The organism is Pantoea sp. XY16, from assembly GCF_025153065.1.
Taxonomy (GTDB): Bacteria; Pseudomonadota; Gammaproteobacteria; order Enterobacterales; family Enterobacteriaceae; genus Pantoea; species Pantoea alfalfae.
The window spans coordinates 515,164-571,694 of the sequence record NZ_JANZNP010000004.1 but is presented as its reverse complement, the minus strand read 5'-3'; the positions used below and the strand labels follow the sequence as shown (position 1 = coordinate 571,694).

General features: G+C 55.9%; 56 protein-coding genes (2 of these 56 only partly in view). 35 read left to right on the top strand and 21 right to left on the bottom strand.

Features of this window, described 5'->3' with window-relative positions; translation table 11 throughout:
• The 15 genes from flhC to N1689_RS07295 form a co-directional block, all read left to right on the top strand.
• Nucleotides 1-13 carry the end of a flagellar transcriptional regulator FlhC gene (gene flhC, locus N1689_RS07365; RefSeq protein ID WP_033732951.1) on the top strand. The gene continues 566 nt to the left of window position 1, outside the view, so the window shows 13 of its 579 coding nt (coding positions 567-579); its start codon lies off the left edge, out of view; the stop codon is at nucleotides 11-13.
• Between the two features lie 132 nt (nucleotides 14-145).
• Nucleotides 146-1,033, top strand: a complete 888-nt coding sequence (gene motA / locus N1689_RS07360; RefSeq protein ID WP_161733169.1) for a flagellar motor stator protein MotA — start codon at nucleotides 146-148, stop codon at nucleotides 1,031-1,033.
• Nucleotides 1,030-1,971, top strand: a complete 942-nt coding sequence (gene motB, locus N1689_RS07355) for a flagellar motor protein MotB (protein WP_161733167.1) — start codon at nucleotides 1,030-1,032, stop codon at nucleotides 1,969-1,971. The genes motA and motB overlap by 4 nt, the downstream gene beginning before the upstream one ends.
• Nucleotides 1,972-1,982: 11 nt before the next feature.
• Entirely contained in the window at nucleotides 1,983-3,965 is a 1,983-nt protein-coding gene (gene cheA, locus N1689_RS07350) for a chemotaxis protein CheA (protein ID WP_202604904.1), read from the top strand.
• 23 nt (nucleotides 3,966-3,988) lie between these two features.
• On the top strand, nucleotides 3,989-4,486 hold the full coding sequence (gene cheW / locus N1689_RS07345) for a chemotaxis protein CheW (RefSeq protein WP_150015287.1): 498 nt from the start codon (nucleotides 3,989-3,991) through the stop codon (nucleotides 4,484-4,486).
• 165 nt (nucleotides 4,487-4,651) lie between these two features.
• Nucleotides 4,652-6,322: a methyl-accepting chemotaxis protein gene (locus N1689_RS07340; protein WP_260058394.1), complete on the top strand. Its 1,671-nt coding sequence runs from the start codon at nucleotides 4,652-4,654 to the stop codon at nucleotides 6,320-6,322.
• A gap of 193 nt (nucleotides 6,323-6,515) precedes the next feature.
• The gene (locus N1689_RS07335; protein ID WP_222925364.1) at nucleotides 6,516-8,078 is read left to right on the top strand and encodes a methyl-accepting chemotaxis protein; all 1,563 of its coding nucleotides are present in this window, start codon (nucleotides 6,516-6,518) and stop codon (nucleotides 8,076-8,078) included.
• A gap of 105 nt (nucleotides 8,079-8,183) precedes the next feature.
• Nucleotides 8,184-9,860 (top strand): methyl-accepting chemotaxis protein, encoded by a 1,677-nt coding sequence (locus N1689_RS07330; protein WP_222925365.1) that lies wholly within the window; start codon nucleotides 8,184-8,186, stop codon nucleotides 9,858-9,860.
• Nucleotides 9,861-9,940: 80 nt separating this feature from the next.
• Nucleotides 9,941-10,813 carry a protein-glutamate O-methyltransferase CheR gene (gene cheR / locus N1689_RS07325; RefSeq protein WP_161733157.1) on the top strand — a complete coding sequence of 291 codons (873 nt, stop codon included), beginning with the start codon at nucleotides 9,941-9,943 and terminating at the stop codon, nucleotides 10,811-10,813.
• Nucleotides 10,813-11,862, top strand: coding sequence for a chemotaxis response regulator protein-glutamate methylesterase (locus tag N1689_RS07320; RefSeq protein WP_150015331.1), 1,050 nt, complete (start codon nucleotides 10,813-10,815; stop codon nucleotides 11,860-11,862). Before cheR ends, N1689_RS07320 begins: the two co-directional genes overlap by 1 nt.
• A gap of 39 nt (nucleotides 11,863-11,901) precedes the next feature.
• Complete coding sequence (gene cheY, locus N1689_RS07315; protein WP_010258559.1) at nucleotides 11,902-12,291, top strand: chemotaxis response regulator CheY; 390 nt, start codon at nucleotides 11,902-11,904, stop codon at nucleotides 12,289-12,291.
• A gap of 9 nt (nucleotides 12,292-12,300) precedes the next feature.
• Nucleotides 12,301-12,942 carry a protein phosphatase CheZ gene (gene cheZ, locus N1689_RS07310; protein WP_013358224.1) on the top strand — a complete coding sequence of 214 codons (642 nt, stop codon included), beginning with the start codon at nucleotides 12,301-12,303 and terminating at the stop codon, nucleotides 12,940-12,942.
• 191 nt (nucleotides 12,943-13,133) lie between these two features.
• Complete coding sequence (flhB, locus tag N1689_RS07305) at nucleotides 13,134-14,285, top strand: flagellar biosynthesis protein FlhB (protein ID WP_161733155.1); 1,152 nt, start codon at nucleotides 13,134-13,136, stop codon at nucleotides 14,283-14,285.
• On the top strand, nucleotides 14,278-16,377 hold the full coding sequence (gene flhA, locus N1689_RS07300; RefSeq protein WP_098050260.1) for a flagellar biosynthesis protein FlhA: 2,100 nt from the start codon (nucleotides 14,278-14,280) through the stop codon (nucleotides 16,375-16,377). The genes flhB and flhA overlap by 8 nt, the downstream gene beginning before the upstream one ends.
• Nucleotides 16,377-16,769, top strand: coding sequence for a flagellar protein FlhE (locus tag N1689_RS07295; protein WP_260058392.1), 393 nt, complete (start codon nucleotides 16,377-16,379; stop codon nucleotides 16,767-16,769). Before flhA ends, N1689_RS07295 begins: the two co-directional genes overlap by 1 nt.
• 61 nt (nucleotides 16,770-16,830) lie before the next feature.
• Here N1689_RS07295 and N1689_RS07290 read toward each other — a convergent pair whose 3' ends face one another.
• From N1689_RS07290 to N1689_RS07275, 4 genes are all read right to left on the bottom strand, one after another.
• Entirely contained in the window at nucleotides 16,831-17,829 is a 999-nt protein-coding gene (locus N1689_RS07290) for an aldo/keto reductase (RefSeq protein ID WP_260058391.1), read from the bottom strand.
• A gap of 125 nt (nucleotides 17,830-17,954) precedes the next feature.
• A complete protein-coding gene (locus N1689_RS07285) occupies nucleotides 17,955-18,902 on the bottom strand; it encodes a LysR family transcriptional regulator (RefSeq protein WP_161733149.1) in 948 nt (315 codons plus the stop codon).
• Nucleotides 18,903-18,993: 91 nt separating this feature from the next.
• Nucleotides 18,994-20,724, bottom strand: coding sequence for an arginine--tRNA ligase (gene argS, locus N1689_RS07280; protein WP_222925368.1), 1,731 nt, complete (start codon nucleotides 20,722-20,724; stop codon nucleotides 18,994-18,996).
• Between the two features lie 209 nt (nucleotides 20,725-20,933).
• Nucleotides 20,934-21,056 carry a hypothetical protein gene (locus tag N1689_RS07275; protein WP_009089698.1) on the bottom strand — a complete coding sequence of 41 codons (123 nt, stop codon included), beginning with the start codon at nucleotides 21,054-21,056 and terminating at the stop codon, nucleotides 20,934-20,936.
• A 311-nt stretch (nucleotides 21,057-21,367) separates the two neighbouring features.
• On the opposite strand from N1689_RS07275, the gene N1689_RS07270 reads away from it, so the two are divergent.
• Nucleotides 21,368-21,931, top strand: coding sequence for a VOC family protein (locus N1689_RS07270; RefSeq protein ID WP_161733145.1), 564 nt, complete (start codon nucleotides 21,368-21,370; stop codon nucleotides 21,929-21,931).
• On the opposite strand, the gene N1689_RS07265 is transcribed toward N1689_RS07270, so the two are convergent.
• On the bottom strand, nucleotides 21,928-23,073 hold the full coding sequence (locus tag N1689_RS07265; RefSeq protein ID WP_253418923.1) for a MalY/PatB family protein: 1,146 nt from the start codon (nucleotides 23,071-23,073) through the stop codon (nucleotides 21,928-21,930). The two genes, N1689_RS07270 and N1689_RS07265, sit on opposite strands and share 4 nt — an antisense overlap.
• Nucleotides 23,074-23,158: 85 nt before the next feature.
• Between N1689_RS07265 and cutC the strand changes: the two genes are divergently transcribed.
• Together cutC and N1689_RS07255 are read left to right on the top strand one after the other, a co-directional pair.
• Complete coding sequence (gene cutC / locus N1689_RS07260) at nucleotides 23,159-23,911, top strand: copper homeostasis protein CutC (protein WP_161733140.1); 753 nt, start codon at nucleotides 23,159-23,161, stop codon at nucleotides 23,909-23,911.
• 337 nt (nucleotides 23,912-24,248) lie between these two features.
• Nucleotides 24,249-25,094 carry a hypothetical protein gene (locus tag N1689_RS07255; RefSeq protein ID WP_161733138.1) on the top strand — a complete coding sequence of 282 codons (846 nt, stop codon included), beginning with the start codon at nucleotides 24,249-24,251 and terminating at the stop codon, nucleotides 25,092-25,094.
• A gap of 30 nt (nucleotides 25,095-25,124) precedes the next feature.
• Here N1689_RS07255 and N1689_RS07250 read toward each other — a convergent pair whose 3' ends face one another.
• Nucleotides 25,125-26,222: a glycerol dehydrogenase gene (locus N1689_RS07250; RefSeq protein ID WP_161733136.1), complete on the bottom strand. Its 1,098-nt coding sequence runs from the start codon at nucleotides 26,220-26,222 to the stop codon at nucleotides 25,125-25,127.
• 146 nt (nucleotides 26,223-26,368) lie between these two features.
• Between N1689_RS07250 and N1689_RS07245 the strand changes: the two genes are divergently transcribed.
• Entirely contained in the window at nucleotides 26,369-26,992 is a 624-nt protein-coding gene (locus tag N1689_RS07245) for a LysE family translocator (RefSeq protein WP_260058390.1), read from the top strand.
• A 4-nt stretch (nucleotides 26,993-26,996) separates the two neighbouring features.
• On the opposite strand, the gene cmoB is transcribed toward N1689_RS07245, so the two are convergent.
• The 4 genes from cmoB to N1689_RS07225 form a co-directional block, all read right to left on the bottom strand.
• Complete coding sequence (gene cmoB, locus N1689_RS07240; protein ID WP_161733132.1) at nucleotides 26,997-27,965, bottom strand: tRNA 5-methoxyuridine(34)/uridine 5-oxyacetic acid(34) synthase CmoB; 969 nt, start codon at nucleotides 27,963-27,965, stop codon at nucleotides 26,997-26,999.
• The gene (gene cmoA, locus N1689_RS07235) at nucleotides 27,962-28,690 is read right to left on the bottom strand and encodes a carboxy-S-adenosyl-L-methionine synthase CmoA (RefSeq protein WP_033732927.1); all 729 of its coding nucleotides are present in this window, start codon (nucleotides 28,688-28,690) and stop codon (nucleotides 27,962-27,964) included. The genes cmoB and cmoA overlap by 4 nt, the downstream gene beginning before the upstream one ends.
• A gap of 81 nt (nucleotides 28,691-28,771) precedes the next feature.
• Complete coding sequence (locus N1689_RS07230) at nucleotides 28,772-29,167, bottom strand: MAPEG family protein (RefSeq protein ID WP_161733130.1); 396 nt, start codon at nucleotides 29,165-29,167, stop codon at nucleotides 28,772-28,774.
• 69 nt (nucleotides 29,168-29,236) lie between these two features.
• Entirely contained in the window at nucleotides 29,237-30,058 is an 822-nt protein-coding gene (locus N1689_RS07225) for a DUF72 domain-containing protein (protein ID WP_253418902.1), read from the bottom strand.
• Between the two features lie 211 nt (nucleotides 30,059-30,269).
• On the opposite strand from N1689_RS07225, the gene aspS reads away from it, so the two are divergent.
• The 6 genes from aspS to ruvB all read left to right on the top strand — a co-directional run bounded on the left by aspS (nucleotide 30,270) and on the right by ruvB (nucleotide 35,791).
• Nucleotides 30,270-32,048: an aspartate--tRNA ligase gene (gene aspS / locus N1689_RS07220; protein WP_161733126.1), complete on the top strand. Its 1,779-nt coding sequence runs from the start codon at nucleotides 30,270-30,272 to the stop codon at nucleotides 32,046-32,048.
• Nucleotides 32,048-32,479, top strand: coding sequence for a dihydroneopterin triphosphate diphosphatase (gene nudB / locus N1689_RS07215; RefSeq protein ID WP_161733124.1), 432 nt, complete (start codon nucleotides 32,048-32,050; stop codon nucleotides 32,477-32,479). The genes aspS and nudB overlap by 1 nt, the downstream gene beginning before the upstream one ends.
• 284 nt (nucleotides 32,480-32,763) lie before the next feature.
• A complete protein-coding gene (locus N1689_RS07210; protein WP_033732924.1) occupies nucleotides 32,764-33,507 on the top strand; it encodes a YebC/PmpR family DNA-binding transcriptional regulator in 744 nt (247 codons plus the stop codon).
• 34 nt (nucleotides 33,508-33,541) lie between these two features.
• Nucleotides 33,542-34,069, top strand: coding sequence for a crossover junction endodeoxyribonuclease RuvC (gene ruvC / locus N1689_RS07205; protein ID WP_003849205.1), 528 nt, complete (start codon nucleotides 33,542-33,544; stop codon nucleotides 34,067-34,069).
• A 94-nt stretch (nucleotides 34,070-34,163) separates the two neighbouring features.
• Nucleotides 34,164-34,778, top strand: a complete 615-nt coding sequence (gene ruvA / locus N1689_RS07200; RefSeq protein ID WP_003849207.1) for a Holliday junction branch migration protein RuvA — start codon at nucleotides 34,164-34,166, stop codon at nucleotides 34,776-34,778.
• A gap of 8 nt (nucleotides 34,779-34,786) precedes the next feature.
• Entirely contained in the window at nucleotides 34,787-35,791 is a 1,005-nt protein-coding gene (gene ruvB, locus N1689_RS07195; protein WP_013358170.1) for a Holliday junction branch migration DNA helicase RuvB, read from the top strand.
• Here ruvB and znuB read toward each other — a convergent pair whose 3' ends face one another.
• Complete coding sequence (znuB, locus tag N1689_RS07190; protein WP_098050283.1) at nucleotides 35,792-36,577, bottom strand: zinc ABC transporter permease subunit ZnuB; 786 nt, start codon at nucleotides 36,575-36,577, stop codon at nucleotides 35,792-35,794.
• Nucleotides 36,574-37,329: a zinc ABC transporter ATP-binding protein ZnuC gene (gene znuC, locus N1689_RS07185; RefSeq protein WP_260058387.1), complete on the bottom strand. Its 756-nt coding sequence runs from the start codon at nucleotides 37,327-37,329 to the stop codon at nucleotides 36,574-36,576. The genes znuB and znuC overlap by 4 nt, the downstream gene beginning before the upstream one ends.
• A 77-nt stretch (nucleotides 37,330-37,406) precedes the next feature.
• Between znuC and znuA the strand changes: the two genes are divergently transcribed.
• From znuA to lpxM, 3 genes are all read left to right on the top strand, one after another.
• Nucleotides 37,407-38,354 (top strand): zinc ABC transporter substrate-binding protein ZnuA, encoded by a 948-nt coding sequence (gene znuA / locus N1689_RS07180; RefSeq protein ID WP_095707041.1) that lies wholly within the window; start codon nucleotides 37,407-37,409, stop codon nucleotides 38,352-38,354.
• Nucleotides 38,355-38,367: 13 nt separating this feature from the next.
• Nucleotides 38,368-39,699, top strand: a complete 1,332-nt coding sequence (mepM, locus tag N1689_RS07175; RefSeq protein ID WP_161733122.1) for a murein DD-endopeptidase MepM — start codon at nucleotides 38,368-38,370, stop codon at nucleotides 39,697-39,699.
• A gap of 125 nt (nucleotides 39,700-39,824) precedes the next feature.
• Nucleotides 39,825-40,799 carry a lauroyl-Kdo(2)-lipid IV(A) myristoyltransferase gene (lpxM, locus tag N1689_RS07170; RefSeq protein ID WP_222925376.1) on the top strand — a complete coding sequence of 325 codons (975 nt, stop codon included), beginning with the start codon at nucleotides 39,825-39,827 and terminating at the stop codon, nucleotides 40,797-40,799.
• Between the two features lie 231 nt (nucleotides 40,800-41,030).
• Here the strand turns inward: lpxM and N1689_RS07165 are convergent, their stop codons facing one another.
• The 3 genes from N1689_RS07165 to N1689_RS07155 all read right to left on the bottom strand — a co-directional run bounded on the left by N1689_RS07165 (nucleotide 41,031) and on the right by N1689_RS07155 (nucleotide 44,777).
• Nucleotides 41,031-42,263: an MFS transporter gene (locus N1689_RS07165; protein WP_260058385.1), complete on the bottom strand. Its 1,233-nt coding sequence runs from the start codon at nucleotides 42,261-42,263 to the stop codon at nucleotides 41,031-41,033.
• Between the two features lie 85 nt (nucleotides 42,264-42,348).
• Nucleotides 42,349-43,791, bottom strand: a complete 1,443-nt coding sequence (pyk, locus tag N1689_RS07160) for a pyruvate kinase (protein ID WP_161733116.1) — start codon at nucleotides 43,789-43,791, stop codon at nucleotides 42,349-42,351.
• Between the two features lie 107 nt (nucleotides 43,792-43,898).
• Entirely contained in the window at nucleotides 43,899-44,777 is an 879-nt protein-coding gene (locus tag N1689_RS07155; RefSeq protein ID WP_260058384.1) for a MurR/RpiR family transcriptional regulator, read from the bottom strand.
• A gap of 364 nt (nucleotides 44,778-45,141) precedes the next feature.
• On the opposite strand from N1689_RS07155, the gene zwf reads away from it, so the two are divergent.
• The gene (zwf, locus tag N1689_RS07150) at nucleotides 45,142-46,617 is read left to right on the top strand and encodes a glucose-6-phosphate dehydrogenase (RefSeq protein ID WP_260058383.1); all 1,476 of its coding nucleotides are present in this window, start codon (nucleotides 45,142-45,144) and stop codon (nucleotides 46,615-46,617) included.
• 444 nt (nucleotides 46,618-47,061) lie between these two features.
• Nucleotides 47,062-47,700 (top strand): bifunctional 4-hydroxy-2-oxoglutarate aldolase/2-dehydro-3-deoxy-phosphogluconate aldolase, encoded by a 639-nt coding sequence (locus tag N1689_RS07145; protein WP_010258674.1) that lies wholly within the window; start codon nucleotides 47,062-47,064, stop codon nucleotides 47,698-47,700.
• 34 nt (nucleotides 47,701-47,734) lie between these two features.
• Here the strand turns inward: N1689_RS07145 and purT are convergent, their stop codons facing one another.
• The gene (gene purT, locus N1689_RS07140; protein ID WP_253418893.1) at nucleotides 47,735-48,913 is read right to left on the bottom strand and encodes a formate-dependent phosphoribosylglycinamide formyltransferase; all 1,179 of its coding nucleotides are present in this window, start codon (nucleotides 48,911-48,913) and stop codon (nucleotides 47,735-47,737) included.
• Between the two features lie 167 nt (nucleotides 48,914-49,080).
• Here purT and N1689_RS07135 point away from each other — a divergent pair, with 167 nt between their 5' ends.
• Entirely contained in the window at nucleotides 49,081-49,737 is a 657-nt protein-coding gene (locus tag N1689_RS07135) for a tellurite resistance TerB family protein (RefSeq protein ID WP_161733188.1), read from the top strand.
• A gap of 126 nt (nucleotides 49,738-49,863) precedes the next feature.
• Entirely contained in the window at nucleotides 49,864-51,927 is a 2,064-nt protein-coding gene (locus N1689_RS07130; RefSeq protein ID WP_260058382.1) for a prolyl oligopeptidase family serine peptidase, read from the top strand.
• Here the strand turns inward: N1689_RS07130 and exoX are convergent.
• Together exoX and N1689_RS07120 are read right to left on the bottom strand one after the other, a co-directional pair.
• On the bottom strand, nucleotides 51,921-52,589 hold the full coding sequence (gene exoX / locus N1689_RS07125; protein WP_161733186.1) for an exodeoxyribonuclease X: 669 nt from the start codon (nucleotides 52,587-52,589) through the stop codon (nucleotides 51,921-51,923). The two genes, N1689_RS07130 and exoX, sit on opposite strands and share 7 nt — an antisense overlap.
• On the bottom strand, nucleotides 52,589-52,822 hold the full coding sequence (locus tag N1689_RS07120; protein WP_033733020.1) for a DNA polymerase III subunit theta: 234 nt from the start codon (nucleotides 52,820-52,822) through the stop codon (nucleotides 52,589-52,591). Before N1689_RS07120 ends, exoX begins: the two co-directional genes overlap by 1 nt.
• 150 nt (nucleotides 52,823-52,972) lie before the next feature.
• Here N1689_RS07120 and copC point away from each other — a divergent pair, with 150 nt between their 5' ends.
• Genes copC through N1689_RS07105 form a run of 3 tightly spaced genes read left to right on the top strand, consistent with a single transcriptional unit; the run spans nucleotide 52,973 to nucleotide 54,606 of the window.
• On the top strand, nucleotides 52,973-53,350 hold the full coding sequence (gene copC, locus N1689_RS07115) for a copper homeostasis periplasmic binding protein CopC (protein WP_161733109.1): 378 nt from the start codon (nucleotides 52,973-52,975) through the stop codon (nucleotides 53,348-53,350).
• Between the two features lie 4 nt (nucleotides 53,351-53,354).
• Complete coding sequence (copD, locus tag N1689_RS07110) at nucleotides 53,355-54,230, top strand: copper homeostasis membrane protein CopD (RefSeq protein ID WP_161733107.1); 876 nt, start codon at nucleotides 53,355-53,357, stop codon at nucleotides 54,228-54,230.
• A 28-nt stretch (nucleotides 54,231-54,258) separates the two neighbouring features.
• On the top strand, nucleotides 54,259-54,606 hold the full coding sequence (locus N1689_RS07105) for a YebY family protein (RefSeq protein WP_161733105.1): 348 nt from the start codon (nucleotides 54,259-54,261) through the stop codon (nucleotides 54,604-54,606).
• Between the two features lie 300 nt (nucleotides 54,607-54,906).
• Here the strand turns inward: N1689_RS07105 and N1689_RS07100 are convergent, their stop codons facing one another.
• The 3 genes from N1689_RS07100 to N1689_RS07090 form a co-directional block, all read right to left on the bottom strand.
• Nucleotides 54,907-55,971 (bottom strand): tyrosine-type recombinase/integrase, encoded by a 1,065-nt coding sequence (locus tag N1689_RS07100; protein ID WP_260058381.1) that lies wholly within the window; start codon nucleotides 55,969-55,971, stop codon nucleotides 54,907-54,909.
• 105 nt (nucleotides 55,972-56,076) lie between these two features.
• The gene (locus tag N1689_RS07095) at nucleotides 56,077-56,292 is read right to left on the bottom strand and encodes an ogr/Delta-like zinc finger family protein (protein ID WP_069026604.1); all 216 of its coding nucleotides are present in this window, start codon (nucleotides 56,290-56,292) and stop codon (nucleotides 56,077-56,079) included.
• Nucleotides 56,293-56,370: 78 nt separating this feature from the next.
• Nucleotides 56,371-56,531, bottom strand: partial view of a phage late control D family protein gene (locus tag N1689_RS07090; RefSeq protein ID WP_260058380.1) — the 3' end only. The gene runs 1,015 nt beyond the window's last position; only the last 161 of its 1,176 coding nucleotides appear in the window; its start codon lies beyond the right edge, outside the window — the gene reads right to left on this strand; its stop codon occupies nucleotides 56,371-56,373.

The window sequence follows — 56,531 nt, the reverse complement described above, 5'->3', positions numbered from 1 at the left end:
ACACGCCGTTTAAGTTTGTTCGCATTGTGGAAGCCATCCAGCAGCGGTTAATACCGCTGCTTTTTTTTGCTTGCGGTTCAGGAATAACACCTGCTGCTCTCTGGCTAAATTTCCACCAACACGTTACGGACGTAAGGATTTTTTTGTGCTGATAATTATAGGTTACCTGATTGTTTTAGGCTCCGTGTTGGGCGGATATGCGCTGGTAGGTGGCCATCTGGGCGCGCTTTATCAGCCAGCCGAATTATTAATGATCGGCGGTGCCGGTGCCGGTGCTTTTTTAGTCGGTAACAATGGCAAGTCGATTAAAAAAACGCTGAAGGCACTGCCAAAGTTATTTCGCGGCTCCAAATACAACAAAGCCGTTTACATGGATTTGATGGCGCTGCTTTATCGCCTGATGGCGAAGTCGCGTCAGCAGGGGATGTTATCGCTGGAACGCGATATTGAAGATCCCAGCCAGAGTGAAATTTTTGCTAATTATCCCCGCATCCTTGCCGATAAACAGTTAGTAGATTTTATTACTGACTATTTGCGCCTGATGGTCAGCGGCAACATGAACGCCTTTGAAATCGAAGCGTTGATGGATGAAGAGATTGAGACTTACGAACACGAGTGTGACGTACCAGCGCAAAGTATTTCTGCAGTAGGCGATGGTCTTCCGGCATTCGGTATCGTCGCCGCGGTAATGGGCGTGGTCCATGCGCTGGCTTCAGCCGACCGTCCGGCTGCTGAACTCGGTGCGCTGGTGGCCCATGCGATGGTGGGAACCTTCCTTGGCATTTTACTGGCCTACGGATTCGTTTCTCCACTGGCGTCAGTACTGCGTCAGAAATGTGCAGAAACCACCAAGATGATGCAGTGCATCAAGGTGACATTGCTGTCGAGCCTGAACGGATATGCGCCGCAGATTGCAGTGGAGTTTGGACGTAAGACGCTCTACTCCGCCGAGCGCCCATCGTTCAGCGAACTGGAAGAGCATGTACGTAACGCTAAGAACCCGGCTAAACAGACTTCAGACGAGGCTTCATGAAACACGGCAATCGCCCAATTGTGCTGATCAAAAAGCGCAAACATAAAGGCCATGAAGGCAGCCACGGATCGTGGAAGATTGCCTACGCCGACTTTATGACGGCGATGATGGCCTTTTTTATGGTGATGTGGCTGCTGTCGATCGCCAACCCGCAGGAGCTGGTGCAGATTGCGGACTACTTCAAAACGCCGCTTAAAGTCGCAATTACCGGCGGCGCGCGCAGCAGCGACAGCGATAGCCCGATCCCTGGCGGCGGTGACGATCCGACCAAAAAGATTGGCGAAGTGAACAAAGTCGTCGATATGGACGCCCAGAAACGCAAGCTGGATGAGATTCGCCTTAACCGGCTGCGTGAAAAGCTCGACCAGATGATTGAAGCGGATCCGCGTCTGAAAGCGCTGCGGCCGCATCTGATCATCAACATGGTGGAAGAGGGGCTGCGTATTCAGATTATCGACAGCCAGAATCGCCCGATGTTTAAAACCGGTCGGGCGGAGGTGGAGCCGTATATGCGCGATATTCTGCGTGCCATCGCGCCGATCCTTAACGATATTCCGAACCGCATCAGCCTGGCCGGACATACCGATGATTTTCAGTATGCCAGCGGTGACAAGGGCTACAGCAACTGGGAACTCTCTACCGACCGCGCTAACGCTTCACGCCGGGAACTGGTGATGGGCGGCCTGGATAGCGGCAAAGTTTTACGGGTGTTAGGTATGGCCGACACCATGCGCCTGAAAAATCGTGGCGGTAACGACGCAGTTAATCGCCGCATCAGCCTGCTGGTGTTGAACCACGACACCGAAGCAGCAATAGAAAAAGAGAACGCAGAAAGTGATGCCGTCCAGATCAGCGATCCGGCGGCCATTGAACAGATTACCGCACCTGCAACACCAGGCAGCGCGGTGAATACAGCAGCCCCCTCACAGCCGAGGTGATTCCCGTGAGTATGGACATCAGCGATTTTTACCAGACGTTTTTTGATGAAGCCGATGAGCTGTTAGCGGATATGGAACAACACCTGTTGGGCCTGGACCCGCAGGAGCCAGATTCGGAACAGCTTAACGCCATCTTCCGTGCCGCTCACTCCATTAAGGGTGGGGCCGGAACCTTTGGTTTTACGGTATTACAGGAAACGACTCATATCCTGGAAAACATTCTGGATGGTGCTCGTCGCGGCGAGATGCAGCTCAGCACCGACATCATCAACCTGTTTTTGGAAACCAAAGATATTATGCAGGAACAGCTCGATGCTTATAAAACCGCGCAGGAGCCTAACGCGGAGAGCTTCAAATATATCTGTGAAGCGCTGCGCCAGCTGGCGCTCGAGGCCAAAGGTCTGCCGGTTGATGTTCCGGCTACGGTAACCACTGCCAGCGCAGAACCCGCCAGCACCAGCGGCCTGCGGGTACAGCTGATCGACCTCAAAGAGAAAGAAGTCGACCTGATGCTGGAAGAGATGAGCAATCTCGGCACCCTGACCAATGTGCAGAAGGGCAGCACCACGCTGGACGTCTGCATTGATGGCGTCGGTAAAGATGACATCGTGGCGGTGCTTTGCTTCGTCATCGACGAAGCGCAGATCCGTTTCCCGGAGGCTGACGAAGCCGTTGCCGCGCCGGTTGCTGCTGTTGTAGCCGCCGCACCCGAGGCAGAAGAGGTTCACACCGCCAGCGTTACCGAACTGCCCGTGGCAGCGGTGAAGCGTGAAAGTAAGCGCGTCGCGGCACCGGCCAAGTCGAGCGAATCGACCAGCATCCGTGTTGCGGTAGAGAAGGTCGATCAGCTGATCAACCTGGTGGGTGAACTGGTCATTACCCAGTCAATGCTTGCCCAGCGTTCCGGTGAACTCGACCCGGTGGCGCACGGCGACCTGCTGAACAGCATGGGGCAGCTGGAACGTAACGCCCGCGACCTGCAGGAATCGGTGATGTCGATTCGTATGATGCCAATGGAATATGTCTTCAGCCGCTTCCCGCGTCTGGTGCGTGACCTGGCGAGCAAACTCGGCAAAGAGGTCGAACTGACCCTGCTGGGCAGTTCCACCGAACTCGATAAGAGCCTGATTGAGCGTATCATCGATCCATTAACGCACCTGGTGCGTAACAGTCTTGACCACGGTATCGAAACCCCCGAGAAACGTCTGGTGGCCGGTAAAGTGGCCACGGGTAACCTGACGCTTTCCGCGGAACACCAGGGCGGCAACATCTGTATCGAAGTGTCAGATGATGGTGCCGGCCTGAACCGTGAACGTATTCTGGCTAAAGCCCTGTCATCGGGCCTGCCGGTTCACGAGAACATGAGCGACGAAGAGGTCGGCATGCTGATCTTCGCACCGGGCTTCTCTACGGCGGAGCAGGTGACGGATGTTTCAGGACGCGGCGTCGGAATGGACGTGGTGAAACGAAATATTCAGGAGATGGGCGGTCACGTTGAAATCGCCTCGAAGCAGGGCAAAGGCACCACTATTCGTATCCTGCTGCCACTGACGCTGGCCATCCTTGATGGCATGTCTGTTCGCGTGGCTGATGAAGTCTTTATTCTGCCGCTGAATGCGGTGATGGAATCACTGCAACCGCGTGCCGAAGAGCTGAAACCGCTGGCGGGAGGCGAGTGCGTGCTGGAAGTGCGTGGTGAATATCTGCCACTGGTCGAGTTGTGGAACGTCTTTGATGTACAGGGTGCCAAAACCGAGGCCACGCAGGGCATCGTGGTGATCCTGCAGAGCGCGGGCAAACGTTACGCGCTGCTGGTCGATCAGCTGATTGGTCAGCATCAGGTGGTGGTGAAGAACCTGGAAAGTAACTATCGCAAAGTGCCGGGCATCTCCGCCGCGACCATTCTTGGCGATGGTAGCGTAGCGCTGATTGTTGATGTATCAGCACTGCAGTCACTTAACCGCGAAAAACGTGTGGCCGGCGCTGCCGCCTGACAGATAACGAAAGGGTAAATAACATGAATGGAATGGCAACCGTGACAAAAATTGCTGGCGAAACTGTGGGTCAGGAGTTTCTGGTCTTCACGCTGGGCGACGAAGAGTACGGCATCGATATCCTCAAAGTTCAGGAAATTCGCGGTTACGATCAGGTAACGCGTATTGCGAATACCCCTGAATTCATCCGCGGCGTCACGAACCTGCGCGGCGTAATCGTGCCGATTATCGATCTGCGCGTAAAGTTTGCGCAGCCTGACGTTGAGTACAATGACAACACCGTGGTCATCGTGCTGAATCTGGAAAATCGCGTGGTCGGTATCGTGGTCGATGGCGTTTCTGACGTGCTGTCACTGACCCAGGATCAGATCCGTCCTTCACCAGAGTTCGCGGTAACCATGTCTACCGAGTACCTGACTGGTCTGGGTGCGCTGGGCGAGCGCATGCTGATTCTGGTCGACATTGAGAAGCTGCTGAGCAGCGACGAGATGGCGCTGGTGGATAACCTGCGTACCGCGTAATTGCATCATCACGGGCTGGCTTCGGCTGGTCCGTGATAGTTACAATATGTAATGGTTTCGTTTGAATTCATATATTTAAAACCGCACTTCCCCCTAATTTCCTGCTGTCACCTGCCGATAATCTCACTGTCACTTTTAAATTACCTACATTTTTCAGGGTTACTCATGTTAACGAAAATCCGTGTGGTCACCAGCCTGCTACTGGTGTTGCTGGTGTTCGGGCTGTTACAGGCCTTCTCCGGTTCTGTTTTCTACTCCGCATTAAGCCACGACAAGCAGAGCTTTGCCGTGTCGCAGCTGGCGATGCAAAACACCCAGGCGCTTAATGACGCCTATATGAGCCTTAACCAGAGTCGTGTGTTGCTGACCCGCATTCAGCTGCGTATCGCCACCAGTAAACTGGAAGGTAAAACGGCCGATATCGCCTCGCTGTTTGAGGACAGTCAGCGTTTCCAGCAGGCTGCAGCGGGTTTCTACAAGACGTTCAAAGAGACGCCAGATACCCCAGGGCAGGATGAGCAGCTTAACAATCAGCTTGACCAGCGCTTCAGTGATTATGCGGGCGCGCTGAACAGCCTGCAGAGTGCGCTGCAGGTCAATGATATGGCCGCAGCCGCAAAAGCCCCGGTGGCCCCGAGCCAGAGTGCGTTTCTGACGCTTTACCGCGAATGGCGCGCCGATCAGAGTCGCCTGACCACGCTGGGCGTGGCCGAGAACAGTAACGCTTACAGCCGTATGATGTGGATTCTTGCCGCCATTATGGTCGTTGTGATCGCCGTGATCGTGCTCTGCTGGTTTGGCCTGCGCAAAATCGTGATGACACCACTCAACAACAGCATTAATCACATTCAGCATATTGCCCAGGGCGATTTAACCCAGCCGATCGCGGTGGAAGGGCGTAACGAGATGACGCAACTCGCCGCCAGCCTGCATGAAATGCAGCAGTCGCTGGTCCGCACCGTGACCAATGTGCGTGACGGATCGGATGCGATTTTCACCGGTGCCAGTGAGATCTCTGCCGGAAACAATGATCTTTCCGCCCGCACCGAACAACAGGCGGCATCACTGGAGCAGACGGCGGCCAGTATGGAGCAGCTCACCGCCACCGTGAAACAGAACGCCGAGAACGCCCGCCAGGCGTCACAGCTGGCACTCAGCGCGTCCGAAACCGCAGAAAAAGGCGGTAATGTGGTGGCTGGCGTGGTGAAAACCATGAGCGAAATCGCCGGCAGTTCGAAGAAGATTGCTGACATCACCAGCGTGATTGATGGCATCGCGTTCCAGACGAATATTCTGGCGCTCAACGCCGCCGTTGAAGCGGCGCGTGCCGGTGAACAGGGGCGCGGTTTTGCGGTGGTCGCAGGCGAGGTGCGTAGTCTGGCGCAGCGCAGCGCCCAGGCCGCCAAAGAGATCAAAGGACTGATCGACGATTCAGTCAACCGCGTCAGCGTGGGTTCGCAACTGGTCGGTACCGCCGGGGAAACCATGAGCGATATCGTCAGTGCGGTCACGCGCGTCACCGACATCATGGGCGAAATCGCCTCGGCGTCGGATGAGCAGAGTCGCGGTATCGATCAGGTCGGGCAGGCCGTCACCGAGATGGATCGCGTCACCCAGCAGAACGCCTCGCTGGTGGAAGAGTCCGCGGCAGCGGCCACTTCGCTGGAAGATCAGGCCAGCCGGTTAAGCCAGTCAGTCTCGGTCTTTAAAATCAAACGTGAAGCCAGGCAGACGCTGACAAAGCATTTGCCGATTGCCGCGCCCGCCACGGCGCCGCTGGCACCGCGCAAAGCCCTGACGGCCCCGGTCAGTGATACGCACTGGGAAACCTTCTGATGTAAAGCTGCGCATCCTGTGGGATGCGCAGCCACCCCCTTTATTCCTCTGCTTAAAGCCAAACTCAGCAGCTCCTGCTAATAAAATTAATTACAAAAGCCACTTCTCTTCTGAAAGCGCTGAAAAGCGTTAATTAATCCTATAAACACGCCGATATAGCCGCTGCACCTAAATTAACCTGCAGGGGAACGAGATGTTAAAAAAAATAAAAGTGGTGACCAGTTTAATCGCAGTCCTGGTTATCTTTGGCGCGCTCCAGTTAGTGGCTGGCAGCCTTTTCTGGTCAGCGCTTAATAAAGACAAAGAGTCCTTTGCACTGTCACAGGTCTCTAACCGCAATGTCACCGAGATGACAGACGCTTATATTTCATTAAATAACAGCCGTACCACGCTGAACCGCGGCATGCTGCGCTTACAGACCAGCATGGCATCGCAGATGAACGGCGGTCAGCTTGATGAGCTGATCACCAAAGCCAATAAGCAGCTGGCGGAAGCCGATCGCCACTTTAAAATTTATTACCATCTGCCAACTACGCCGGGCCTTGATGAAACCATGGGCGACAAGCTGGAAGCCGATTACGCTAATTACGAAAACGGCCTGAAAGCGATGGTGAAAAGTTTACAGGCGCGTGACCTGGAAGGAATGTTTAAACAGAATATTGAGCAGAAGCAGGTGGCGATGCAGGAGAGTTACAACCAATGGCGGGCGCGTCAGACCGAACTCTCCGATAAAGGTATGGAACAGAATCAGACAGCCTTTAAGCAGATGATGTGGCTGCTGGCTATCATTGGCGTTGCGGTGCTCGCGGTGATTATTACGTGCTGGTTTGGCCTGCGTCAGGTTCTGATTCAGCCGCTGCAACAGCTGCTGGCGCAGATTCGCGCTATCGCCTCCGGCGATTTGACCCAGCCAATTGTGGTTGAAGGACGCAATGAGATGAGCCAGCTGGCGGCCGGCATCCAGGAGATGCAGCAATCGCTGGTGATGACGGTCGGTAATGTGCGTGACGGCTCTGATGCCATCTTTACCGGTGCCAGTGAAATCGCCGCCGGTAACAACGACCTGTCAGCCCGCACCGAAGAGCAGGCCGCCTCACTCGAGCAGACTGCAGCCAGCATGGAGCAGCTCACCGCCACGGTGAAGCAGAATGCTGACAACGCCCGTCAGGCCTCGCAGCTGGCGCTGACCGCCTCGGAAACCGCGCAGCAGGGCGGCAAAGTGGTGAACGGCGTGGTGACGACCATGAAAGAGATTGCGGGCAGCTCGAAGAAGATCGCAGACATCATCAGCGTGATCGACGGTATCGCCTTCCAGACCAACATCCTGGCGCTGAATGCCGCGGTTGAAGCGGCGCGTGCCGGGGAACAGGGGCGCGGTTTTGCGGTAGTGGCCGGTGAAGTGCGCAGTCTTGCACAGCGCAGTGCTCAGGCCGCTAAAGAGATCAAAGGCCTGATCGAGGACTCCGTGTCTCGCGTTAACAGCGGTTCACTGCAGGTTGAAAGCGCCGGCAGCACCATGAATGAGATTGTGGGTGCCGTGACCCGCGTAACCGATATCATGGGCGAGATCGCCTCTGCATCAGACGAGCAGAGCCGCGGTATTGAGCAGGTCGGTCTGGCCGTCACCGAAATGGATCGCGTGACCCAGCAGAACGCCTCGCTGGTGGAGGAGTCTGCCGCTGCCGCTGCCGCACTGGAGCAGCAGGCCAGCGTCCTCACCCAGGCTGTCTCGGTTTTCAAAATTTCCCGCGCCTGATTTTCTGCCTTTCAGCGTGGTGGCGGTTTAAAGCCGTTGCCACGCATAAAGTTCCCCCCGACGCCGCCGATAAATAAACACGAATCGCCAACCAATGAGGTGTTTATGTTTAGTCGAGTGCGCGTTGTTTCCGGCCTGCTGAGTGTGCTGGCGCTGTTTGCGCTGCTGCAGCTGTTTTCCGGCGGAATGTTTTTCAAAACTGTCAGTTCAGATAAAGAGAATTTTGCCTACAACCAGCGTCTGAATACGTTGCAACAGGCGATGGGCACCTCATGGGTTTCGCTGGTTCAGGCGCGCAATACCCTTAACCGCGCCGGTATCCGTTTTCTGCAGGATGCGCAGATGTCGGGATCGGGCGCCAGCGTAAAAGAGCTGGTCGCACTGGCGGGCGAGGAGCTGAAACAGGCTGAAGTCAACTATCAGATTTTCAACGATAACCTGTCAGAACAGGGCAAAACGGCTGAAAACGTTCTGGCGTTGCAGGCGAACTACAAGGCCTATCACGATGCGCTGGCAGAACTGATGGTGTTCTTCACCACCGGCAACTTCAAAGGCTTTGTGGATCAGCCAACGCAGAGTTTCCAGGACAAGTTCCAGAAAGATTACAGTGCCTGGCTTGAGAACAACAAAGCACTGTCACAGCAGGGTGTGGAAGCCAACCAGCAGGCTTACAGCCGCTCCATCACTATCGTCATCGCCACGCTGGCCGTGACGTTGCTGATGATTATCCTGGTGTGGAACGTCATGCGCTCGGTGCTGATCCGTCCTCTGCGTCAGAGCATTGAGCACATTCAGCACATCGCACGCGGCGATCTGACTCAGCCGGTTGAGATTACCGTACGCAACGAAATTGGTGAGTTACTGACGTCACTGCAGCATATGCAGCAGGAGCTGGCACGCACTGTCCGCACCGTCCGTGACGGCTCGGAAGCCATCTATACCGGTGCCAGCGAAATCTCCATCGGCAATAACGATCTCTCTTCGCGTACCGAACAGCAGGCCGCCTCGCTGGAGCAGACTGCTGCCAGCATGGAGCAGCTCACCGCGACCGTGAAGCAGAATGCCGAAAACGCCCGTCAGGCGTCGAAGCTGGCGCTGACCGCCTCTGAAACCGCACAGCAGGGCGGCAAAGTGGTGGATGGCGTGGTCACCACCATGAAAGAGATTGCGGGCAGCTCTAAGAAAATTGCCGATATCACCAGTGTGATCGACGGCATCGCCTTCCAGACCAACATCCTGGCACTGAATGCGGCGGTTGAAGCAGCCCGTGCCGGTGAGCAGGGCCGCGGCTTTGCCGTGGTGGCGGGTGAAGTACGCAGTCTGGCGCAGCGCAGCGCCCAGGCCGCCAAAGAGATTAAAGGTCTCATCGAAGATTCCGTTAGCCGCGTTAATACCGGCTCGGTGCTGGTAGAGAGCGCCGGTGACACCATGAGCAACATCGTCAGCGCGGTCACACGCGTCACTGACATCATGGGCGAGATCGCCTCTGCGTCAGACGAACAGAGCCGTGGCATTGACCAGGTGGGCCTTGCGGTGACCGAGATGGATCGCGTCACGCAGCAGAACGCCTCACTGGTTGAAGAGTCAGCGGCAGCAGCTGCAGCGCTCGAAGATCAGGCAAGTCACTTAAAACAAGCGGTATCAGTGTTCAATATTGGTAAAGAATTTGTCGCTCAGGCCGTTAACAAGACAACGGCGACAAAAACGCTCCAGTCAGATGCACCGTTAGCCGTTGGTCGTTCGTCTGCGGTACGCAGCGACGACAACTGGGAAACCTTTTAATCGCCCGTGGCCCGGCCGCCATTTAGCCGCCGGGCATCGCAGCAGAAAAATAATATATTCAGTTCGGGCCAGGTGCAGAGATGAAAAAATCGACAATTTTAGATCAAAGTGAGACGACAACGCTGCTGTCGCAGATGGTGCAGCGTTTACCGCTCTCCGATACGCATTTTCGTCGTATCAGCCAGCTGATCTATCAGCGTGCCGGTATCGTACTGGCCGATCACAAGCGTGAGATGGTCTACAACCGCCTGGTTCGTCGCCTGCGTACGCTGAATATCGATGATTTCGGTCGCTACCTGGCGCTGCTGGAGTCCGATCCGAACAGTGCCGAGTGGCAGGCGTTTATCAACGCCCTGACCACCAACCTGACCGCGTTCTTCCGCGAAGCGCATCACTTCCCGATTCTGGCGGAGCATGCACGTAAGCGCCAGGGCAATTTCAGCGTCTGGAGTACCGCGGCGTCAACCGGCGAAGAGCCTTATTCCATCGCGATGACACTGGCGGAAACGCTGGGTACCGGACCGGGCAAGTTCCAGGTTCATGCCAGCGATATTGATACCCAGGTACTGGAAAAAGCGGTATCGGGTGTTTATCGCCAGGAAGAGCTGCGCACGCTGTCACCCGCGCAAATGCAGCGCTTCTTCCTGCGCGGCACCGGTCCACACGCCGGAATGGTGCGGGCGCGTCCTGAGCTGACCAACCTCGTCACCTACGCACAGCTTAACCTGCTGGCCAACGACTGGGCGCTGCCGGGTCAGTTCGACGCAATTTTCTGTCGCAATGTGATGATCTATTTCGATAAAGAGACGCAGGAGAAGATTCTGCGTCGGTTTGTGCCGCTGCTGAAGCCGGGTGGCATCCTGTTCGCCGGACACTCAGAAAACTTTAGTCAGATCAGTAAAGAGTTCTGGCTGCGTGGACAAACCGTCTATGGACTGACGAAGGAAAGATGATGAGCAAAATCACCGTGATGTGCGTAGATGACTCTGCGCTGATGCGGCAGTTGATGACCGAGATCATCAACAGCCATCCGGATATGGAGATGGTCGCTACGGCGCCCGATCCGCTGGTCGCCCGCGATTTGATCAAGCAGTTCAATCCGCAGGTGCTGACGCTGGATGTGGAAATGCCGCGCATGGATGGCCTCGATTTCCTGGAAAAACTGATGCGGTTACGGCCAATGCCGGTGGTGATGGTTTCATCGCTGACCGGAAAAGGCTCCGAAATCACCCTGCGTGCGCTGGAACTGGGGGCGGTGGATTTCGTCACCAAACCCCAGCTCGGCATCCGCGAAGGCATGCTGGGCTACAGCCAGATGATTGGCGACAAAATCCGCGCGGCGGCCCGGGCCCGCCTGCACAACCGTGCAGCGATGCCGGTGCCCGCGACGCTGAAAGCGGGGCCACTGCTGAGTAGTGAGAAGCTGATTGCGATTGGCTCCTCTACCGGCGGCACCGAGGCGATTCGTCACGTGCTGCAGCCGTTACCGGCCACCAGTCCGGCGCTGCTGATTACCCAGCATATGCCGCCAGGCTTTACCCGCTCTTTTGCCGAACGTCTGAACAAGCTGTGTCAGATCACGGTGAAAGAGGCCGAAGACGGTGAGCGTATTCTGCCGGGGCACGCTTATATCGCGCCAGGCGCGATGCACATGGAGCTGGCCCGAAGTGGTGCCAACTATGTGGTGAAACTGAATGAAGGTCCACCGGTCAACCGGCACAAACCCTCAGTGGATGTGCTGTTTAAATCGGTGGCAACGTACGCCGGACGAAATGCGGTAGGGGTCATCCTTACCGGAATGGGCAATGATGGTGCCGCCGGGATGCTGGAAATGCATCGGGCAGGTGCCTGGACTATCGCCCAGAACGAAGCCAGCTGTGTGGTATTTGGCATGCCGCGTGAGGCCATCGCCACAGGCGGCGTGAGCGAAGTCGTGGATTTAAGCAACATCAGCCAGCACATGCTGGCGAAAATTAGCGCCGGACAGGCATTGCGTATTTAACAGGCCCGTCCCGCCGGGCGAGACAACTCAGGAGTAGATATGGCTGATAAAAACATGCGCTTTTTGGTAGTAGACGATTTCAATACGATGCGTCGTATTGTGCGTAACCTGCTGAAAGAGCTGGGCTTCAATAACGTAGAAGAAGCGGAAGATGGTGTGGATGCCCTTGGCAAACTGAAAGCGGGTGGCTTCGACTTCGTGATTTCCGACTGGAACATGCCAAACATGGATGGCCTGCAGCTGCTGCAGACTATTCGTGCCGACGCGGCGATGAGTTCGCTGCCGGTGCTGATGGTGACCGCGGAAGCGAAGAAAGAGAACATTATCGCCGCCGCCCAGGCGGGAGCCAGTGGATATGTGGTGAAGCCATTCACTGCGGCAACCCTGGAAGAGAAGCTGGGCAAAATTTTCGAAAAACTGGGCATGTAAGGGGATGTGATGAGCGACTTTCCGAAACCAACTGAGGATGCCGCGGCACACGACATCATTTCACGTATTGGCTCACTGACGCGCATGCTGCGCGACAGTCTGCGCGAGCTGGGGCTGGATAAAGCCATTGCCGATGCAGCTGAAGCCATTCCTGATGCCCGCGATCGTCTTGATTATGTGGTGCAAATGACGGCGCAGGCAGCCGACCGTGCGCTGAACTGTGTTGAAGCAGCACAACCCCATCAGGATAAGATGGAAGCCGGGGCAACTCAGCTGAAAGGGCGTTGGGATGCGTGGTTTGAGAACCCGATTGAACTGGGTGATGCGCGGGAGTTGGTGACGGATACGCGCGAATTCCTCACCGCCGTGCCAGAGCACACCGCCTTTACCAACAAGCAGTTGCTTGAAATCATGATGGCACAGGATTTCCAGGACCTGACTGGTCAGGTAATCAAGCGCATGATGGATGTGATCCAGGAGATTGAGCGCCAGCTGTTAATGGTGCTGCTGGAGAACATGCCAGAAGTCAGCGCTGAGAAGCGTCAGGAAGGCACCAGCCTGCTGAATGGTCCGCAGATCCACGCCGATGCACCGGGTGTGGTGGCGAACCAGGATCAGGTTGATGACCTGCTGGACAGCTTAGGATTCTGATCCGGTGTTGTCCGCCTGCGGGCGGGCAAAACGGCTCCCGGCGTCAAAAACAGGGTCACCTTCGGGTGGCCCCGTTCCGCATTGTCAGACCCATCCCCGAAAGAACGCCTGTTTTCCCCATCTTATCTCCGCTTTAACTTAAGCCAGATTTGGCATTCTAAGCTCAGAATTCCTGCCAACCGAGGTTTGTCGTGGCTGAAGATAGCGACGAAGACAAAACAGAATCGCCCACGGCCCACCGACTTGAGAAAGCGCGTGAAGAGGGCCAGATTCCGCGTTCGCGCGAACTGACGTCACTGCTGATGCTGCTGGCCGGCATCATGATCCTGTGGATGGGCGGCAATATGATGGCGCACCGGCTGGCGGCCATGGTGGCCACCGGGCTCCGTTTTGACCACGGCATGGTCAGGGATGACAAAATTATCGTCAGCCACATTGGCAGCCTGATCACCCAGGCACTGATGGCGCTGCTGCCGCTGATGGGGGGGCTGGTGCTGGTGGCGATTGCCGCGCCCATGCTGCTTGGCGGTATCATTTTCAGCGGCAAATCGATCAAGTTCGACCTGAAAAAGCTCAATCCGATGGCCGGTTTTAAGCGAATGTTTGCGGCACAGGCGTGGACCGAACTGTTTAAAGGCATTCTCAAAACCATTCTGGTGGGCGCAGTAGGCTGGTGGTACATCTGGAGTCACTGGCCGGAAATGTTGCGGCTGATCAGTGAAGCGCCCGTCACCGCGCTGATTCACGGCATGGAGATGATCGCGGTCTGCTGTTCGCTGGTGATGCTGGGGCTGATCCCGATGGTGGGATATGACGTCTTCTGGCAGCTCTACAGCCACTTCAAAAAGCTGAAGATGTCGATGCAGGAGATCCGTGACGAGCATAAGCAGCAGGAAGGTGACCCGCACGTTAAAGGGCGCATCCGGCAGCAGATGCGCGCCGCCGCGCGCCGCCGAATGATGGCCGATGTGCCAAAAGCCGATGTCATCGTCACGAACCCGACGCACTACTCAGTGGCATTGCAGTACAACGAGAAGAAGATGAGCGCGCCGAAAGTGGTTGCGAAAGGCGCGGGCGAGATCGCCCTGAGAATTCGTGAACTGGCTGCTGAACACCGCATCCCGGTTCTGGAAGCACCGCCGCTGGCGCGTGCGTTATACCGACATACCGAAATTGGTCAGCACATCCCCGGCGCGCTCTATGCTGCCGTGGCAGAAGTACTGGCGTGGGTCTGGCAGTCGCGTCGCTGGAAGCGCGAAGGCGGCCTGATCCCAACCAAACCAAAAAACCTGCCGGTTCCGGCAGAGATGGACTTTGCAGGAGAGAGCAAAAACGATGGCTAATAACCTGGCCGCAAAACTACGTTTACCGGGCAACTTTAAAGATATGCAGTGGCAGGTGCTGGCCGGGCCGGTGCTGATCCTGATGATCCTGTCGATGATGGTTCTGCCATTACCGCCGTTCATTCTTGATCTGCTGTTCACCTTTAACATTGCGCTGTCGATCATGATCCTGCTGGTGTCGATGTTCACCCAGCGGACTTTGGAGTTTGCGGCGTTCCCGACTGTTCTGCTGTTCTCTACGTTACTGCGTCTGGCACTGAACGTGGCCTCAACCCGTATCATCCTGATGGAGGGGCACACCGGTGCCGCTGCGGCAGGACAGGTCGTTGAAGCCTTCGGTCACTTCCTGGTGGGCGGTAACTTCGCCATCGGTATCGTGGTGTTTATCATCCTGGTCATCATCAACTTCATGGTTATCACCAAGGGTGCCGGTCGTATCGCCGAAGTGGGCGCGCGCTTTGTACTGGACGGGATGCCTGGTAAGCAGATGGCGATCGATGCCGACCTCAATGCCGGGCTGATCGGTGAAGATGAAGCTAAACGCCGCCGTGCTGAAGTGACCCAGGAAGCGGACTTCTACGGTTCGATGGACGGTGCGAGTAAGTTCGTTCGTGGTGATGCCGTCGCCGGTATCATGATCATGGTGATCAACGTCATCGGCGGCCTGCTGGTGGGCGTAGTGCAGCACGGTATGGATGTGGGGCACGCCGCAGAGACCTATACGCTGCTGACCATCGGTGATGGCCTGGTTGCGCAGATCCCGGCGCTGGTTATCTCTACCGCAGCCGGTGTTATCGTGACGCGCGTCGCCACCGATCAGGATGTCGGCGAGCAGATGGTCACCCAGCTGTTTAAGGATCCTCGCGTGCTGATGCTCAGCGCCGGGGTGATTGGCTTGCTGGGTCTGGTGCCAGGCATGCCTAACTTCGTCTTCCTGCTGTTCACCGCCGCCTTGCTGGGTCTGGCCTGGTGGCTGCGCGGACGCGAAACGCAGCCGAAGAAGAAAGTGGACGTTGCTGGCAGCATCAGCAACAAAGCGGCAGCGGACACGCCCGCCGCCACTGAAGCATCCTGGACCGATGTACAGCTGGAAGATACGCTGGGCATGGAAGTGGGCTATCGCCTGATTCCGATGGTCGATCATCAGCAAAATGGCGAGCTGCTGGGCCGTATCCGCAGTATCCGTAAGAAAGTTGCGCAGGATGTCGGTTTCCTGCCGCCGGTGGTGCATATCCGTGACAACATGGAGTTGCCACCTGCGCGCTATCGCATTCTGATGAAAGGGGTGGAGATTGGCAGTGGGGATGCCTATCCGGGCCGCTGGATGGCGATTAACCCAGGCACGGCTGCCGGCAGTCTGCCGGGAGAAGCAACTGTCGATCCGGCCTTTGGCCTGGCGGCGGTCTGGATCGACAGCGCGCTGAAAGAGCAGGCGCAGATCCAGGGCTTTACCGTAGTAGAAGCCAGTACCGTGGTGGCAACACACCTCAACCATCTGATCGGCCAGTTCGCCAGTGAGCTGTTTGGCCGTCAGGAAGCGCAGCAGCTGCTGGATCGCGTGACGCAGGAGATGCCGAAGCTGACCGAAGATCTGGTGCCGGGGGTGATCTCACTGACCACGCTGCATAAGGTACTGCAGAACCTGTTGGTTGAGCGGGTCTCGATTCGCGATATGCGCACTATTATCGAAACACTGGCGGAACATGCGCCGGTACAGAGCGATCCGCAGGAACTGACCAGCGTAGTCCGTGTGGCGCTGGGTCGCGCAATTACTCAGCAGTGGTTCCCGGGCAATGATGAAGTGCAGGTTATCGGGCTGGATTCCACGCTTGAGCGTCTGCTGTTACAGGCGTTGCAGGGCGGTGGCGGCCTGGAGCCGGGGCTGGCCGATCGGCTGTTGAGTCAGGCACAGGCGGCATTGCAGCGTCAGGAGATGCTGGGTGCGCCACCGGTGCTGCTGGTCAATCATCCGCTGCGTGCGCTGCTGGCACGGTTCCTGCGCCGCAATCTGCCGCAGCTGGTGGTGCTCTCGAATCTGGAACTGAGCGACAACCGCCAGATCCGTATGACTGCCACCATCGGAGGCAAATAATGCGCGGGCTGCTGTTGGTGCTCTTCATGCTGCCGATGCTGGTTCAGGCGGCCGGGGGGGCCTGGAGCGCCACGGCCAACGGACCGCTGCTGGCGAATCGCGGCAGCTGGCAACGGACGCAGCCGCTGACGCCACCCGCCGATGTTGGCGGGGAGGTCAGCATCATTAACTGGCGTTATGAGCTGAGCAGACCTGCGCCGTCGGGCCTTAAAGTGCGGCTGTGCGGCGAACAGCGCTGCACCACGCTTGAGGGTGCCAGCGGCACCACGCGCGGGCTGGCACATCTTAACGCTGGAGAAACCCTGCATATGGTGTTTGGTTTTGCCGGCAGCGGGGCGCTGCCACCGGGATTACGGGTAGTGAGCAGCGAAGTCATGGTCAATTACGAGTAAAAGTCTCGTTGCTGAATTGACTGGCGCACCGCTGCACGGTGCGCCAGTGCGCAATGTGTCTTCAGGCGTTAACTCCCTTCATTCCCTCCTCAGAATAGCGACCGCCTTTGACCTCAATCTGCTGATGTATCGTATTCAGTAACCGCACGTCGTCCTCTTCCAGCCTGATATCCGCGGCGTGCGCATTCTCAGTGAGATAAGCAATCTGTTTGGTGCCCGGTATCGGCACAATTTTTTCATACTGTGCCAGCAACCACGCCAGCGCAATCTGTCCGGTGGTGGCGTGATATTTCTCAGCAAGTGGCGTCACCGCGTTAAGAAGCTGGAGATTGTGATCGATATTTTCCTGCCGGAAACGGTCATTATTTTTGCGGAAATCACCCTCGGCAAAATCGCTGTTTTTACGGTATTTACCCGTCAGGAATCCTCTGCCCAGCGGCGAATAGGGCACCAGTCCGATACCGAGTTTTTTCACCATAGGGAGAATCTCTTCTTCGATGTCACGCGTCCAGAGTGAATACTCCGTCTGCAGCGCGGCCAGCGGATGGATCGCCTGCGCCCGATTCAGTGTTGAAGCCGATGCTTCACACAGCCCAATCCGGGCAATCTTTCCCTCCTGCACCAGACGGCTGAGACACTGCATGCTCTCCTCAATCGGTGTCGCCGGACTGATGCGATGCAGATAAAAGAGATCGATACGCTCAACGCCCAGCCGTTTCAGAGAGGCATGGCAGCTGCGGGTTAGGTAGTCGGGCTGATTATTGATAGTGCGGGCATAAGCCTCCTCCGCCGGACGCTCAATGCCACACTTGGTGGCGACGGTGAATTTCAGCCGTTCGGCTTTGCTCAATCCGGCAAGAAACTGGCCTATCAACTGCTCGTTGTGGCCGCGCCCGTAAAGGTCTGCAGTATCGATAAAGGTGATATCCAGATCACGCAGCCGGCTGAGCAGCTGGAGGGAATGGCGGTCATCGGTCTGACCATAAAATTCGCTGAGCCCCATCGCACCATAACCGATGGCGCTGACCTCCAGACCCTGAGTTAACGATCGCTTTTTCATCTGTCTCTCCTCGTAAGTGAGAGATGATTGTTTCACCCGGCGTGAAAGCAATGAATTGCTCTTTCGGTCATGCAAAAAAGGTATCAGCGAGCTTCAGGTACTATTGGTGCGGATAGTACAGCGACTTAGACGCGCGGATGGGCGGGGGCTTCGGGTTCATCAGGCTGCGAGAGTGCGATCAGCGCATTAACAACTGCCGCATTGGTTTCATCGGCGCGAATAGCCGCATAAACGTCAATTGCCAGCTGTTTAGCTGCATCGTCAGCCAGTGGCCGGTAACAGAGGCCTGCCTGATGAAAGGTACATTTTGACTGCGGCATCAGGGCGAACCCTTTGCCTCTGGCGATGTGCGCCAGCATCAGCAGGGAGTCTTCTGGCTCTCTGACCCGTTTCAGCGTGACGCTGAGTGTGGAGAAGTAGCGCTCACATTTATCATAAAACTGCGGATTGGCACTGCGCGGAAACCAGCACAGCGGGAGGTCAGCCAGCGCCTCCAGCGCAACGTTTTCAGAGAGGCTGGCGGGGTGTGCTGACGGCATCGCAATCCGCAGTGGCTCACGGTATACCCAGGCATACCGGACGGTATCTTCCGCCTCCGGACCTTTTTCCCCGGTAAGGATCAAATCCAGGCTATTTTTCGCCAGGCTCTGCAGCAGCTGAGCCGAAGTGAGGCTGGGCATCTCCATCTCATCGCTGGCATGAAAAGCGGCGAGCAGCCGGTTAAGTGGGGAAATCAGTTCAAAGTTCAGCGTGCGGGTCAGCCCGATGCGTAGTCGTGCCGCGGCGGGCTGCGCATCCTGCTTCAGGGCACTCAGCGCAGTCAGGATCGCTTCCGCTTTCGTGACCAGCGCGTGGCCAGAATCTGTCAGGGTGACCTTATGCGTCGTGCGCCCGAAAAGCGGCTGGCCCAGCAGATCTTCCAGACTCTGAATCTGACGGGTGAGCGGAGGCTGCGTCATGCTAAGGCGTTCTGCAGCCCGGCGAAAATTAAGCTCGTGCGCGACCGCCAGAAAGCACTGTAACTGTTTAATTGTGGGAAAGTGGCTGCTGATGAGATGCGCGGCTAAAGACATGGCACCATCCTGCTGCTGAAAGAGTGGAGGGAGAACAGGGGAAACGTGAGGAGTCAGCAACGGAGAGGGAATTCCCTCTCCGTTGTAGCGATTACATGCGCTCGACGGTGTCGATACCGAGCGTATCCAGACCCTGCTTCAGTGTCTTCGCGGTCAGCGCGGCCAGCTGCAGTCGGCTCAGACGAGTCGCGTCTGATTCTGCGCTGAGAATCGGACAGTGCTCGTAGAATCCGGAGAACAGACCGGCCAGATCGTAGAGATAAGCACACATCACGTGTGGCGTACCGTCGCGAGCCACCTGCGTGATAACCTCTTCGAACTGCAGCAGGCGGGTTGCCAGCTGTGCTTCGCGCTCTTCGCTAATCACGATCTCTGCATCCAGCGAATCGGCATCAATGCCTGCCTTGCGGAATACAGAGAGCACGCGGGTGTAGGCGTACTGCATGTAAGGCGCCGTGTTGCCTTCAAACGCCAGCATGTTGTCCCAGTCGAAGATGTAGTCGGTGGTGCGACTTTTTGACAGGTCAGCGTATTTCACCGCGCTGATGCCCATCACTTCCGCCAGCGCTTTGACTTCCGCTTCGCTCATCTCCGGATTCTTCTCACGCACCAGCGTGTAGGCACGCTGCCAGGCTTCATCCAGCAGATCGGAGAGCTTGATGGTGCCGCCGCTGCGGGTTTTGAACGGACGGCCATCTTTGCCCAGCATCATGCCGAACGCATGGTGCTCCAGCGGCACAGATTCCGGCACATAACCCGCTTTACGCACGATGGTCCAGGCCTGAACCAGATGCTGATGCTGACGGGAGTCGATGTAGTAGAGCACCCGATCGGCTTTCAGCGTTTCGTAACGGTATTTCGCACAGGCGATATCAGTCGTGGTGTAGAGGTAGCCGCCATCCTTTTTCTGGATGATGACGCCCATCGGCTCCCCTTCTTTGTTCTGGAATTCATCCAGGAACACGACGGTCGCACCTTCGCTCTCAACCGCTAAGCCTTTCTGCTTCAGATCGGAGACGATGCCAGGCAGCATATCGTTATAGAGGCTTTCACCCATGACGTCGTTGCGCGTCAGCGTCACGTTCATACGGTCATAGATTTTCTGGTTCTGACTCATAGTGATGTCGACCAGCTTCTTCCACATCTGGCGGCAGTATTCATCGCCGCTCTGGAGCTTCACGACATAGCTGCGCGCGCGCTCGGCAAACTCAGGATCTTCATCGTAGGTGCGCTTGGCTTCACGGTAAAAGCCTTCAAGATCGGCCAGCGCCATCTCAGCGTGGTGTTCATTCTGCTGTTTTTCCAGGAACGCAATCAGCATGCCGAACTGCGTACCCCAGTCGCCAACGTGGTTCGCACGGATCACCTTGTGTCCGAGAAACTCCAGCGTGCGCACCGCCGCATCACCAATGATGGTGGAGCGGATGTGGCCCACGTGCATCTCTTTCGCAACGTTGGGCGCAGAGTAGTCGACCACAATGGTCTGGGGTTCGGCCAGTTGCACGCCCAGGCGCGGCAGACTCAGCGCTTCGCGGGCATGCTTTGCCAGCCAGTTGTGGTCGAGGAAGATATTGATGAAGCCCGGTCCGGCAATTTCAACTTTGCTGGCGATACCGGTCAGGTCGAGGTGCTGGATTACCGCTTCCGCTAATTGTCGCGGTGCCTGTCCCAGCTTTTTCGCCACGGCCATAATGCCGTTGGCCTGATAGTCTCCAAACTGAACCCGGGCAGACTGGCGAACCTGCGGTTCGCAATCGGCGGGTGCGCCGGCTAAAACCATTGCCTGACTGACTTTTGCGGAAAGAAGTGCCTGAATATTCACCGAGTTACCTTCATGTGCTGAACAACGCCCGGATGAAAAGCCGGGCTGTCATCATCTTGCCTGAGCGCATCGCGTAACGAATTGGCCGAAACGGATAGGACAGACAAAACGGAAAAAAATGAGGGGAAAAGTATACGTGAAATGTGGATGGGCGTCAGCAGTTGGATGAAGCGGGGAAACAGAGCTGAAGAAGATGTTTCCCGGAGGCGTTAACGACGTCGCAGATGACGGCGTGGGTTCTTTACGCTTTTATCTTCGCGCACCTTCCAATGGCGGGAAATTGCAAACCCCATCAGTGCGATCAGGACAGCGACAACGATGAGCATAGACATAGAGCCATTCCTTTTGGTTGTGTTAGGTCAAATTTATAGGAAGGCGGGGGAGGCTGCAATTGTTTGCCGTTCAAATAAGAGTTATCTTATTGTATTAAAGAAGATCATTTAAATCATATATTTAAGGTGCTTTCATCAAGGAACTCATGGCCCTAAACAGGAGATAAATCCGAAATGAAAGATGTTATTATAAGGTTTTGCGTTAAATTCCGGGCCAAATAAGATGAATCTTACCATTTTGTGACGCGGAGCACGCGGTGCACAATGAACCAGACTGATTATAAAGACTAAACAAACAGAGAGGAATCCCGGTGGCTGAGCAATCTTTTCCGGCAGAATTGGATGATTTAAAGACAGATTTAGGACGTTTTGAAGAATCGTTGCAAAGTTTTGCGCAGAGACTGGGTTTGCGCCTTAACGATCTGGAAGTTGACCATATTTCGCTGCGTTGTCATCAGGACACGACGGCAATGCGCTGGCAGCAAGGCCTGCAGCAGATTGGTACTGAATTTTCAGCAGCGATGATCAACGGAAGACAGATATGCCTGTTTAAACTACATGATCCGCTGTTCGTGGCGGGCAGGCAGGTTGATGTGGTTGAACTGCCGTGGCCGGGTGAAAAGCGTTATCGCCATGAAGGCTGGGAGCATATTGAAGTGGTGTTGCGCGGCGATCATCAGACGCTGGGCATGCGCGCGATGGCATTGCTTTCCGATGACGCGCTGACGCAGCCGGGTATTTCATTTAAAACCAGCTCACCGCAGGGCGAGAATGAGCGTTTGCCCAATCCGACCCTGGCGGTAACGGATGGGCAGACGACAATCAAGTTTCACCCATGGCGACTGGAAGAGATTGTCGCCAGCGAGCAGAACTAGATACGGGCGGCTACTGCGCGCTTCAGGCGCGCAACGGCCTCATCCAGCAGCGCGCGGGTACAGCCAAAATTGAGCCGGACAAACTGGTCATTGCCAAACTCGCGACCGGCGGTTAAGCCGAGTCCGTGCTTCTCAAAATAGAGGGCAGGACTGGCCACACCCAGCGCACTGGCGTCGATCCAGGCCAGGTAGGTCGCTTCCGGCGCGGCGACGGACAGACCGGTCATTTTATTAACCTGTGAGACCAGCCAGTCACGATTACTTCGCAGGTAGGTATTCTGCGCCTGCAGCCAGGGTTCACCTTCGCGCCATGCCGCTGCCGCGGCGGTGAGCGCCAGAATATCCACATCCGGCACAATACCGCGTCGCATTCGGTTAAAGCGCGCACGCAGTTCAGCATCAGGGATAATGGCAATGGACGCACCCAGACCAGCAATATTAAAGCTCTTGGAGGGTGACATCAGTGTCACACTGCGCTGAGCGGCATCTCCACTCAGCGACGCAAACGGAATGTGTTTAGCGCCCGGTTCCAGCAGCAGATCGCTGTGGATCTCGTCTGAACAGACGATAAGATCGTGCTTATGCGCAAATTCCAGCTGCGCCTGCAGTTCGTCGCGCCGATAAACGGTGCCGCCCGGGTTCTGCGGATTACACAGCATTAACAGCCGCTCTTTGCCGGTGAGCTGATCTTCAGCCGCATCCATATCCAGCACCCAGCGTCCCTGTTTCAGCGTCAGCGGCAGATTGAGCTGACCCCGTTCTGCCAGTTTTGCCGAACCGCGAAACGGTGGATAGATTGGCGTAGGGGCAATCGTCAGCTCGTCCGGCGCGGTAAACGCACGCACGGCGAGATTAAGCCCGCTCACGACACCCGGCAACACCACAATCCACTCCGGATTAACGTGCCACTGATAGCGTGAGGCGAGCCACGCTATCGCACTGTCAATAAACGCCACCGGCGTATCACCATAACCAAAAATCCCATGCACGGCGCGGGTCTTAATTGCCTCGATGACGCAGTCAGGGGATCGGAAATCCGTATCTGCCACCCACAACGGCAGAATGTCCTGGTCCGCATATTTGTTCCATTTAAGGCTATCGCTGTGACGACGGTCTATCCGTTGGTCGAAATTGAATGCCATAGTTAACTTTCCCGGTAAACTCATTCCAGCAGCCAGACTAACTGATGAATCTGCCTTGAACCAGAGTCATGTAAAGGAGAAGAGAATGACCACACTGGAAATTTGCTGCTATGGCGTGGATTGCGCCGTGACCGCACAACAGGCGGGCGCTGATCGGGTTGAACTTTGTGCCGCACCGCGCGAAGGCGGCCTGACCCCGTCTGCGGGGATGCTGAATGCCGCCCGGCGCGAGGTTTCGATTCCGGTTCATCCTATTGTCCGGCCACGGGGTGGCGATTTTTGTTACACCGCACGTGAATTCGAGGCGATGAAATCGGATGTGGCGTTAATTCGTGAACTCGGTTTTCCCGGTCTGGTGATTGGGATGCTGGATGAAGACGCCCATATTCATCAGGGGCAGATGCGACAGATTATGGCGCTGTGTGACGGTCTGGCGGTGACCTTCCATCGCGCCTTCGATCTCTGTCACAGCCCTAAGCGCGCACTGGAAGCGTTAACGGATTTGGGTGTAGCGCGCATTCTGACATCCGGTCAGCAGCAGAGCGCTGAAAACGGAATTGCATTACTTCGGGAACTAAATGAGACCAGTACCGGTCCTATTATTATGGCAGGTGCGGGCGTGCGTCTCAGCAACCTGCAAAAGTTTCTCGACATGGGGATTGATGAAGTCCATAGCTCGGCCAGTCGCCTGACGGCGTCACCGATGCGCTACCGCAAAGCGGGTGTCTCCATGTGTTCTGAAGCCGAAACCGATGAGTTCAGCCGCTACTGCGTAGACGGCGATGTGGTTGAGGCGATGAAAAGCGTGATGCAGATGAGCACCGTTCGGGTTGCCTGAACCACAACAGATTTTGCCGCGCAGCACGCCGATCATTGACGTGGTGTTTGCAAGTACCAAACCCCAGTACAGCTTGCTGGGGTTCTTTTTGTGTAAAACACGCTCCGTTTGCCGTGACAGCGTTTCGTCCGGTTCAGTTAAAATGCCTGCCTTTTACTAACTAATTAATGTCATCCAGGAATTTAAGGCCTGACGGCATCCTTAACATGCGCTTTATCCGTTACGCTGGCGCCTTGTCGCATTTTCGATGTTTAAAAGGCGATGCTGGCTTAAATCATCGCCGCTGTTCATCTCCACAGCGTTTACACTGAAAGCAACGTCGCCTGGAATTTACCCTATGAAACGCAATCAGATTCTTACTTTAAGCCTGATACTGACCGCTAGTACTGGAAGCGCTGCGGCCAGCGTATGTGGGCCAGACAACACCGCCGTTTCCAGCAGTAATACCCTGATTTTGCTTGGCGGAAATGCGAAAGGCGCGGTGAAGCAGGTGATTGCAGGTGAATTTGGTAAAGATGTGAATTCGCAAAAGCGGGTGCTGGGACAGTTTGACGCCTGCGGCAATCTGACGGTGGCTGACGTCAGCTACGACAAAAGTGAACGCAACGTGATCCTCAGCATGGAGCAACACATCGCCCGGGTACAGGACGGCTGGGTGGCGGAATATGCGTATCTGGTAAAAGTGCTGAAAGAGGGCAGGGAAGTCGTGGTTGATAACCGGCAGGGAACGATTAACTGGCAGAAAGGCCAGCGTGGCACTATCACCAGCGCTTCCGACAGATTTACCAGCATGGGTAAAAGCGGCTTTACCGACACCACCTATCGGTATGATCGCCAGCTACGACTGGAGAAGAGTGTGGCACGTGGCAGCGATCCGCTGACCAACGGCGAGTTCCACTACCACTGGAACCCAAAAGGTCTGGTGACGCGCACCACCTCTGCCCGGGGGACCGACGAATACACCTACGATCACCAGTGGCGTGAAGTGCGGCTCAACGGCACTGCGACCACACCGCTTAGCACTATCCGGTCGGTCGATGAGTGTCAGTCCTGGGATGAGGTTGGCAACTGTACACTGAGCTATCTGCATGAAACCGAAATCTTTACGCGTGGCACCATTGAGCGCCATCTCAGTTCCGCCTACAAATATGAGTACTGGGACCAGCCTGCGGCAGAAGAGTAACAGGCGATCGGATGATCGCCTGTTGGCGGCTTATTTCACCATCTGACTAAAGGCATCCAGCGCCAGCAGGGCGTTGGCGATATCTTCCGGTGACAGATGAGGGTTGAGGTTTTTCAGCGTATCGCCCTCACTGTTCGCCAGTGCCCCCACTTTCACCAGATTTTCCCAGCTTTCATTTTCCAGATGCATTTCACGCAACGTGGTCGGCATGTTGATGCTGCGATAGAAACGAATATAGCGCGCAATTTCCTCATCCGACCGCTGCTCAAGCACCATCTGCGTCAGTGTGCCGTAGGCGACTTTCTCGCCGTGGGTGAGATGATGGATATCGCCATCGATGGCGGTAAAACCATTGTGAATAGCGTGGGCGGCTGCCAGCCCGCCGTTTTCAAAGCCCAGCCCTGAAAGCAGCGTGTTCGCCTCAACCACCGCTTCCACTGCGGGCGTGACCCGTTTTTCGGTAACGGCGATGTATGCGCTGTATCCCCACTTAAGCAGTGTTTCTTCGCAGGCGCGGGCAATCGCCAGTCCGGCAAGAGTCGGATCGCCGCTGACCATCGATTTCGCATGGGAGCGCGCCACTGCCTGCGCTTCAACCCAGGTGGCCAGACCATCGGCAATGCCGGAGGCAAAGAGCCGCGCAGGTGCACTGGCGCAGACTGCCGTATCGACCAGCACCAAATCGGGATTTTTGCTGTAGAAGCGATAGCTTTCAAATACGCCGCTGTCAGAGTAGATGACTGATAGCGCACTACAGGGGGCATCGGTGGAGGCAATGGTCGGCACGATGGCCACCGGCTGTTTAAGTTCGTCCGCCACCGCCTTAACCGTATCCAGCGTTTTGCCGCCGCCCAGCCCGACAACCACGTTACAGCCCTGGCTCTTCGCCAGCGCACTGAGACGGGTGATCTCATTACTGGAGGCCTCGCCGTTAAACTGCTGCCAGCTGAATTTCACCCCGGCGGACTGCAATGTCTGTTGTGTGCGTTCGCCAATCAGCTTCCAGACAACGTCATCCGCCACCAGAAAGGCCTGATCGCCCAGTTCAGTCAGGTACGTTCCCAGCTCATCAAGCACACCTGCGCCCTGCACATATTTACGGGGTGATGAAAAAATAAATTTACTCATAATCACATCTCCTTAAGATGAATGGTTCGACCCGATCCAGCCTGGCACAATCCACTCAGAGTGGCAGTCGATTCCGCGCATGACTGCTCCATGGGCTGTTAAGCTGCCTGAACACCCCTTGCCGGGAGAAATAACGGAGAATCGTCATGAGCGCCACGCTCTTTTCATTTCTGTTTGCGATAACTATTCTGACACTCACACCTGGATTTGATACCGCGCTGGTGCTGCGAACCGCCATTGCACAGGGCTGGCAACGCGCCTGGGCGACAGCCCTTGGCGTAACGCTGGGTTGTCTGCTTTGGGGGATCGCAGTTGGGCTGGGGCTGGGCGCGCTGCTGATGGCCTCTGAAATCGCCTATAACCTGCTAAAGTTGATCGGTGCAGGCTGGCTGCTCTGTCTGGGCATAAAGCTGCTGCTTAAGCCGCGTCAGCAATCCGTGGGGACAGCTGAACAGCCTGCACATCAGCAGGGCTATCTGGCCTGCTTCAGTCGGGGATTAATGGGAAATCTGCTGAATCCTAAAATTGGCGTGTTTTACGTCACTTTTCTGCCACAGTTCATTCCGGCGGGGGCGTCCGTGACGCTCTGGTGCACACTGATGGCACTGGCGCACATGCTACTGGGGCTGTTCTGGAATGCGGTACTGATTGGCGGCAGCCACTATTTCGCCAGCCATCTGCGAAAACCGACGGTGCTGAAGGGGATGGATCGTCTGACCGGCTGTGTATTTATTGGATTTGCGGCGAAACTGGCGTTGTCTCGCCGCTAGGGTATTAAGGTTTGGTGGCGACCAGAACGGCACGCAGAGGCGCCGGATAGCCTTCAACCGTTTTGCTGGGATCATCGGGGTCGAGGAATTCAGCCAGCGACTCGCTGGTCATCCAGTCGGTACGGCGCTGCTCTTCGGTGGTGGTCAGAGCAAAATCGACAATCCGCACATCGACAAAGCCGCTTTTCTCCAGCCAGCTTTTCAGCGCTTTCGCTGAAGGGATAAAGAACACATTGCGCATCTGTGCATAGCGTTCACCGGGCACCAGCACCTGATTCACATCGCCTTCAATCACCAGCGTTTCCAGCACCAGCTCGCCTCCGCTCACCAGCTGATTTTTTAGTTGTAGCAAGTGATCCAGCGGCGAACGACGGTGATAGAGAACACCCATCGAAAATACGGTATCAAACGCCTGTAACGCTGGGAGTTGCTCAATGCCCAGCGGCAGCATATGCGCACGGCGATCGTCATTCAGCAGCTTACGCACTGCTTCGAACTGCACCAGGAACAGCTGCATCGGATCGATGCCGACCACCAGGTGTGCGCCTGCGCCAATCATCCGCCACATGTGGTAACCGCTGCCACAGCCGACATCCAGTACTGTGCGGCCCGCCAGCGGGGAGATGTGCGGTATCACGCGTTCCCACTTCCAGTCAGATCGCCATTCTGTGTTGATGTGGGTGCCATAGAGGAAATAAGGCCCTTTGCGCCACGGCATCAGGTTACGCAGTAATTTCTCAATCCCCTGACGATGGCGGTCGCTGATGTCATCGCGGTCGGCGGTGACGCTGTGCAGCAGGTCCAGTTTTTGCGGTTCCAGCAGCGGCAGATACTCCAGCGACTTGTACCAGTCACGAAAGTGCCCGTGCAGGTTTTCACGCTGCCACTCACTGATTTGCGCCGGTAAGACTTCCAGCCACTTCGCCAGCGGGCCCACTGCAATTTGCTGATAAAAACGGCCAAAGTCGATCATTTCAACGCCACCAGAGATCCAAAATTAAAGCACTGGAACCAGAGTTCGGCGTGCGAGAACCCGGCCTGTTTCAGGCGGGCTTTATGCGCTTCAACGCTGTCAGTCAGCATCACATTTTCCAGCATGCTGCGTTTCTGGCTGATTTCCAGTTCGCTGTAGCCGTTGGCGCGCTTGAAGTCGTGATGCATGTTAAACAGCAGCTCACCGACCTCGGCATCTTCAAAGCTGAACTTCTCCGACAGCACCAGCGCGCCGCCCGGTTTGAGTCCCTGCCAGATCTTTTCCAGCAGCGCCAGACGTGCAGGCGGCTCAAGAAACTGCAGCGTGAAGTTGAGTACCACCAGCGAGGCGTCTTCAATCTCAATGTCGCGGATATCCGCTTCCAGCACCGTGACCGGTGTGTCCGCGCGAAACGCATCAAGATGGCGACGACAGCGCTCCACCATCGCCGGGGAGTTATCCACCGCGATGATCTGGCAACCCGGCACATGAATATTGCGACGCACCGAAAGGGTGGCCGCACCCAGCGAGCAGCCCAGGTCATAGACCCTGCTGTCCGGAGTCACAAAACGTTCTGCCAGCATGCCAATCATCGAAATGATGTTGGAGTAGCCGGGCACCGAGCGCTGAATCATGTCAGGAAAGACTTCAGCTACACGCTCGTCAAAAGTCCAGTCGCCCAGTTTTGCAATGGGCGCTGAGAAGAGTTGATCGCGGTCAGACATATCGAAAATCCGAAGAGACGACGGAAAGGGCGCTATTCTCGCAGAAAGTGGGGCGGGCTGCACCCCTTAACCCAGGCTGGCTTAATGGAACGTCAGGACCAGTTCCCACGGCATATAAATCAGGTTGAAAATCACCATGCCACACAGTGAAAACAGCGTCAGGAGCATGCCATATTTACGGCCCGCCATGGCGCTGCTGCGCAATCCCCATGCGTGCAGCAGGCGGCTGATAAAGAACAGCAGGCCGGTGAGATGCACCATCCAGATATCGGCGCCGTTCATCTCCATCATCACCAGCAGAAACAGCGCCAGTGGAATGGTTTCGATGGCATTGCCATGAATGCGGATCGCCATTTTCAGGTCGTGATAGCCGCCATCGCCATACGCCACCCGGTAGAACCGACGGTAACGCACCACGTCCAGCGTGAATTTCATTATCAGCAATGCCCCTATCACCACATATAACGCGCTAACCATAGCCACTCCCGCGACTGTCCATAATGATTCGATTCTAACGGGCGCACAGCCCGCTGTCCTGTAACGCAATCAAAACAGTGACGTCTGTTGCGGCCAGTCGGGTCCGTTACCGATAGCCGGATCGATCTCCTGCAACTGCGGCCAGAGTGCCTGCACCAGCGGAAAGACCTGACCCATATCGGGCGTGTGCAGAAACAGCATGGCGTCGCCCTGTCGCTGCCACTCAGCCAGCTTAGTACGCCAGATCTGGAACAGCGGCACGCTCTCGTCCACGCTGTCGCTGCCGATAAACCGCACCATCGGCTGCGAGCCAGTTCGCAGGGCATGCGGCGGCACTCTCGGCTTCTGCGAACGCGCGACCAGCGCCGCCGGGCTTTGCGAGGTGGAGGCGTGAACCGGACGGCTATCGAGGATTACACGATTGATTCCACGCGCCAGCAGGCCCCGATTCAATGACCGTTCCGCCTCGCCCTTGGCAAAGAAAGCCGGATGACGCACTTCAACGCCATAGTGAAAACGGCGCGGCAGACTATCCAGAAAACGCCACAGGTCATTGAGCTGTGCCGGGGAGAAGCTGGCGGGCAGCTGCAGCCAGTACTGACCGATACGATCGGCCAGCGGCTCCATCAGGCGCAGAAAATCGGTCAGCAGATCATCGCTATGCTGCAGCGCCGCCTGATGGCTGATGGTGTTGGGAAATTTAAAGCAGAAGCGAAATGCATCGTGGGTCATGTCGCGCCAGCGCATCACCGTTTCAGCATTCGGCAGCGCATAGAGGGTGGTATTTCCCTCTACGCAGTGGAAGTAGCGGGCATAGTCCGCCAGGCTTTCGATACCCCAGCGTTTCCAGTGTGAATGCTGCCACTGGGGCAGGCCAATACGAAGTGTCACGCGCGCTCCTGGCTGCAGGTTAAGTGACCTCATTATCCGCTATGGTCAGGCTGAGGGGCAAATGCACACAGGAAATCGGTGCTTTGGCGCTGATCTGCTTATCCTGTCTGGCTTTTTCCATTATAATGGCCGCCATTTTTGCGACAGCATCGCATCAGGTAACGCGGCCGGATGCTGTCAGCTGCAGCGGCGAAGTTAAAAGGATAGTGTTATGCGTACAGAATATTGCGGACAGCTCAATCTGTCTCATGTGGGTCAGCAAGTCACGCTTTGCGGCTGGGTAAACCGCCGTCGCGATCTGGGCAGTTTGATTTTTATCGACATGCGCGACCGTGAAGGCATCGTGCAGGTATTTTTTGATCCCGATCGTCAGGACGCATTTAAGCTGGCTTCTGAACTGCGTAACGAATTCTGCATCCAGATCACCGGTACTGTGCGCGCACGCGATGAGAAGAACAAAAACAGCGACATGGCGACCGGCGAAGTCGAAGTGTTTGCCCAGGCGCTGACCATCATCAACCGATCTGAGCCACTGCCGCTGGACTCCAACCAGACCAACAGCGAAGAAGCGCGCCTGAAATACCGCTACCTGGATCTGCGTCGCCCTGAGATGGTGACGCGTTTGAAAACCCGCGCAAAAATCACCAGCTTTGTCCGTCGCTTTATGGATGACGAAGGGTTCCTGGATATCGAAACCCCGATGCTGACCAAGGCGACGCCAGAAGGCGCGCGCGACTATCTGGTGCCAAGCCGGGTTCACAAAGGCAAATTCTATGCGCTGCCGCAGTCACCACAGCTGTTCAAACAGCTGCTGATGATGTCCGGCTTTGACCGCTACTATCAGATCGTAAAATGCTTCCGCGATGAAGATTTACGTGCCGATCGTCAGCCAGAGTTTACCCAGATCGACGTAGAAACCTCCTTTATGACTGCGCCACAGGTGCGCGAAATCATGGAGCGTTTAATCCGCAATCTGTGGCAGGACGTGCAGGGCGTAGATCTCGGTGCGTTCCCGCAGATGACCTTTGCGGAAGCGATGCATCGCTACGGTTCCGATAAGCCGGATCTGCGTAACCCGATGGAGCTGGTGGACGTTGGCGACCTGCTGAAAAACGTGGAGTTCCAGGTCTTCTCTGGCCCGGCTAACGACGAAAAAGGCCGTGTTGCCGCGCTGCGTGTACCGACGGGTGCGCAGCTGAGCCGTAAGCAGATTGATGAATATGGCAAATTCGTGGAGATTTACGGCGCGAAAGGGCTGGCGTGGATGAAGGTTAACGTCCGTGCAGATGGCCTGGAAGGCGTGCAGAGTCCGGTTGCCAAGTTCCTGAATGCAGAGATCGTTGAAGGCATTCTGAGCCGTACCGGCGCGCAGGATGGCGACATTATCTTCTTTGGTGCTGACCGCGCCAAAGTGGTCGCTGACGCACTGGGTGCGCTTCGCCTGAAAGTGGGCCGCGAGCTGAACATCACCGATGAGAACGCCTGGGCACCGCTGTGGGTGATCGACTTCCCGATGTTCGAAGAGGACGAGGAAGGCGGTCTGGCCGCCATGCACCATCCGTTCACTGCGCCAAAAGAGATGAGCGCAGAAGAACTGGCAGCCGATCCGACCCGTGCCGTGGCGAATGCTTATGACATGGTGATCAACGGTTATGAAGTTGGCGGCGGTTCAGTGCGTATCCACAACGGCAAAATGCAGCAGACGGTGTTCAGCATTCTGGGTATTGAAGAGCATGAGCAGCGCGAGAAGTTTGGCTTCCTGCTGGATGCGCTGAAGTTCGGTACACCACCGCATGCAGGCCTGGCTTTTGGTCTGGATCGCCTGACCATGCTGCTGACCGGCACCGACAACATTCGTGACGTTATCGCGTTCCCGAAAACCACGGCGGCAGCCTGCATGATGACCGAAGCGCCAAGCGAAGCGAACCCGGCTTCTCTGCTGGAGCTTGGCATCCAGGTGGTTAAAAAAGAAAAGCCTGAGAATAAATAATGGGCTATAAACACCCGGTTTCAGTGCTGGTCGTCATTTCGGCGCGCGATACTGGCCGGGTGCTGATGCTGCAGCGGCGTGACGATCCCACGTTCTGGCAGTCGGTGACCGGCAGCCTGGAAGCGGGAGAGTCACCGCTGACAACCGCGTGTCGTGAGGTGCATGAAGAGGTCGGCATTAACGTGCTGGCTGAGCAGCTGGAAATAGAGGATTGTCAGCGTCAGATTGATTTTGAAATCTTCCCCCATTTCCGCCATCGCTATGCGCCGGATGTTACCCATAATCACGAGCACTGGTTTCGCCTGCAATTGCCGGAAGAGCGTAATATCACGCTGACCGAGCATCTGGCGTTTCGCTGGCTGGCACCCGCTGACGCTGCAGCATTAACCCGATCATGGAGTAATCGCCAGGCAATTGAAGAATTTATCTGAATGCTCGCCATCGCCCGGTATTCCGGCGGCGGATAGATTAAATTTTATGAATCTGGTGAGTTTTAACAGGACTACACCAACCTATTGAACAGTCAGGCGTCATCCTCGCCACGAAATTGTTCACCGTCAGCGCGAATCCCCTGCGTACACAGATACGTGAGGATAACGCGTAACGCTCGCCTCTCAGGGCCGTCAGGTTGTCAATTACCTGGCTGAGCACCGACGGTAAATAAGCTCGCAGCCAGGAGAGTCTGCACCCTGTAAAAGATCGGAGAATATTTAACATGGCAGGACACAGTAAGTGGGCAAATACCAAACACCGTAAGGCGGCGCAGGATGCCAAGCGCGGCAAAATTTTTACCAAAATCATTCGTGAACTGGTGACGGCGGCCAAGCTGGGTGGTGGCGATCCGGGTTCCAACCCGCGTCTGCGTGCAGCGATGGATAAAGCGCTGGCCAACAACATGACCCGTGACACCATGGATCGCGCCATCGCGCGCGGGGTGGGCGGCGATGACAACGCCAACATGGAAACCATCATTTATGAAGGTTACGGTCCTGGCGGCTCAGCCATCATGATTGAATGCCTGAGTGATAACCGTAACCGTACCGTAGGCGAAGTGCGTCACGCCTTCACCAAAACAGGCGGCAACCTGGGCACCGACGGTTCCGTGGCGTACCTGTTCAACAAAAAAGGTGTGATCTCCTTCGCGCCAGGTCAGGATGAAGACGCGGTGATGGAAGCCGCACTGGAAGCGGGCGGCGAAGACATCGTCACCTATGACGACGGCGCGATTGATGTCTTTACCGCATGGGAAGAGATGGGCACCGTGCGTGATGCACTGGAAGCCGCTGGCCTGAAAGCGGATACCGCAGAAGTGGCAATGATCCCGACCACCAAAGCGGAAATGGATGCAGAAACCGCACCAAAACTGCTGCGTCTGATCGACATGCTGGAAGATTGCGATGATGTGCAGGAGGTTTATCACAACGGTGAGATCTCCGACGAGGTGGCGGAAACGCTGTAATGGCGGTTGTCACCCTGTTAACCGGAGAGGCGTAATGTCGATTATTCTGGGTATCGATCCCGGCTCACGCATCACCGGTTATGGTGTTATTCGTCAGACCGGCCGCCAGCTCACGTATCTGGGCAGCGGCTGTATCCGCACCAATACCACCGAATTGCCCGCCCGCCTGAAGCTGATTTATGCGGGCGTCTGTGAAATCATCACGCAGTTTTCACCCGATTTCTTCGCCATTGAACAGGTGTTTATGGCGAAGAATGCAGACTCCGCGCTGAAGCTCGGCCAGGCGCGCGGTGCCGCGATTGTTGCTGCGGTAAACCACGATCTGCCCGTGTTTGAGTATGCTGCCCGTCAGGTAAAACAGACTGTAGTTGGCATCGGTAGCGCCGAGAAAAGTCAGGTGCAGCATATGGTGCGAACCCTGCTGAAGCTGCCAGCAAACCCGCAGGCGGATGCTGCCGATGCGCTGGCGATAGCCATTACTCACTGTCATGTGGCGCAGAACGCCGCTCGCATGAGTGACAGCAAGCTGGTGCTGACGCGCGGACGGTTGCGCTCAGGTTAGGGCATGGCACAGAACAGACACTCAGGCTGGATATTCATCCAGCCTTTTTTATGTTATAAAATCCGCCACATTCGTTAGTTAAGGAAGCATTCAGGTGATAGGTCGTTTACGGGGCAACATTCTGGAAAAGCAGCCGCCACTGGTGCTGCTTGAGGCACACGGCGTCGGCTATGAAATTTACATGCCCATGACCTGTTTTTATGAGTTGCCTGAACTTCAGCACGAAGCGGTTATTTTTACCCACTTTGTCGTGCGTGAAGATGCTCAGCTGCTGTTTGGTTTTAACAGCAAGCAGGAGCGCGCGCTGTTTCGTGAGCTGATAAAAGTGAATGGCGTCGGACCCAAGCTGGCGCTGGCGATCCTCTCCGGCATGTCGGCGCAGCAATTTGTGACCGCTGTTGAGAAAGAAGAGATCGCGTCACTGGTGAAACTGCCTGGCGTAGGTAAAAAGACCGCTGAGCGTCTGGTCGTCGAGATGAAGGACCGCTTCAAAGGGATGCACGGCGACCTGTTTGGCGGCGATTCGGCCTTTACGCTCACCACGCCGAGCGCCGAGCCGGAAACCAACGATGCGGAATCTGAAGCGGTTGCAGCACTGGTATCACTGGGTTATAAACCGCAGGAAGCGAGCCGTATGATCAGTAAAGTCGGTCGACCGGATGCGGATTGTGAAACCCTGATCCGTGAAGCGCTCCGCGCCGCCATTTGAGGTAAGTCATGATAGAAGCCGACCGCCTGGTCTCCGCTGCCAGCATTAACGAAGAAGAAATAATCGACCGCGCCATTCGCCCGAAGATGCTGACCGAGTATGTCGGTCAGCCACAGGTGCGTGAGCAGATGGAGATTTTCATCAAAGCCGCCCAGCTGCGTGGCGATGCGCTGGATCATCTGCTGATCTTCGGTCCGCCAGGTCTGGGGAAAACCACGCTGGCGAACATTGTGGCCAACGAGATGGGCGTGAACCTGCGTACCACATCGGGTCCGGTGCTGGAGAAGGCGGGCGATCTGGCGGCGATGCTGACCAACCTTGAACCCCATGACGTGCTGTTTATCGATGAGATCCATCGCCTGTCACCGGTGGTGGAAGAAGTGCTCTATCCGGCAATGGAAGATTATCAGCTCGATATCATGATCGGTGAAGGCCCGGCGGCGCGTTCGATCAAGCTCGATCTGCCGCCGTTCACCCTGATTGGTGCCACCACGCGTGCAGGCTCACTGACCTCGCCGCTGCGTGATCGTTTTGGCATTGTGCAGCGTCTGGAGTTTTATCAGGTTAAAGATCTGCAGCACATCGTAGGACGCAGTGCCGCCTGTCTGGGACTGGCGCTGAGTGACGAAGGGGCATTAGAGATCGCTCGTCGTGCACGCGGCACCCCGCGTATCGCTAATCGCCTGCTGCGCCGGGTACGTGACTTCGCTGAAGTTCGGGCGAATGGTGATATGAGCGGTGAGGTCTCCTGCAGTGCGCTGGATATGCTTAACGTCGACAGCGAAGGGTTCGATTATATGGACCGTAAACTGCTGCTGGCGATCATCGACAAGTTTATGGGTGGGCCGGTAGGGCTGGATAACCTGGCTGCGGCGATTGGTGAAGAGCGTGAAACCATCGAAGATGTGATTGAACCCTTCCTGATTCAGCAGGGCTTCATTCAGCGCACACCGCGTGGCCGTCTGGCCACGCAGCATGCTTATCGTCACTTCGGCATTACGCGCGAAGAGTAATTACACAGCCGGTTTGCGCACCATGCTGAAGATAAACAGGATGGCGGCACAGAGCACCACTGACGGCCCGGCAGGCGTGTCGTAAAACGCCGAGAAGGTCAGACCGCCAGTGACGGCGATCACGCCGATGACCACCGCGACGGCCGCCATGCCTTCCGGCGAGCGCACAAAACGGCGTGCGGTAGCAGCCGGAATAATCAGCAGTGAGGTGATGATCAGCGCACCCACAAACTTCATCGCCACGCCAATCGTCAGCGCCGTGACCAGCATAAGAATCAGCCGGGTACGCTGGATGTTGACGCCATCGACCTGCGCCAGTTCCGGGCTGATGGTCATGGACAGCAGCGACCGCCACTGCCACGCCATCACCAGCAGCACAATCACCACGCCGCCACCCATCATCCAGAGATCGTCTGGCGTCACCGCCAGCAGATCGCCAAACAGATACGCCATCAGATCGACGCGCACATTCTTCATCAGGCTGACGACGACCAGGCCCAGCGACAGCGCGCTGTGCGCCATAATGCCCAGCAGGGTATCGATAGCCAGATGCGGACGACGCTCCAGCCAGACCAGTCCCAGTGCCAGGCAGACCGTCACCAGAATCACCGCATAGTAGGGGTTCACGTTCAGCAGCAGGCCAAAGGCTACGCCGAGCAGAGACGCGTGCGCCAGGGTATCGCCAAAGTAGGACATCTTACGCCAGACGACGAACGAACCCAGCGGACCGGCAGCCAGCGCTAACATCACACCGCCTATCCAGCCCGGTAATAACAACTCAATCATGATGAACCCTGTCCTTTGCGTAAAACGATACGTCCCTGAAGGTCGTGACGATGATTATGATGATGACGGTAGATCGCCAGCTCCTGCGCGCCACGCGGGCCAAACATCGCGATAAATTCGGGATGCTGCGAGACGGCTTCCGGCGTGCCGGAACAGCAGATATGGTGGTTGAGGCACAACACTTCGTCGGTTTTTGCCATCACCAGATGCAGATCGTGGGAAACCATCAGCACACCGCAGTTCAGTTCCACACGTAACTGATTGATCAGGTCATACAGGGCAACCTGACCGTTCACGTCCACTCCCTGCGTCGGTTCATCCAGCACCAGCAACTGAGGCTGGTTCAGAAGGGCGCGCGCCAGCAACACACGCTGAGTTTCACCGCCGGACAGCTTCTGCAGCGGAGAGTTGAGCAGATGGCCCGCCTGCACTCGTTTCAGTGCCGGCATAATCTCCGCGTGTTTGCTGCCACGGGTCAGACGCATAAAGCGCTCAACCGTGACCGGCAGGGTAGGATCGATGTGGAGCTTCTGTGGCACGTAGCCGATACGCAGAGCAGGATCACGCTGAACCGAACCGGTTGTAGGGGCGAGCAGGCCAAGCACCACACGCACCAGCGTAGATTTTCCGGCACCGTTGGGACCCAGCAGGGTGAGGATGCGGCCAGGATGCAACGCCAGGCTGACGCCTGATAACACATTGCGCTGGTTAAATTTTATGGAAACGTTATCGAGTGTGACAAGTGAGGTCATAGTATTTACAGGTTGCACAGAATTTCGAATGTTATAATATCACATTCCACCTCATGGTCACGATGGAATGACGCAATATGTTACATAATAAAAAGGGCACAATTTTCGCCCTGACTGCTTTATCTGTTTCAGCTTTGTTAACCCTTCCTGCCCAGGCGAATGTCGTGGCTTCACTCAAACCGGTAGGTTTTATCGCCGCAGCTATTGCTGATGGCGTTACACCGGTCGAGGTGCTGCTGCCAGACGGCGCGTCCGAACACGATTATGCCCTGCGGCCATCTGATGCAAAACGCTTAAAAAACGCGGACTTAGTTGTCTGGGTCGGGCCAGAAATGGAAGCCTTTATGGCAAAGTCTGCGGCTGAACTTCCGGCTCAAAAAAACCTCGCGATGGTGAACATCGACGGGGTAAAACCGTTATTGATTAGTGGTGGTGAAGATGAAGATGAACATGCAGCGGAAAAATCCGAAGATCAGGATGCTGAAGCCCATCATCACCATCACGGCGAGTTTAATATGCACCTGTGGTTGTCGCCAGAGATTGCGCGCAAAACCGCGGTTGCAATCCATGGAAAATTATTGGAACTTATGCCGCAAGATAAAGCCAAACTTGACGCCAACCTCCAGCAGTTTGAGGTAGCTTTGGCGGACACGGACAAACGCGTCAGCGCACAACTTGCTCCGGTCAGAAATAAAGGATATTTCGTTTTTCACGACGCTTACACGTACTTTGAAAAGCACTACGGTCTCTCGCCCGCCGGGCATTTTACCGTCAATCCTGAAATTCAACCGGGCGCTCAGCGTTTACACCAGATACGAACACAGTTGGTTGAGCAAAAGGCGGTCTGCGTCTTTGCTGAGCCACAATTCAGGCCAGCAGTCATCGATGCTGTCTCCCGCGGAACACAGGTGCGTAAAGGCACGCTTGATCCCCTGGGCACGGACATCAGCTTAGCCAAAGACAGCTATGTGAAATTCCTCTCACAACTGTCGAGCCAGTATGAAAGCTGCCTGAATGGAGCATGAGGAATAGGTAAAAGTGCAGCAGATAGCCCGCTCTGTCGCCCTCGCATTTAATAATTTGCCGCGCCCCCACCGCGTAATGCTGGGTTCTTTAACTGTAGTCACTCTGGCCGTCGCTGTCTGGCGGCCCTACGTTTATCATCCCACGGATGATGTGACGCCCATCGTTAAGAACATTGAACTGGATAAGAACACGCTTCGCACGCTGTTGCCGGAAGCCAGTGAGCCGATCGATCAAAGCACACCGGAACCGGACGAAGAGCTGCCTGCGGATGATGTCGACACCGACGCGCCCGAAACGGCAGGGGTGCATGACTACACCGTGTCATCTGGCGATACCCTGAGCAGTGCCCTTAATCAGTATGGCATCGACATCGGTGACATTAATGCGCTGGTGGTGAGCGATCGCGATCTGCGTAATCTGCAGGTCGGTCAGCAGCTTAGCTGGACGCTGGATGATGATGGCGGCCTGAAAACCCTGAGCTGGGAAATTTCCCGCCGTGAAACCCGCACCTATGAGCGCACCCCAGCGGGTGGCTTTAAGATGGATGCGGAGATGCAGAAGGGCGAATGGCGCAACAGCGTAATGCAGGGCGAAGTGCGTGGCAGTTTTGCCGCCAGCGCCCAGCGTGCAGGACTGAGCAGTGCCGAAGCCAGCGCGGTGATCAAAGCGATGCAGTGGCAGATGGACTTCCGTAAGCTGCGTGCCGGTGACCAGTTCAGCGTGCTGATGTCACGCGAAATGCTGGATGGTAAGAGTGCGCAGAGTCAGTTGCTGGGCGTGCGCCTGCGCAGCGGCGGTAAAGATTATTACGCATTCCGCGCGGAAGATGGCAAGTTCTACGATCGCAGCGGCTCGGGTCTGGCACGCGGCTTTATGCGCTTCCCGACGGTTAAGCAGTATCGTGTCTCTTCCAACTTTAATCCGCGTCGTCTTAACCCGGTAACCGGCCGCATTGCGCCGCACAAAGGCGTCGACTTTGCGCTGCCAATCGGTACGCCGGTGCTGGCAGTCGGTGATGGTGAGATTGTGGTAGCGAAGAACGGCGGAGCCGCGGGTAACTACGTCGCTATCCGCCATGGCCGTCAGTATATGACGCGCTATATGCACATGAAGAAAGTGCTGGTGAAACCAGGTCAGAAAGTGAAACGCGGCGACCGCATCGGACTGTCTGGCAACACCGGGCGCTCCACTGGCCCGCATCTGCATTTCGAAATCTGGATCAATAACCAGGCGGTTAACCCATTAACGGCGAAGCTGCCGCGCATGGAAGGTCTGACCGGCAAAGATCGCAGCGATTACATGGCACAGGTTAAATCCTGGCTGCCCCAGCTGGGTCTGAAGTAAGCGAATTTCGTCAAATCGCGCAAAAACCGACGGCTTCTCCGTCGGTTTTTTGCTATCTGGCGCAGGATGATTGCAAATTTTCAGGTCGTCACTATCATAAGCCGGTCATTGCTTGAGGCGAGTGCATGGAAACCCGTAAAAAAAATAACATTGAATTTATTCCCGTTTTTGAACGTTCTTTTCTCAAACCTAAGTACTGGGGCAGCTGGCTGGCAATAGGTGCGCTGGCGGGTCTGGCTTATTTACCGCCGAAAGTGCGCGATCCGCTGCTGGGCCGGTTAGGCCGGTTTGCCGGTAAGCTGGCAAAGGGCGCACGTCGCCGCGCGCTGATTAATCTCTATTATTGCCTGCCGGAACTCAGTGAAGCGCAGCGCGCCACGCTGGTCGATGAGATGTTTGCGACAGCGCCGCAGGCGATGACAATGATGACCGAGCTGGTGCTGCGCGATCCTGCGCGCATCCGGCAGCGCGTTGAGTGGCATGGTCGTGAAATCATCGACCAGATGAAAGCTGAGCAGCAGAATGTGATTTTCCTGGTGCCACACGGCTGGGCGGTGGATATTCCCGCCATGCTGCTGGCGTCAGAAGGCCAGAAGATGGCGGCCATGTTCCACAACCAGAGCGACCCGCTGCTGGACTATGCCTGGAACACGGCCCGTCGCCGCTATGGCGGCCGGATGCATGCCCGCAATGACGGGATTAAGCCGTTTATCAGTTCAGTACGTCAGGGTTACTGGGGCTACTATCTGCCCGATCAGGATCACGGTGCCGAGCACAGCGAATTTGTCGATTTCTTCGCTACCTATAAGGCGACGTTGCCTGCGGTAGGCCGGCTGATGAAGGTGTGTCGTGCCCGCGTGGTGCCGTTGTTCCCGGTTTATAACAGTGAAACGCATAAGCTTGAGATTTATGTGCGTCCGCCGATGGATGACCTGCTGGAGGCAGACGATCACCAGCTGGCTCGCCGGATGAATGAAGAGGTGGAAGTGTTTGTTCGCCCGCATCCAGAGCAGTACACGTGGATCCTCAAGCTGCTGAAGACCCGTAAAGAGGGTGACATCGAACCCTATTCGCGCAAAGAGCTTTATCCACGTAAATAGCAGTAAGGCCGCGAAAGCGGCCTTTTTTGATCCTGACGTTTGCGCCAGTCAACTGTGAAACGGAGCACGCTTAGGGCACAGTGTCAGATCGCAGATAACTGGCTCAGGGAGCATACGGCCTACGCAAAGACGCAAAACCACCATCCATGGCCCGCGATGCTTTGCTACAGGCGCATGCTCGCATCGCTTTGACTATGGTAGCCGTCTGAGAAAAGCGATTATGCAGGTTTTTTATAACGCTTCCAGCCTGCTGCGACGTTTACGCTCGCGCATAAACAGGGTGACGAGACCAAACCATAACACGCCACTGATAAAGTTGATCAGACAGAACCACAACGTGCCGCCGCTGAAGTAGCCACTTTTCGCCAGCTCAATCCCCACCGCCAGCGTCAGAATGCTAATCATTCCCAGCATGGCCGCCACGCTGCCTTTGCCTTCATCGCTGGCGTAGAGCGTCAGGCGATAGAGTCCGGCATTCACCATTCCCGCACCAAAAGCGTAGAGACTCAGGCCTGCCGTAATCAGCAGATAACCGTGACTGTTGAGCAGGCTTGCCACCAACGCCAGGCTCAGACCAATCAGAATCGGCCAGGCGGCGAACTTCACCGGCTGTTCAATCGGCACGCGTCCGGCCAGCTTACTCAGCGTCAGGTTACCGGCGATCATCGCCAGAAACACCGGCAATTGCAGCAGGGCATACTGCATGCGAGAAAGACCTTCGTCATGCATCAGGATCACCGGCGACAGAGCAACCCAGGTGAGGATCGGAATAAACACCAGTCCGATAGCAAAAGATCCGAACATCACCAGACGGTCTTTCATTAGTCGGCCATAGTTGCGCGCCAGATTGGGCAGGGCAATGGAGTGACTGCGATCGCCGGCGGTTTCAGGCATCACACGCCACAACACCACAAACGCAACGAGGCTGCAGGCGGCAAACAGCCAGAACATACTGCGCCAGCTGCCCACGGTGAGCCAGGCGGCACCGGCCAATGGGCCTGCCAGCGGAGCCATCAGCGCGACGTTGGCCATCAGCGCCATTATGCGCACCGCCAGCGCCTCATCAAAGGCTTCCTGAATCGCGGCATAGCCGACTGCGCCAATAAAGCAGAGACTGATGCCCTGAATAAAGCGCAGGCTGACAAATTCTTCAATCGAACTGACCCAGTGCGTGAGCATACAGGCGACGGCAAAAAACAGAATGCCGGACAGCATCACGGGTCGCCGGCCAAACTTATCGGAGAGTGGACCCAGCAGCCATTGCAGCACCACGCCACCAATCAGGTAAGCGGTCAGCGATGTAGAAACCCATTCCGGGCCAACAGAAAACTCGCTGGTGACGATCAGCATGCCGGGCTGAATCATGTCGTGAGCGATATAGGTCGCAAACTCGAACAGCACTAACGCCAGAGGAAAAAGTAAAATTCGGCCTGTAAGCTGGCTGATGGGCTGGAAACGGGGCATCTTGCCTCCTTGTCAGAAAAGAAAAACGCGACTGCCAGGCAGTCGCGTCGTTGATTCTACACCGACAATGTCAACGCGGGCGCAATTAATCCACGCGCAGCACACGAGTCGTATTGGTGGTGCCGGTGGCGCCCATTACATCACCCTGCGTCACGATGACCAGATCACCGGAAACCAGGAAACCTTTATCGCGCAGCAGATTAACCGCGTCGTGTGCGGCCGCGACACCGTCGTTGTTACTGTCGAAGAACACCGGCGTCACACCGCGATAGAGCGCGGTAAGATTCAGCGTGCGCTCATGGCGCGACATCGCAAAAATCGGCAGGCCCGACGTGATACGTGAGGTCATCAGTGGAGTACGGCCCGACTCGGTCATGGTGATGATCGCGGTGACGCCCTGCAGATGGTTTGCGGCGTACATGGAAGACATGGCGATCGCTTCTTCGACGTTGTCGAACTGCACATCCAGACGGTGCTTGGAGACGTTGACGCTCGGGATTTTCTCCGCGCCCAGGCAGACTTTCGCCATCGCTGAGACGGTTTCCGCTGGATACTGACCCGCTGCGGTTTCCGCAGAGAGCATCACAGCATCGGTGCCATCCAGTACGGCGTTAGCCACGTCCATCACTTCTGCGCGAGTTGGCATCGGGTTCGTGATCATCGACTCCATCATCTGCGTCGCCGTAATGATGGTGCGGTTAAGCTGACGGGCACGACGAATCAATGCTTTCTGAATGCCGACCAGTTCCGGATCGCCAATCTCAACGCCCAGGTCGCCACGCGCAACCATCACCACGTCTGAGGCCAGAATGATGTCATCCATCGCTTCCTGACTGGCGACCGCTTCGGCACGTTCCACTTTAGCGACCAGCTTAGCGTCACAACCCGCTTCACGCGCCAGACGACGCGCCAGGTTCATATCTTCGCCACAGCGTGGGAAGGAGACAGCCAGATAATCGACGCGGATCTTAGCGGCGGTGATGATGTCTGCCTTGTCTTTTTCGGTCAGCGCTTCAGCTGACAGGCCGCCACCCAGCTTGTTAATGCCTTTGTTGTTCGACAGCGGGCCACCCACGGTGACCTCGGTGAAGACTTTCGTATCCTGAACTTCCAGCACCTTCAGCTGCACGCGACCATCATCCAGCAGCAGGATATCGCCCGGCACCACATCTTCAGGCAGACCTTTGTAGTCGATACCGACGCGCTCTTTATCGCCTTCGCCTTTACCCAGGCTCGCATCCAGCAGAAAACGGTCGCCAATATTCAGGAAAACTTTGCCTTCTTTGAAGGTCGAAACACGAATTTTTGGACCCTGGAGGTCACCAAGAATAGCCACGTGGCGGCCCAGCTTTGCGGCAATCTCACGCACTTTATCGGCACGTAGCTGATGGTCTTCTGCGGTGCCGTGAGAGAAGTTGAGTCGTACAACATTCGCACCGGCAGCGATGATTTTTTCGAGGTTATTATCACGATCGGTAGCCGGGCCGAGGGTTGTTACGATTTTGGTTCTTCTGAGACGTCTTGACATCGAGGACTCCGTAAACATTTAAGCGTGTCCGGGTCTGTGGACACAGCATGGTTATCTATTCTATATGATCGACGGGTTGTGATACGACTCACATTGTAAATGTGATGTTAATTTTTTTGCTGATCACTCTCTTCCCGAATGGTGTTCTTTTCGTAACGCGACGCTTTCAACGCCTCTTTCACGCGTTTCAGGTTTTCCCGGAAGGGAGCTCCCCGTTCCAGGGTAAAACCGGTCGCCAGCACATCGATCACGGTTAACTGCGCCAGGCGCGACACCATCGGCAAATAGACATCCGTATCTTCCGGTACATCAAGCACTAAAGCTATCGCTGCTTCATGGGCAAGGGGTGAATCGGGAGAGGTGATGGCAATAACGGTGGAACCGTTTACACGGGCCAGGCGAGCCAGTTCTACCATATTTTTTGTGCGTCCAGTATGCGAAATGAGAACAAAAACGTCACCGGCTCGACTATTTATGCAACTCATGCGCTGGATCACAATATCGTCCGACCAGATTACCGGCAGATTAAAGCGCAGAAATTTGGTAAAGGCATCATGCGCCACGACTGCGGACGCTCCCAGCCCGAAAAAGGCGAGTTTGTCGGCCTGCGCAAGCAGGGTGACGGCCTGCTGCAGCTGCGTGCTGTTTAGTTGATCCCGCACCCGCTGCAGTCCAGCCAGCGCCGAGTCGAAGATCTTGTGGCTGTAGTTCTCCACACTGTCGTCATCCTCCACGCCCCGGCTGACCCAACTGCTGCTTTTCACCAGACTCTGCGCCAGTTGCAGTTTAAAGTCAGGAAAGCCGCGTGCGCCAAGGTGATGGCAGAAGCGATTTACGGTGGGCTCACTCACGCCGGCAACGCCTGCCAGCGTCGCAATGCTGGAGTGCATTGCCGCCTGGGGTGTAGCCAGAATCTGCCGGGCGACTTTCTGTTCCGCTTTGCTCAGCGCAACAAACTGCGCTTCAATTTTTTCCAGCATATTCATAAGCCGATAACCATTATCACTTTTATCAATTTCAATTATCACTGTCGCAGGAGGCGATTAACAGCGACTATATCGCGCCAGCACCCGGCGAGCGCAACGGCTGACAAGCCGATAGCGCTTTTTTTTGGGATACTTTGACCGATGCCAGATTTTCCTGACACCAGCAGACACAGAAAAAACCGGCAATCCGCACGTGTCATCACACGCGCTCAGCGTATCCGGTACAGAGTTAATGCGGTTGACCCGGCGAGTCGGTTTACCTGGCGCGGGGAAAAAAGTACATTGTGCTGAAAGAAAATAATAACCTGGACCCGGTGGCAGAGGATGCATCACCACCGGACTATCCTGCAACGAGGAGAGGAAAATGGCGGTAACACAAACAGCCCAGGCATGCGATCTGGTGATTTTCGGTGCCAAAGGCGATCTTGCACGCCGTAAACTGTTGCCTTCACTGTACCAGTTAGAGAAAGCGGGTCAGATCCACGAGGAAACCCGCATTATTGGTGTCGGCCGTGCCGAGTGGGACAAAGCGGAATACACCAAAGTGGTACGTGAAGCGCTGGAAACCTTCATGAAGGAGAAGATTGACGAAGCGCTGTGGGACAAACTCAGCAATCGTCTCGACTTCTGCAACCTCGATGTTAATGACACCACGCACTTCCCGAAACTGGGCAAGATGCTGGACCAGAAAAACCGCACCACCATTAACTACTTCGCGATGCCGCCGAGCACCTTTGGCGCGATCTGTCAGGGACTGGGCACCGCGAAGCTGAATGCGAAACCGGCGCGTGTCGTGATGGAGAAGCCGCTGGGTACCTCACTGGAAACCTCGCAGGAGATCAACGACAGCGTTGGTGAATACTTCGATGAGAGCCAGGTGTTCCGTATCGACCACTATCTCGGCAAAGAGACCGTGCTTAACCTGCTGGCGCTGCGCTTTGCGAACTCTATCTTCGTGAACAACTGGGATAACCGCACCATCGACCACGTGCAGATCACGGTGGCCGAAGAGGTGGGTATCGAAGGCCGCTGGGGTTATTTCGATAAAGCGGGTCAGATGCGTGACATGATTCAGAACCACCTTTTGCAGATTCTGACCATGATCGCCATGTCGCCGCCGTCCGATCTTAGCGCCGACAGCATCCGTGACGAAAAAGTTAAAGTGCTGCGCTCGCTGCGCCGCATCGACCAGACCAACGTGCGTGAGAAAACCGTACGCGGTCAGTACACTTCGGGCTTTGTACAGGGTAAAAAAGTGCCAGGCTACCTGGAAGAAGAGGGTGCCAATAAAACGAGCGCTACGGAGACTTTCGTCGCAATTCGTGTCGATATCGACAACTGGCGCTGGGCAGGCGTGCCGTTCTACCTGCGTACCGGCAAGCGTTTACCGACCAAGTGTTCCGAAGTCGTGGTCTACTTTAAAAACCCTGAGATGAACCTGTTCAAAGATTCCTACTCAGAGCTGCCGCAGAACAAGCTGACCATTCGTCTGCAACCGGACGAGGGCGTGGATATCGAGATCCTGAACAAAGTGCCAGGTCTCGATCACAAGCACAAGCTGCAGACCACCAAGCTGGATCTGAGCTACTCCGAGACGTTCAACCAGTCGCACCTTGCCGATGCTTACGAGCGTCTGCTGCTGGAGAGTATGCGCGGTATCCAGGCGCTGTTTGTGCGTCGCGATGAAGTTGAAGCCGCATGGACCTATGTCGATTCCATTATTGAAGCCTGGGCGGCGGATGGTGACTCTTCCAAGCCGTATCAGGCCGGCACCTGGGGCCCGGTAGCCTCGGTGGCGATGATCACCCGCGATGGCCGCTCATGGAACGAGTTTGAATAACTGAAGTGACGATGAAGCCCGTAACGCGGTGGTGAGATGGGTGATTATATCAGCCCGGGCTGTTGTAAGACTGTGACTGCGAAAGGAACACGGTCAGATCGGAAAGGCGCTTGAGCCAATCCCTGGCCGCTCGGCCCGCGCCGTCCATGGCGCGGGACGCTTTCCTCCTCTGCCCGTGTTCCCTGCGCCTTAAACTAAGACATTGCGGCCAGGCAAATACGAAACCTGGTTTCATCTGCAGTTACAGCCCGCAATGCGGGCTTTTTTTTCGCTTTTAAACCGGGCCAGCGGATACGAATAAAACTGAACTGCTGTTTCAAAATCGGTGCAGGAGGATAGACGCTCAGGAAGCGGATCATGTATGGTAGTGACGCAAATTACAGGGCAGGAGCCGATGCTCCATGACCGGGCCACAATCCCGGTGTTATCAAGCAAGGGGAACTGATGAAAAACTGGAAAACGAGTGCTGAACAGATTCTGACCACCGGACCTGTCGTGCCGGTCATCGTGGTGAACAAACTGGAACACGCTGTGCCGATGGCGAAAGCGCTGGTGGCAGGCGGTGTCAGAGTGCTGGAAGTGACGCTGCGCACGCCCGTAGCGATGGATGCACTGCGTGCGATGATCAAAGAAGTGCCGGATGCGATCGTCGGGGCAGGAACGGTGATTAATCCGCAGCAGTTACAGGAAGTGACCGATGCCGGTGCGCAGTTTGTTATCAGTCCTGGCGTAACAGAATCGCTGCTGAAAGCGGCGGTTGAAGGGCCGGTTCCGTTGATTCCGGGCATCAGCACCGTTTCAGAGTTAATGACCGGTATGGACTATGGTCTGCGCGAGTTTAAGTTTTTCCCGGCAGAAGCGAATGGCGGCGTGAAAGCGCTGCAGGCGATTGGCGGACCTTTTCCGCAGGTACGTTTCTGTCCGACCGGCGGCATCTCTCCCGCCAACTACCGTGACTACCTGGCGCTGAAAAGCGTGCTGTGCATCGGCGGCTCCTGGCTGGTACCCAACGACGCCCTGGAAGCGGGCGACTGGGATCGCATCACCCGCCTGGCACGCGAAGCTGTCGAAGGCGCGAAGTAAGTAATGGCGGTGAGCGTCTGCTCACCGCACAAATTTACCCCTGAACCGTAACCGCCGCTGCGCTGGCCACTGCACGCGCAATCGCCTGCGTGGTGCTGTCACCGCTGGCCAGCGCAACGCCAAGACGACGCTGCCCGCTGATCTCCGGCTTCCCGAACAGCCGCAGCTGCAGACCGGCCCCCAGTGCTGCTTCGACATTCACAAACTGCACATTCTGGCTGGTCAGTTGCGGCAGGATAACGGCAGATGCCGATGGACCATACTGACGAATCCCGCCAATCGGCAGACCCAGGAATGCCCGCACGTGCAGCGCAAACTCTGACAAATCCTGTGAAATCAGCGTCACCATGCCGGTATCATGAGGACGAGGTGATACTTCACTGAACACCACCTCATCACCGCAGACAAACAGCTCAACGCCAAACAGGCCATAGCCGCCCAGCGCCTTCACCACCTGCGCGGCAACATCCTGCGCTCGCTGCAGCGCCAGTTCACTCATCTGCTGTGGCTGCCAGGATTCACGATAATCGCCATCCTCCTGACGGTGACCAATCGGCGCACAGAAGTGAATCCCGTCGACCGCGCTGATGGTCAGCAGGGTGATCTCAAAATCGAAGTTAACAACGCCTTCGACGATGACGCGACCGGCACCGGCGCGGCCACCCTGTTGCGCATAATCCCAGGCTTTCTCAAGCTGACTGACGTCGCGGATAAAGCTCTGACCTTTGCCGGATGAACTCATCACCGGCTTTACAATGCACGGGAAGCCGATTTCGGTTGTGGCTTCATCAAAACGCGCTTTGCTGTCGGCAAAGCGATAGCTTGAGGTCGGCAACGACAGCTCTTCAGCCGCAAGGCGACGAATGCCTTCACGATTCATAGTCAGCTTTGCGGCGCGGGCGGTCGGAACCACGCGCTGGCCCTGCTGCTCCAGCTCAACCAGTGTATCTGTAGCGATGGCTTCAATTTCCGGCACCACAAAGTCTGGCTTCTCTTCGGCAATCAGCGCAGCCAGCGCTGCGCCATCCAGCATATTAATCACATGACTGCGATGGGCGACATGCATCGCCGGGGCATCGGCGTAACGATCAACTGCGATGACTTCCACACCCAGACGCTGACACTCCAGCGCCACCTCTTTACCCAGTTCACCTGAACCCAATAGCATTACGCGCGTCGCCGCCGGACGCAGCGCTGTTCCGAGAGTCGTCATACATTCCTCTAAGCAGTCAAAATTCGCGCGCAAGTATAAACGAAAACGTTTGCGTTCTCATCTTTCGTCCATACGACACCGCCGTTTGCCGTACTTTTCCCGCTCTGACGTTTCCTGACATCCTTTTGGTCAGGATAGCGGGCTGACATCTCAAAAAGGAGTGGATGATGAACAACTGGTTGCAACAGATTCAGTCGGTACTGACTAAGAAGGGCGGTGAAAGCAAATCGGGCAGCGGCTTAAGTGACATGCTGGCGCCGGGTGCGCTGGGCGGTCTGGCCGCAATGCTTGTCTCCAGTAAGTCTTCACGCAAACTGCTGACAAAATATGGCGGTAAAGCGCTGATTATTGGTGGTGGTGCGACCGCAGGAGCGTTGCTGTGGAACAAATACAAGCAGCGGGTCAGCGAAGCGCACCAGAATGAACCTGACTTTGGCGTGGCCCAGACGCCAGTCGATCAGCGCGCTGAACGTCTGGTCACGGCGCTGGTGTTTGCCGCTAAAAGTGACGGACACATCGACGATCAGGAGCGGGCAGCTATTGAGCAGAATATTCATCAGTCCGGTTACGGCCAGGATGCAGAGCAGCTCATTCAGAAAGCGATGAACCGCCCGCTGGATCCGCAGTGGCTGGCCGCCGATGTGAAAAATGAGGAAGAGGCGCTGGAGCTTTACTTCCTGAGCTGTGCCGCTATTGACGTCGATCACTTTATGGAACGCAGCTATCTCTCCGCGCTGGGCGACGCGCTGAAAATTCCTCAGGATGTGCGTGACGGCATCCAGCAGGATCTGGAGGCTGAAAAAGCCCGTCTGCCCGCCGGTTAATCCTTTCAAACGTCCGCTGGCAGGTCACAGAACGTGATTCGTCAGCGGCAGCTTCTCTCGTCATACCTGGCTTCCCACGGCTGAAGTGTTACGCTTACAGATCATTACGTTCACGGAGACGGATGGATGAAAGCACCCATCGCAAAAAAAATTCCCCATGAGATGACGCTGCATGGTGAGACGCGCGTTGACGACTACTACTGGCTGCGCGACGACAAACGCGAAAACAGCGAGGTTCTTGATTACCTGCGTGCCGAAAACAATTACGGCAAAAAAATCATGTCATCGCAGCAGCCGCTGCAGGACCAGGTTTTAAAAGAGATTATCGATCGACTGCCGCCGGAAGATCACTCTGTGCCCTATGTGAAAAACGGTTATCGCTATCAGAGCCGCTATCAGAGTGGTAACGAATATCCGGCTTATTACCGTCAACCGGCAGCAAGCGAGGAGTCTGGCGAGTGGAGCCTGCTGCTGGATGCTAACCAGCGCGCCTCGCACAGCGATTTTTACACGATGGGCGCGCTGCACATCAGCCCCGATAACCGGGTGATGGCGCTGGCCGAAGATTTCCTGTCGCGACGCCAGTACGGCATCCGGTTCCGCAACCTGGAGAGTGGCAGCTGGTATCCTGAAGTGCTGAGTAACGCCTCATCCAGCTTCGCCTGGGGCAACGACTCGCGCACGATCTACTATGTGCGGAAACATCCGCAGACGCTGCTCTCTTATCAGGTGTGGCGACATGAACTGGGGATGCCGCAGTCGGAGGACAAGCTCGTCTACGAAGAGCAGGATGACACTTACCATCTCAGCGTGCACAAGAGCACCTCTAAGCAGTTCATCATGATTGCGCTCTACAGCACCAACACCAGTGAAATTCAGCTTATCGATGCGAACTTCCCCGATGCGCAGCCACATGTCTTTCTGCCGCGCCGTCGCGACCATGAATACAGCATCGACCATTACGATCATCAGTTCTTCATTCGCTCAAACCGCGAAGGCAAAAACTTCGGTCTCTACCGCAGCCGCTATCTGGACGAGTCACGCTGGGAAACACTCATCCCGGCGCGGGAACAGGTGGTGATGGAGGATTTCCAGCTATTCCGCGACTGGCTGGTGGTTGAGGAGCGCCAGCGCGGTTTAACCAGCCTGCGTCAGATTAACTGGGCCAGCGGCGAAACCAGCGGCATCGCCTTTGACGATCCGACCTATGTGACCTGGCTGGCCTATAATCCGACGCCGCGTACCAGCAAACTGCGCTACGGCTATTCGTCGATGACCACGCCGACCACGCTGTTTGAACTGGATATGGATACCGGCGAACGCCGCATCCTGAAGCAGAGCCAGGTTAAAGGCTTTAACGCGGAAGATTACAAAAGTGAGCACCACTGGATTAAAGTCAGCGATGGCACTGAAGTGCCGGTGTCGCTGGTCTATCACCGCAAACATTATCAGCCCGGTCAGAACCCGATGCTGGTCTATGGCTATGGTGCCTACGGCAGCAGCATGGATGCCGATTTTAGCGTCAGCCGTCTGAGCTTGCTGGATCGCGGCTTTGTCTATGCGCTGATACAGGTGCGCGGCGGCGGTGAGCTGGGGCAGCAATGGTATGACGGCGGTCGCCTGCTGAACAAAATGAACAGCTTTACCGACTTTATTGATGTCACGGATGCGCTGGTGGCGCGCGGCATCGGCCACCCGGAACGGCTCTATGCGATGGGGGGCAGTGCAGGCGGCCTGCTGATGGGTGGCGTGATTAATCTGGCGCCTCAGCGGTTCCACGGCGTCGTGGCGCAGGTGCCGTTTGTGGATGTGGTCACCACCATGCTGGATGAGTCAATTCCGCTGACCACGGGTGAATATGACGAGTGGGGTAACCCCAACGATCCGGAATATTACTACTACATCCGCCAGTACAGCCCCTATGACAACATTGAGGCGAAAACGTATCCCCACCTGCTGGTCACGACCGGCCTGCATGACTCACAGGTGCAGTACTGGGAACCGGCCAAGTGGGTGGCGAAGCTGAGAGCGATGAAAACCGATAACAACCTGCTGCTGCTCTGCACCGATATGGATTCCGGTCACGGCGGGAAGTCGGGGCGTTACAAAGCCTACGAGGGCATCGCGATGGAGTACACCTTCCTGCTCGGACTGGCACAGGGTACCCTGCCGCCAGCTCAGGACTACTGAGACTCCGACAGGTACTTATTCAGCGCCTGCCGTAATGGCGGGCGCAGATCGCTAACATTATTCAGCACCCACTTCAGGTAGCTCGGATCCTTTCTCGCAATCACTGCAATCGCCTGGCCGCGGTATTTGCCGAACGGCAGAATATCGTCGCGCTGGGCCGCTGGTTGTGAACGCACAATCATCTCGGAGGCCCCCCAGCCGGAGACCTCCATAATGCGAATCAGCAGCGCCGCTGTGACATAGCAGTCATAGAGTGCGCGGTGGGCATGCAGGTCAGCAGGCGGCGTCACATCCAGCTTCAGCGAATGACGCAGTGCCTGGTTGCCATATTTAATGCCCGGCCAGAGCTGGCGCGCCAGCTGCATGGTGCAGATCCATTCACCGTACATCTCCGGCAGCATCCGGCGATCAAAGCTGGCGTTATGCGCCACGTAGAAAGCACTGCCGTAATAGCGCGGGATCGCCTCTTCAATCGTCGGTTTACCGGCGACCATCGCTTCGGTGATGCGATGCACCGCCATCGCCTGACGGCTGATAGGGCGGTCGGGCAGGGTGAGATCGCTCATCGGATTCACAATCTGACCGTTGACCACATCCACGGACGCGACTTCCACCACGCCGCCCTGCAGACCGCAGGTTTCGGTATCGATAACGCGAAACATCATTGCTTCATCTTCGGTTCATAAGGAAGGCGCGACAGGCTGAGTGACGCCTGGCGGTATTGCATCAGACGCTGACGAAACCAGTCACGCAGCGCTTCGGGCTGCTCCTGCGCCACCATTTCGGCGACGACCGGCATGTTATAGCGCTCTTTGAACGCCACGCCCGCTGCCGCCAAATCGACATTGATCTTGTCTTTCTCTTCCTGGGACAGCACGGCAAGGTTATGGCTCATAATATTCTCCTGACGATAGCCGGCAAAAGTAATGTTTTCGGCGGTCTGAATCAAGGATAAGGATCGCATCGCTGGCCTCGACAGTGCAAATGCAGCAGCGTATCCTTTTGCCACGTTTTTCGCCCTGGCGGCGGTTAAAAGGATGATATTATGCAGAAAAAACCCATTTCCCGCATGGTTATTGCGCTGGCGACAGCAGGACTGATGGCATTCAGCTCGCTGGCCGCCGCGCATGCGCATCTCCAGACTTCTATCCCGTCAGCCAAAGCGCAGGTGACGACATCCCCCGATGCGCTGACGCTGAACTTCAGTGAAGATATTGAAGCGGCCTTCAGCGGCGTTACGTTGCTGGACAGTGAACAGAAGCCGGTCGCGACCGCCAAAGCCCGCGTTGAGTCTGACCAGAAAAATCGCCTGATTGTCGGTCTTCCTCAGCCGCTGAAAGCGGGGAGTTATCAGGTTAACTGGCATGTGCTGTCAGTGGATGGACATAAAACTGCAGGAAGCTATCGCTTCAGCGTGAAGTAACCCGGTGAACACCTTCTGGATCCTGCTGCGCGGACTGCATTTCGCTGCCGTGATGCTGCTGACCGGCAGCGCCTGTTACAGCGCGCTGCTGGCACCCAGACGCTATCGACTCCTGCTGGCGTTACGGTTAAACCCGCTGGTGAAGGGGAGCGCCTGGCTGGCGCTGCTGAGTGCGCTATTGATGCTGGCCTGTCAGAATGTGCTGATGAGCGGCGACAGTACCAATCTGGCCGATACCGACATCTGGCTGGCGGTGCTCGGCACACATTTTGGTGCGGTGTGGCAGTGGGAAATCATTTTCGGCGTCATGGGCATTTTCGCGCTATTACTGACCGGAAAGCTGCGCCAGCAGGTGTTACTGCTGGCAGGCGTGCTGCAACTGTCCTGCATGGCCCTGATTGGTCACGCCGCAATGCGCGATGGAGTGCCCGGTCTGCTTCAGCAGATCAGCCAGGCAATGCATCTGATTGCGGCGGCGTTTTGGGTGGGGGGATTATTGCCCTTGCTGCTGTTGATGCGCGAGGCGCGCCAGATTGATCGCCGCACGGACGCGATTCGTACCATGATGCGGTTTTCGCGCTACGGTCATCTGGCGGTGGCGTTAACGCTGCTGAGCGGCGTGATAAACAGCGTGATGATCGCAGGCTGGCCACTGATGTGGCACGATTCACGCTACATTATATTGTTGCTGTGCAAAATGCTGCTGGTTGCCCTGATGGTGCTGGTGGCGCTGATTAACCGGTACTGGCTGGTGCCGCGTTTCCGCCTGGCGGGCAGCGGCACGCAGCAAAAATTTATTCGCATGACGCAGCTTGAACTGCTGCTGGCGTGTGGAGTGGTTGGGCTGGTGAGCGTATTTGCCACGCTGTCGCCAGCCTGAATGTGGTTTAAGAGAGAAAAGGGTAGTTATGTTGCTGAAGAAAGTGATCCCCGCAATCCTGTTGTTATCCGTATGCGGCCAGGCGCTGGCGACACAAATCATTACCGTCAGCCGCTTTGAGATCGGTAAAGAGAAGTGGCCGTTTAACCGTGAAGAGGTGATGCTGACCTGCGAGAAAGATGGAGCAATGTTTGCCATCAACCCGAGCACACTGATGCAATATCCGCTGAACGACATCGCCGACCAGCTGTTCAAAAACAAGCAGGTGAAAGCGCAGCCGATCAGCGTGATTCAGGCCGAAGACAAAGCGCATCCGGGCCAGATGATGAGCCTGCAGCCGATTATTGAGCGCACCCAGGCGCTGTGCGGTAAATAAACCTCTCGGGTGCAGCCTCGCGCTGCGCCCAATCTCCGATTTTTTGCCGTTGCGATCACAAACTGATCCACTTTATGGCCCTGATCCCCGCGTTTGCTGGCATTTCCACCGCGCTGTTCTAACCTTAAATTGCAAGGCGACATCGCCTTCATAAATGCCAACTTTTAGCGCACGGCTCCCTGAGAGCCATTTCCCTGGACCGAATATAGGAATCGTATTCGGTCTTTTTTTGGTTGGCATTTAAAAACAGTAACTTACAATATAATCAATCAGTTAAACCCGATCGTGTTACCTTCTGTTCTACTCTGCTGGACTCTGTGCCGCCACTTTGTCGCCATTTTTCTTCGCCATCAACGCCAGCGGATTGCAGCGAATTGCATCTTCAAGATGGTCGGGCGCGAAGTGCGCATAACGCATCGTCACCCTGATGTCGGAATGCCCGAGAATACGCTGCAGAACGATGATATTTCCTCCGGCCATCATAAAGTGGCTGGCAAAGCTATGGCGCAGTACATGGCTCATCTGGCCTTCGGGTAATTCAATACCGGCCAGGCGAATGACCCGATAAAACTGGCGATAGCACTCTGCAAAAAAACGGCCCTCTTTGTTTTTCAATTCGTTATACAGGGCGTTGTCGATGGGTACCGAGCGGTTCTTTTTGCCTTTGGTATTGATGAAAGTGATTTTGTTTGGAGACAATTGTGAGGCTTTAAGATTCGCGGCTTCACTCCACCGGCACCCGGTTGAAAGGCAGATTTTGATAATCAGCGTCAGATCGGGGTTATCGTGAACTTTGCAGGCGGCAAAAAGCTTTTGTATCTGGGTTTCAGTCAACCATGCCATTTCTTTCTCTGGCTGATCAAACTCCCGTATATTTTTAAGTGGGTTGGGGTAGCTGATTTCGCCAAGCCGTTCCAGCTCATTGAAAAGAGCGCGAAGGAATGCATGTTCACAGTTAATGGTACCCGGTGAGACCTTTAACGATTTATCACTGGTTTTGTATCCGTTCTGTATGAGGCCCTGTAAACGCCGATCCCGATAATGTGCCCAATCCTTCGAAGTGATAGAGGCAGCAACGGGGTTTCCCATGCCATTGCAAATAATATTGAGTTTGCCGAGTCGGCCTTTTCTGTCACTTAGCGAGCAACCGTGCAGTTTGTACCATAGTTCGATAAGTTCGCTAAGCTTGCGGTTATCCTCTTTCTCAGCCAGCCAGGGTTTAGCCTTCATTTCGTCCTGAGTGTATTGCTCAAAGGCAATGGCTTCGGCACGGGTCCTGAACTGTCGTCTCACTCGTTTACCATCCCTTCCATTGAGATAGCACTCGCAGAGCCACTTACCTGTATTTAATTTCCTTATTGCCATGCAGTCCCCCTTGATAAAAGGGGATTAAGTTACTGTATATAAAACCAGTATTCAATGTTTGATTATGGATTTTCAAACATGAAAAAGCCCGCTGAGCGGGCTAAATTAATGCAGAAGGGAAGGTTGCTGTTGGCTGGTGTAGAGTGGCACCTTATTGATTTGCCCAGGCGAGACAATCATTCCAGTCACGGTCTCGTGCGTTTTGAATGTGCAGCTGCAATTAATATTCTGGCACTGGTGATAACGTTCTTTTGTTTCTTTTGAAACATAGCGGCTGCTTTTTGCGTGGGCTGCTGTCTGGCATAAAGGGCAGTGCATCATCATCAATATCCTCAAAAAGGGCAGGGGAGAGCCACTTAGTTTGAATATGCAAATTGTGTTTTGCAAATTACACCCGAATTAAGCAGTTTCCGTTTCACCCTCTGTTTCTGACTGATATTCAATATCTGAAAGCAGCACTTCAAACTCAAGCGTGGTTGTATAGCCGCTGCCGCTAAGACTATGCGTCACCTTACTGATAATCCACGGCTGCGCATCGATCACTGACTTAAAGCCGCTCA

What these genes read in the sequence shown, in the direction of transcription:
- purT (WP_253418893.1), bottom strand. Translation starts at nt 48,913, where the DNA reads ATGACGACTCTCGGAACAGCGCTGCGTCCGGCGGCGACGCGCGTAATG.
- znuB (WP_098050283.1), bottom strand. Translation starts at nt 36,577, where the DNA reads ATGATTGAGTTGTTATTACCGGGCTGGATAGGCGGTGTGATGTTAGCG.
- cheY (WP_010258559.1), top strand. Translation starts at nt 11,902, where the DNA reads ATGGCTGATAAAAACATGCGCTTTTTGGTAGTAGACGATTTCAATACG.
- N1689_RS07155 (WP_260058384.1), bottom strand. Translation starts at nt 44,777, where the DNA reads ATGAATATGCTGGAAAAAATTGAAGCGCAGTTTGTTGCGCTGAGCAAA.
- nudB (WP_161733124.1), top strand. Translation starts at nt 32,048, where the DNA reads ATGGGCTATAAACACCCGGTTTCAGTGCTGGTCGTCATTTCGGCGCGC.
- N1689_RS07340 (WP_260058394.1), top strand. Translation starts at nt 4,652, where the DNA reads ATGTTAACGAAAATCCGTGTGGTCACCAGCCTGCTACTGGTGTTGCTG.
- znuA (WP_095707041.1), top strand. Translation starts at nt 37,407, where the DNA reads ATGTTACATAATAAAAAGGGCACAATTTTCGCCCTGACTGCTTTATCT.
- pyk (WP_161733116.1), bottom strand. Translation starts at nt 43,791, where the DNA reads ATGTCAAGACGTCTCAGAAGAACCAAAATCGTAACAACCCTCGGCCCG.
- N1689_RS07105 (WP_161733105.1), top strand. Translation starts at nt 54,259, where the DNA reads ATGTTGCTGAAGAAAGTGATCCCCGCAATCCTGTTGTTATCCGTATGC.
- N1689_RS07285 (WP_161733149.1), bottom strand. Translation starts at nt 18,902, where the DNA reads ATGTCTTTAGCCGCGCATCTCATCAGCAGCCACTTTCCCACAATTAAA.
- N1689_RS07335 (WP_222925364.1), top strand. Translation starts at nt 6,516, where the DNA reads ATGTTAAAAAAAATAAAAGTGGTGACCAGTTTAATCGCAGTCCTGGTT.
- N1689_RS07320 (WP_150015331.1), top strand. Translation starts at nt 10,813, where the DNA reads ATGAGCAAAATCACCGTGATGTGCGTAGATGACTCTGCGCTGATGCGG.
- N1689_RS07330 (WP_222925365.1), top strand. Translation starts at nt 8,184, where the DNA reads ATGTTTAGTCGAGTGCGCGTTGTTTCCGGCCTGCTGAGTGTGCTGGCG.
- N1689_RS07265 (WP_253418923.1), bottom strand. Translation starts at nt 23,073, where the DNA reads ATGGCATTCAATTTCGACCAACGGATAGACCGTCGTCACAGCGATAGC.
- N1689_RS07255 (WP_161733138.1), top strand. Translation starts at nt 24,249, where the DNA reads ATGAAACGCAATCAGATTCTTACTTTAAGCCTGATACTGACCGCTAGT.
- cutC (WP_161733140.1), top strand. Translation starts at nt 23,159, where the DNA reads ATGACCACACTGGAAATTTGCTGCTATGGCGTGGATTGCGCCGTGACC.
- N1689_RS07230 (WP_161733130.1), bottom strand. Translation starts at nt 29,167, where the DNA reads ATGGTTAGCGCGTTATATGTGGTGATAGGGGCATTGCTGATAATGAAA.
- N1689_RS07135 (WP_161733188.1), top strand. Translation starts at nt 49,081, where the DNA reads ATGAACAACTGGTTGCAACAGATTCAGTCGGTACTGACTAAGAAGGGC.
- cheZ (WP_013358224.1), top strand. Translation starts at nt 12,301, where the DNA reads ATGAGCGACTTTCCGAAACCAACTGAGGATGCCGCGGCACACGACATC.
- N1689_RS07130 (WP_260058382.1), top strand. Translation starts at nt 49,864, where the DNA reads ATGAAAGCACCCATCGCAAAAAAAATTCCCCATGAGATGACGCTGCAT.
- cheA (WP_202604904.1), top strand. Translation starts at nt 1,983, where the DNA reads ATGGACATCAGCGATTTTTACCAGACGTTTTTTGATGAAGCCGATGAG.
- ruvC (WP_003849205.1), top strand. Translation starts at nt 33,542, where the DNA reads ATGTCGATTATTCTGGGTATCGATCCCGGCTCACGCATCACCGGTTAT.
- cmoB (WP_161733132.1), bottom strand. Translation starts at nt 27,965, where the DNA reads ATGATCGACTTTGGCCGTTTTTATCAGCAAATTGCAGTGGGCCCGCTG.
- cheR (WP_161733157.1), top strand. Translation starts at nt 9,941, where the DNA reads ATGAAAAAATCGACAATTTTAGATCAAAGTGAGACGACAACGCTGCTG.
- lpxM (WP_222925376.1), top strand. Translation starts at nt 39,825, where the DNA reads ATGGAAACCCGTAAAAAAAATAACATTGAATTTATTCCCGTTTTTGAA.
- exoX (WP_161733186.1), bottom strand. Translation starts at nt 52,589, where the DNA reads ATGTTTCGCGTTATCGATACCGAAACCTGCGGTCTGCAGGGCGGCGTG.
- cheW (WP_150015287.1), top strand. Translation starts at nt 3,989, where the DNA reads ATGAATGGAATGGCAACCGTGACAAAAATTGCTGGCGAAACTGTGGGT.
- N1689_RS07120 (WP_033733020.1), bottom strand. Translation starts at nt 52,822, where the DNA reads ATGAGCCATAACCTTGCCGTGCTGTCCCAGGAAGAGAAAGACAAGATC.
- cmoA (WP_033732927.1), bottom strand. Translation starts at nt 28,690, where the DNA reads ATGTCTGACCGCGATCAACTCTTCTCAGCGCCCATTGCAAAACTGGGC.
- N1689_RS07295 (WP_260058392.1), top strand. Translation starts at nt 16,377, where the DNA reads ATGCGCGGGCTGCTGTTGGTGCTCTTCATGCTGCCGATGCTGGTTCAG.
- flhA (WP_098050260.1), top strand. Translation starts at nt 14,278, where the DNA reads ATGGCTAATAACCTGGCCGCAAAACTACGTTTACCGGGCAACTTTAAA.
- motB (WP_161733167.1), top strand. Translation starts at nt 1,030, where the DNA reads ATGAAACACGGCAATCGCCCAATTGTGCTGATCAAAAAGCGCAAACAT.
- aspS (WP_161733126.1), top strand. Translation starts at nt 30,270, where the DNA reads ATGCGTACAGAATATTGCGGACAGCTCAATCTGTCTCATGTGGGTCAG.
- zwf (WP_260058383.1), top strand. Translation starts at nt 45,142, where the DNA reads ATGGCGGTAACACAAACAGCCCAGGCATGCGATCTGGTGATTTTCGGT.
- copC (WP_161733109.1), top strand. Translation starts at nt 52,973, where the DNA reads ATGCAGAAAAAACCCATTTCCCGCATGGTTATTGCGCTGGCGACAGCA.
- ruvB (WP_013358170.1), top strand. Translation starts at nt 34,787, where the DNA reads ATGATAGAAGCCGACCGCCTGGTCTCCGCTGCCAGCATTAACGAAGAA.
- N1689_RS07145 (WP_010258674.1), top strand. Translation starts at nt 47,062, where the DNA reads ATGAAAAACTGGAAAACGAGTGCTGAACAGATTCTGACCACCGGACCT.
- N1689_RS07095 (WP_069026604.1), bottom strand. Translation starts at nt 56,292, where the DNA reads ATGATGCACTGCCCTTTATGCCAGACAGCAGCCCACGCAAAAAGCAGC.
- N1689_RS07275 (WP_009089698.1), bottom strand. Translation starts at nt 21,056, where the DNA reads ATGTCTATGCTCATCGTTGTCGCTGTCCTGATCGCACTGATGGGGTTT.
- N1689_RS07250 (WP_161733136.1), bottom strand. Translation starts at nt 26,222, where the DNA reads ATGAGTAAATTTATTTTTTCATCACCCCGTAAATATGTGCAGGGCGCA.
- znuC (WP_260058387.1), bottom strand. Translation starts at nt 37,329, where the DNA reads ATGACCTCACTTGTCACACTCGATAACGTTTCCATAAAATTTAACCAG.
- N1689_RS07210 (WP_033732924.1), top strand. Translation starts at nt 32,764, where the DNA reads ATGGCAGGACACAGTAAGTGGGCAAATACCAAACACCGTAAGGCGGCG.
- N1689_RS07165 (WP_260058385.1), bottom strand. Translation starts at nt 42,263, where the DNA reads ATGCCCCGTTTCCAGCCCATCAGCCAGCTTACAGGCCGAATTTTACTT.
- N1689_RS07290 (WP_260058391.1), bottom strand. Translation starts at nt 17,829, where the DNA reads ATGAAAAAGCGATCGTTAACTCAGGGTCTGGAGGTCAGCGCCATCGGT.
- N1689_RS07245 (WP_260058390.1), top strand. Translation starts at nt 26,369, where the DNA reads ATGAGCGCCACGCTCTTTTCATTTCTGTTTGCGATAACTATTCTGACA.
- N1689_RS07100 (WP_260058381.1), bottom strand. Translation starts at nt 55,971, where the DNA reads ATGGCAATAAGGAAATTAAATACAGGTAAGTGGCTCTGCGAGTGCTAT.